This is a genomic window from Streptomyces sp. NRRL F-5755 (genome assembly GCF_001279365.1).
Lineage (GTDB): Bacteria > Actinomycetota > Actinomycetes > Streptomycetales > Streptomycetaceae > Streptomyces > Streptomyces rimosus.
In genome coordinates, this window is sequence record NZ_LGCW01000284.1 from 55,035 (window position 1) to 109,756 (window position 54,722).

The window sequence follows — 54,722 nt, forward strand, 5'->3', positions numbered from 1 at the left end:
CTCGACCGCGGCGTGGATGTCCAGCGCCCACCGGGTGTAGTCGGCGAGCCGCTCCGGGCTCGGAGAGGCCGAGGTCAGCGGGTGCCGCTCGGCGAAGAAGGCGTTGAGGGTGCGCCCCTCCAGGAAGTCCATGACCAGGAAGCGGTGGTCGCCGAGGAGGAACCAGTCCCGGACCTCCGGCGCGACGCCGCTCCCGGACAGCTTCTCCAGGGCGGCCCGTTCGCGCTCCAGGCGGGTCACCGCGTCGGCGCCGTCGGCGGCCAGCCCGGCGTGCGGACGCGCTTCCTTGAGGACCACCTTGTCGCCGGTGCGCCGGTCGCGCCCCAGGTAGACGCCGCCTCCGTTGGAGAAGTGCAGCGCCGACTCGATCTGGTACGGCAGGTCCGCGACGGTGGTGGCGTTGCGGGCGGCGAGCTGCGGGGCGAGGAAGTCCGGCAGCGTCACCCACTCCGGCGGGCTGAAGCGCGGATCGCGCCGGTCGGGCACCAGCTTGCCTTCGGGGTTCTCGATCGCCCCGACGAGGCTGCCGTGTTCGTCGACGCAGAAGCGCCGCGCGAAGCCGCCGTAGCGTACGTACAGCGGGCCGTCGTTCCACCGCAGGTCGGTGAGGATGTACGGGCCCGGCTGGCCCTCCAGCAGCGCGCCCAGCTCGCGCAGTATGGTGTGCAGTTGGCGCTCGTCCGACGGGTAGATCGTGGCGAACTTGCCGCTGCCGCCGCGGTCGGCGTACTTGGAGTTGCGCATGTGCATCGGGCGTGGCCCGGGCACGAACTTGAACGGGATCAGCCGGTCGACGCAGTAGTCCCATACCTGGGAGGCCGTCTTCTCGGCGTTCTCCATGCAAGCCGAGACATGGATCTTCCAGCCCTGCGGGGGCAGTTCGGGGTGCGGCTGTCCGTCGGCGTCCACGGGGTTGACGTGAAGCCAGTCCCCGGAGAGGAAACACCGCCACCCTTCGGGAACTGCGCGCTGGGCCGCTTCGTAGAGGGGGCTGCCACCGGAGGTGGTTCCGTTGCCGGCGGACAGACGGTCCGGGGTCTCGTAGAAGAGTCTGTCGGCGAGACAGTACACCTCGTACCGTTTGTCCATCGTCTCCCCCCTCGGCGGCGTGGCATCGAGATTTCCACGCCGCCGGGGAGCGTTAACAGTCACAGATGTCATGAGGTAACTGTGAGAAGTTCACGGGTTACCAACGGTACGCACCGGTGGGCGCAGGCGGCTCTGCCGTGGCGCCCAGCGGGGACGTCCGTGAACCGGCCGCTCACTCCTCCGGCGGGAAGACGGCTTCCCCCGTACGGGCGTCGGTCACGCTGATGGCCTCGACGGGGCAGCCCTCCGCCGCCGCCAGCACGTCGTCGGACGCGGCGCACTCGGGCCGTACGGGGTGCGACTGGCGGGCCGCGTCCAGTTCGAAGCCGCCGGGCGCGGTGGCCACGCACATCCCGGAGCCGATGCACACCCCCCGGTCCACCTCCACGTGCCAGCGGGGGCCCGCCTCTTCGGGCGCGCCCTCGCCGGGCCCCGCCGGACCGTCCGTACCGCTCATCCTCGCCTCACCCCTCCGTCGGCAGATGGATCGTCTTGTACTCCAGGTACGCGCCGAAGCCCTCGGGCCCGAACTCCCGCCCGATGCCGGAGTTCTTGTAACCGCCGAACGGGCCGAGCATGTCGATGCTGAAGGTGTTCACGGAATAGGTGCCGGTGCGCACCCGCCGCGCGATGTCGACGCCGTGAGGGGTGTCCGCGGTCCACACCGAGCCGGACAGTCCGTAGTCGGAGTCGTTGGCGATGCGCACCGCCTCGGCCTCGTCCTCGTACGGCAGCAGGCAGAGCACCGGGCCGAAGATCTCCTCGCGGGCGATCCGCATCGCGTTGGACACCTCGCCGAACACGGTCGGCTCCACGTACCAGCCGCTGTCCATGCCCTTCGGCCGCCCGCCGCCGGTGAGGACCTTGGCGCCCTCCCGCTGCCCGATCCCGATGTAGTCCAGCGAGCGCTGCCGCTGGCGCCGGGCGACCAGCGGGCCGAGCTCGGTGGCCGGGTCCAGCGGGTTGCCGACGCGCAGGGCGCGGGCGGCGGCGACGAACCGTTCGGCGGTCTCGTCGTAGCGCTCGCGCGGCACCAGGACGCGCGACTGGGCCACGCACGCCTGCCCGTTGACCAGCCAGGCGAACGGCGCGATGCCCGCCACCGCGGCGTCCAGGTCGGCGTCCGGCAGGATGACGGCCGCCGACTTGCCGCCCAGCTCCAGCGTCACCCGCGTCAGGTTGCGCGCCGCGACCTCCATGACGCGCCTGCCCGCCGCGACCGACCCGGTGAACGCCACCTTGTCCACGTCCGGATGCCCGACCAGGTACTCGCTCACCTCCCGGTCCGCCGGGAGGATCGACAGCACACCCGGCGGCAGCCCCGCCCCGCTCGCGATCTCCGCCAGCAGGTAGGCGTCCAGCGGCGTCTCGGGCGACACCTTGAGCACCACCGAGCACCCGGCCAGCAGCGCCGGCGCCAGCTTGGCCGCCGCGGTGAACTGCGGCACGTTCCACGGCACCACGGCCGCCACCACGCCGACCGGCTCCCGCCGCACCAGCAGCGGCCCGAGCGCCCCTGCCCGGCGCTCCTCGTACGGGAAGTCGCGCGCCACGGTGATCGCCGCGTCCCAGACCATCATCGCGGCCAGCGCCTGCACCATGACGGCGGAGGTGTACGGGGTGCCGTTCTCGGCGCTGATGACCCTGGCGATCTCCTCGCTGCGCGCCGCGAAGGCGTCCTTGATCCGCGTGACCACCGCGATCCGCTCGTCGAGCGGGGTGTCCGCCCACACCCCCGAGTCGAAGGAGGTACGGGCCGCGGCGACGGCGCGGTCCACGTCGGCCCGCGAGGCGTGCGGCACCCGGCCGATGACCTGCTCGGTGTGCGGCGAGACCACCTCGATGGTGCCGCCGTCACCGGCCGGGTCGGCGAACTCGCCGCCGATGTAGAGCCGTTCGTGCTCGACGAGTGCGCTCATGACTGCCGCCTCCTGCGGGTGGGCCGGGTCGGTGGGCACGGTGTGCGGGTTCACGGTGAGCAGTTCGCGGTTCGCCGGTGTTTTCTGACGCTCCATCAGGACTGATACCAGTTCCAGTTATGCTGGGCAATGCCCGGCACGGGGCGCGGCCCGGCCGCGCGGAAGCGGAGGTGCGGCGGATGACGGCAGCGGCCCGGACCGGGGCGGCGGAGGCCGGGCCCCGGGTGACCGACCACCGGGGCGGCGTGTGGTCGATCGCCGTCCCCATACCGGACAACCCGCTCGGCCACACCCTCGTCCACCTCGTGGAGACCGGCCGGGGGCCGGTCCTCGTGGACACCGGCTGGGACGACCCGGACGCCTGGGACACCCTCACCGCCGGGATCACCGCCTGCGGCTTCGACGTCACCGACCTGCACGGCGTCCTCATCACCCACCACCACCCCGACCACCACGGCCTGTCCGCCCGCGTCCGGGAGGCGTCCGGCGCGTGGATCGCCATGCACGCCGCGGACGCCGACGTCGTCCGCCGCACCCGGGAAGCCGAACCCGGCCGGTGGCTCGACTACCTGATCACCAAGCTGACCGCGGCCGGGGCGCCCGACGGCCACCTCGCACCGCTGCGGGCGGCGCGCGCCGAGGGGCGGGTGCGCGGCCTCCCCGGGCAGCGGGCCGCGCTGCCCGACCGCGAGATCACCCCCGGCGCCCTCCTCGACCTGCCCGGCCGCCGCCTGCGCGCCGTGTGGACACCCGGCCACACACCCGGCCACGTGTGCCTGCACCTGGAGGAGGACCACCCGGCGCAGCGGCCGGGCCACGGCCGCCTCTTCTCCGGCGACCACCTGCTGCCGGGCATCAGCCCGCACATCGGGCTGTACGAGGACCCGGACGACGCCACACCCACCGACCCCCTCGGCGACTACCTGGCCTCCCTGGAACACGTCGCCCGGCTCGCGCCCGCCGAGGTGCTGCCCGCCCACCAGCACGCCTTCACGGACGCGGCCGGCCGGGTGCGCGAACTGCTCGCCCACCACGAGGAGCGCCTGGCCGGGCTGCGCGCGCTGCTCGCCGTACCGCGCACGCCCTGGCAGCTCGCCGAGGCCATGGAGTGGAACCGGCCGTGGGAGCGCATTCCGTACGGATCGCGGAACATCGCCGTCTCGGAGGCGGAGGCCCATCTGCGGCACCTGGTCCGGCGGGGGCTGGCGGAGGCGGTTCCCGGGTCGGAGCCGGTGACGTACCGGGCCGTGTGAGGACCGGGCGGTACGGGGTGCGCACGTGCCGGGCCCGTGCCCGGGACACCCGTACCCCGCCGGTTAAGGTGTGCGAGACAATTTCATCCCGTGCCCGATCGGGGGAAGCCGGTGGAAATCCGGCGCTGACCCGCAACCGTGATCCGGGACGTACGGCGTCCGCACGCCGGCCGGCCGCCGGGACCGCGTACCGGTCCCGCCCCGGCCGTCCGCACACCACCCGTACGCCCGGCGAGCCGGAGCACCCGCTGGGGCACGACCAAGGCTCCCGCCACCGCAAGGCCGCGCCTCCTCGCGCGGACGCCCGGTGCGCGGCACCGTCGAGGTATGCGGAGCTGAGCCCGGTGCCACCGCGGCCGATCACCGGATCGGCGGGCGGCTGGGCGTCCGAGTGCGGCTGCGCACCCCACGCAGACCCACCGCGGCACCCACCGCACGAACCGACCGGAGAGGCACCGACCCGATGGCCACCACGGCTTCCCAGGCCCCCCTGGCTCCCAGGGCTTCCACGGCCCCCACCCGCGCCGCCCTGGCGCGCCGCGCCGCCGCGGCGCTGGCCACCGCCGCCGTGCTGTGCGCGGCCGGTGCCCCCGTGGCGGTCGCCGACGCGCCCGCGCCGGACGCCCGGGCGTCCAAGCTGCCGGACGGGCTGTACGGCACCAAGGACCCGCAGTACGACGGCGTCTGGCGGCAGTCGCTGGCGCTGCTCGCCCAGCGCACCGTCGGGGTGCGCCCGTCGGTGACGGGCGTCGACTGGCTCGCCGGGCAGCAGTGCTCCGACGGCGCCTTCGCCGCCTTCCGCGCCGACCCGGGCAAGGCGTGCGACGACAAGACGATGCGGGACACCAACCAGACCGGTGCCGCGGTGCAGGCGCTGGCCGTGCTCGGCGGGCACGACGACGCCGTGCAGAAGGCCGTGAAGTGGCTGAAGTCGGTGCAGAACGACGACGGCGGCTGGCCCTCGATGAGCGGCACGCCCAGCGACGCCAACTCCACCTCGGTGGTCATCGGTGCCCTCAAGGCGGCGGGCCTGAAGCCGGAGTCCGTCAAGAAGGGTGACAAGTCCCCGTACGACGCGCTGGTCTCCTTCCAGCTGGGCTGTGACGCGAAGGAGGGCGAGCGCGGCGCGTTCGCCTTCCAGCCCAAGGACGGCAAGCTGGCCCCGAACGCGGACGCCACGGCAGCCGCCGCGCTCGGCGGGCTGGGCCAGGGCTTCCGCGTCGACCCGGCCGGCAAGGACGTCAACGAGCCGGTCACGCCCCTGAAGTGCCCGGGCGGCGACCAGAAGCCGGACGCGAAGCAGGCCGCCGGGGCCGGCGCCGCGTACCTGGTCGCGCAGCTCGACGCGAACGGCCAGCACCTGAAGTCCGCGATGCCCGGCGCCGGGGACCAGCCCGACGTGGGCAACACCGCGGACGCCGTGGTGGCGCTCGCCGCGGGCTCGCACGGCGAGGCCGCGCAGAAGCCGCTGAAGTGGCTGGAGAAGAACTCGGCGGACTGGGCCGAGCAAGCAGGTCCCGCCGCGTACGCGCAGCTGGTGCTGGCCGCGCACGCCGCGGGCGGCGACCCGCGCCACTTCGGCGGCGCTGACCTGGTCGCCCAGCTCAACGCCACCGGCCCGAAGCCGGCCGGCAGCTCCGCGCCGTCCGCCGCCCCCGAAAAGGACGCGCAGGACCAGAACGAGCAGGGCGCCGGCGTGTGGTGGGTCTTCGGCATCGTCTTCGTCGCGTGCGTCGGCATCGGGTTCCTGATCAGCGGCCGCAAGAAGAAGAACGACAACTGATGCGACGCTCGCCACGGTCCCGCTCCGCCCGCCTCCTCGGCGCCCTGGCCCTGGCCGGTACGGTCACGGCCCTGGGCGCCGCGCCCGCCCAGGCCCAGGACTACCGCTACTGGTCCTTCTGGGACGGCCCGGCAGCGGGCGCCTCGGCGTCCAAGGACGGCGGCTGGTCGTACGCGACCGAGGGCCCGGCCACCTCCCGGCCCCGGGACGGTGCCGTGGCGGGCTTCCGCTTCACCGTCAGCGCCGGCTCGGCCGAGGCGAGCAAACCGCGCCGGGTGGCGGACTTCGCCGCGATCTGCGCGAAGACGCCCGCCGAGGACGGCAGGAAGCGCGTGGGGCTGGTCCTCGACTTCGGTACGAAGGCGGAGGCGCCGCGCGGCGAGACACCGCCGGACATCCGTACGGAGTGCGCGCGGCTGCCGGAGGACGGCACGGTCGGCGACGCGCTCGCCGCGGTCGCGGGTCCGTTGCGGTACGACGCGAACGCGCTGCTGTGCGCGATCTCGGGGTATCCGAAGGCGGGGTGCGCGGAGAAGGCGGAGCCGGGGGCGGGGGCCGGTTCCGGCTCGGGCTCGCCGGAGCCCGGGGGCTCCGGGAGCGCGTCCGCCGCCGGGAAGCAGGCGGACGGTGACGACTCGGGCGGTCCCTCCGCCGGGCTGATCGGCGGCATCGCGGCCGTGGTCGTCCTCGGCGTGGCGGCCGGGTGGCAGGCGCGCCGCCGCCGCGGATGAGCGCCCTCGCGCCCCGGGCCACCCGCTCCACCGCGCTGCACGCCGGCGCCTGGTGGCTGTGGGCGCTGGGTTTGGCCACCGCCGCGTCCCGGACCACCAACCCGCTGCTGCTCGGCCTGCTGATCGGGGTCGCGGGGTATGTCGTCGCGGCGCGCCGCACGGACGCGCCGTGGGCCCGCTCGTACGGCGCGTTCCTCAAGCTGGGCCTGCTGGTGATCGGCATCCGCCTGGTCTTCGCGTTCTTCCTCGGCTCCCCCATCCCGGGCACGCATGTGCTGGTCACGCTGCCGGAGGTGCCGCTGCCCGAGTGGGCGCGCGGTGTGCGCATCGGCGGCCGGGTCACCGCCGAGGCCATGCTGTTCGCCTTCTACGACGGGCTGAAGCTGGGCACCCTCCTCATCTGCGTCGGCGCCGCGAACGCCCTCGCCAGTCCGGCGCGCCTGCTGAAGTCGCTGCCGGGCGCGCTGTACGAGGCGGGCGTGGCGGTCGTCGTCGCGATGACGTTCGCGCCCAACCTTGTCGCCGACGTGCAGCGGCTGCGGGCCGCGCGCCGACTGCGGGGCCGCCCGGACCGCGGTTTCAAGGCGCTCCTCCAGGTCGGGCTGCCGGTTCTGGAAGGCGCGCTGGAACGCTCGGTGTCGCTGGCCGCGGCCATGGACGCGCGCGGCTACGGCCGTACGGCACAGGTCCCGCCCGCCGTACGGCACACCACCACCGCGCTCACCCTCGGCGGCCTGCTCGGAGTCTGCGCCGGCACGTACGGGCTGCTGGCCGACACGGGTGCGGCGTACGGCCTGCCGGTGCTGCTGGCCGGGCTGGCCGCGGCGCTCGGCGGGCTGTGGCTGGGCGGGCGCCGCTCCGTACGCAGCCGCTACCGGCCCGACCGGTGGGGCGTGCGCGCCTGGCTGGTGTCCGGGTCCGGCGTCGCGGTGGCCGCCCTGATGATCTGGGCGAACTCCGCCGACCCGGCCGCCCTGCACCCGCCCGCCGTACCGCTCACCGCGCCCGTCCTCCCGCTGTGGCCCGCGGCCGGTGTGCTGGTGGGGCTGCTGCCGGCGTTCGTCGCACCGCTGCCGCCGCGGGCGGAGCAGCCGGTGGAACCCGCGGAGCCCCTGGAGCCCTTGGAGAAGGCAGCCGGGCGGGTACGGGCAAGGAAGTCACCGGCGCCGGGCGCGCCGGGCGCGAAGCCGCACACGAAGGAGTCCCCCCAGTGATCCGCTTCGACCAGGTGTCGGTCACCTACGGGGACGCCGCCGAGCCCGCCGTCCAGGGCATCGACCTGACCGTGCCGGAGGGCGAACTGTGCCTGCTCGTCGGCCCGTCCGGCGTCGGCAAGTCCACCGTGCTGAACGCCGTCTGCGGGCTCGTACCGCACTTCACCGGCGGCACCCTGCACGGCCGCGTCACCGTGGCCGGGCGCGACACCCGCACCCACCGGCCGCGCGAACTCGCCGACGTCGTCGGCACCGTGGGGCAGGACCCGCTCGCCCACTTCGTCACCGACACCGTCGAGGACGAACTCGCCTACGGCATGGAGTCGCTGGGCCTGGCCCCGGACGTGATGCGGCGCCGCGTCGAGGAGACCCTCGACCTCCTCGGCCTCGCCGACCTGCGCGACCGCGCCATCACCACGCTCTCCGGCGGCCAGCGGCAGCGCGTCGCCATCGGCTCGGTGCTCACCACCCACCCCAAGGTGCTGGTCCTGGACGAGCCGACCTCGGCCCTCGACCCGGCCGCCGCCGAAGAGGTGCTCGCCGTACTGCAACGCCTGGTGCACGACCTCGGCACCACGGTCCTGCTGGCCGAACACCGCCTGGAGCGCGTCGTGCAGTACGCGGACCAGGTCATCCTGCTGCCCGCCCCCGGCGCGCCGCCGATCATCGGCGCACCCGCTGACATCATGGCCGTCTCCCCCGTCCACCCGCCGGTGGTGGCCCTGGGCCGCCTCGCCGAGTGGTCGCCGCTGCCGCTCTCCGTACGCGACGCCCGCCGCAAGGCGTCCTCGCTGCGGGAGCGGCTGGTGGGGGTGGAGCCGGGGGGTACGGGGCTGGAAGCCGCGGGCCGGAACGGCGCCGGGCCGGAGACGGTCGGTACGGAGACGGCCGGTGCGGACGCCGCGTCCGAGGCCGGGGCCGACGCCGGGGCCGGTTCTGCCGGGAGCGGTGGCGCCCGTAAGCGTCTGGGCTGGTGGCGGCGCCGGGAGGCCCGTACCGGTGCTGACGCGGGGGCTGCCCCCGGCGCACGGCCCGCGCCGGCCCCCGCCCCGCTCCCCGTCGCCGCCGACCGGCCCCTCGCCGCCGAGGCCGTGGGCCTGTCCGTACGGCGCGGCCGGATCGACGCCCTGCACCGCGTCGACCTGGCCGTACGCGCCGGCGAGACCATCGCCCTCATGGGCCGCAACGGCGCGGGCAAGTCCACCCTGCTCGGCACCCTCGTCGGCATGCACGAGCCCGCCGCCGGCTCGGTGCGCGTCGGCGGTGCGGCGCCGCACCGCACCGGCCCGCGCACGCTGCTGCGCCACGTCGGCCTCGTACCGCAGGAACCGCGCGACCTCCTGTACGCGGACACCGTCGCCGCCGAGTGCGCCGCCGCCGACCACGACGCGGACGCCGCCCCCGGCACCTGCCGGGGCCTGGTCACCCGGCTGCTCCCGGACGTGGCCGACGACACCCACCCGCGCGACCTCTCCGAAGGCCAGCGGCTCGCCCTCGCGCTGGCCGTCGTGCTCACCGCCCGCCCGCCGCTGCTCCTGCTCGACGAGCCGACCCGCGGGCTGGACTACGCGGCCAAGGGCCGTCTCGTACAGCTGCTGCGCGGGCTGGCCGCCGAGGGGCACGCGATCGTCCTGGCCACCCACGACGTCGAGCTGGCCGCCGAACTGGCGCACCGCGTCGTCATCCTCGCGGACGGCGAGATCGTCGCGGACGGCCCGACCGCCGAGGTCGTCGTCTCCTCGCCCGCCTTCGCGCCGCAGGTCGCCAAGGTGCTCGCGCCGCTCCCCTGGCTCACCGTCCCCCAGGTCGCGCACGCGCTGGAGGCGACGGCATGACCCGCCACGGCATGACTCGTCACAGCACGGCCCCCCACAACGGCCGCGACCGGCGCACCGCGGCGGACCGGCAGGTGCGGGCCGTACGGCTGGGGCCGCGGTCCGTCGCCGCGCTCGTGCTCATCTCGGTCATCGGCGTGATGGCCTTCGGATGGCCACTGCTGGCCGACTCCTCCTCCGGGCTCGCGCACTCCAAGGACGCGCCGTGGCTGTTCGCGGCCATGCTGCCGCTGCTGCTCGCCGTCGTCGTGGCCACGATCGCCGACACCTCGGCGGCCTCCGCCACCCGCGGCACGCCCAGCCTGGACGCGAAGGCCATCGCCATGCTCGGCGTCCTGGCCGCCGCGGGCGCCGCGATGCGCCCGCTCGGCGCGGGCACCGCCGGCATCGAGCCGATGTTCTTCCTGATGGTGCTGGCCGGGCGGGTACTGGGGCCGGGCTTCGGCTTCGTGCTCGGCTCGGTGTCGATGTTCGCCTCCGCACTGCTGACCGGGGGCGTGGGGCCGTGGCTGCCGTTCCAGATGCTGTCCATGGGATGGGTGGCGATGGGCGCGGGGCTGCTGCCGGGCCCGGACCGGCTGCGCGGACGCCGTGAGCTGGCCATGATCGCGGTGTACGGCGCGGTCTCCGCCGTCCTGTACGGCCTGGTCATGAACCTCCAGGGCTGGCCGTACATCGGCGGCATGACCTCCGGCGTCTCGTTCGTACCGGGCGACCCGCTGCCCGACAACCTGGCCCGCTTCGTGGCGTACTGCCTGGCGACCTCCCTCGGCTGGGACCTGCCCCGCGCCGCGGTCACCGTGATCCTCACGCTCACTCTGGGCGGCACCCTCCTCAAGGCCCTGCGCCGGGCGACACGGCGGGCGGCTTTCGACGTACCGGCGGCGTTCAGCACCCCGCAGCCCGAGGCCGGGCGGGGGCCGGTATCGGAAACACCGTCTCCGGACGCTGCCAAGTAATCGTGGGCGGCGCCGCGGGTACGGCCCCCAGCCGTACGCGCCCGATCCCCGCACCAGCTCCGTCAGCCGTAGTGCCCACCTGCGGGCTGAGCCCATTACGCCCCCCGTGCAACCCCACCCCCCTCCTGTGACCTCACGCACAGGACTTCCGTCACATACGACGGCCCTTCGTAGACCCGGCACCGCCCGCGACCCGCTCCCCGTCGGGCCACCACGGGCAGGACTTTCCACCCCGCATGCGAGATCCACTAGTACGAGCGGGTATTGCCACGCCCCCCGACCACTTCCCAGGGTGGATGTGTCGCCGAGAGCAGCGCACCTCTCCTCCCCCCGGGTGCGCCCTCGGCGACCCCCTTGCCCCCGACGGAAGGCTTCCCCTCCCGTGAGCGTCACCTCGTCCACGATCACCCGCCGTCTCGCCGCCCACAAGAAGGCCGCCGTCGCGGCCGGCGCCGTCGCCCTGGGCGCCTCGGCCGCGGCCTTCGGCGCCACCCCGGCCCAGGCCGCCACCCCGGCCCAGGCGCCGTCCGCCGCGACGGCGAGCGACGCGAAGGCCGCGGCGCACAAGCTGATCCCGGACCAGGCGCAGTACCAGTGCTTCAGCAACATCGTCGAGCGTGAGAGCGGCTGGGACCCGACCGCCACCAACCCGTCCAGCGGCGCCTACGGCCTCGTGCAGGCGCAGCCGGGCTCGAAGATGGCCTCGGCCGGCCCGGACTGGAAGACCAATCCGGAGACCCAGGTCAAGTGGGGCCTGGACTACATGAACTCGACCTACGGCAGCCCCTGCGCCGCCTGGGACTTCTGGCAGTCCCACAACTGGTACTGAGCCGGCACGGACCAGCACCGCACATCCGCACAGCGCGAAGCGGCCGACGCCCCTGGCGTCGGCCGCTTCGGTCTTCCCGGTCTTCCCGGTCTTCCCGGAAGGACCTCAGTCCGCGTCCGCCCGACGGGCACGGAACCACGTCACACCGACCAGTGCCGCGGCGATGTAGATCACCCCGGCGGCGGTGGTCACCGACTCGACGTACTGCTCGTAGCCGTCCGCGCGCAGCTCGACCGCCAGGAAGCCCAGCGCTGTGCCAAGCCCCGCGAGCGCACAGATCAAAGCCGCGAAGGGGGGCTTTGCCAATTCCATCTCCTCCAAAAGTGAGCCGACCCGGACGCCGCACGAGTGTACGTAAGGGCGTTTCAGCCAGCCGCGCCTACCCGGAGGGCCCGCGTCAAAACCCCGCCCCTCAGCTGCCGGTGGCCCCGTCGATCCGCTCGCGCAGCAGGTCCGCATGGCCGTTGTGCTGGGCGTATTCGGCTATCAGGTGGACGAGGACGCGGCGCAGGGACACCGGGTCTCCCGTACCCGCGTGAACACCCGTCGCGTCCAGGGACGGGGCGGCGGCCACGATGGCGCGGGAGTGCTCGCACTGCTCGCGCCAGAGCGCCAGGGCCTGTGCCGGGTCGCCGGACAGGTCGTCGAAATCCTGGTCGGGGTCCTCGTCGGAGTAGTGGAGCATCGGGACCTTCTCGCCCGCGAACTGGATGTGGAACCACCACCGTTCCACCCCGGCGAGGTGCCGTATCAGCCCGTGCAGGCTCATCCCGGACGGTGGCACCGACCGCTCCGAGAGCCGGTCGGCGGGCAGCCCCGAGCACTTCAGCCCGAAGGTGGCGCGATGCCACTCCAGATAGCCGGTCAGGATGTCCCGCTCGTCACCCACCAGCGGCGGACGCTGCCGCGTGCCGCCGTCGGCCGCCCACGCCGGCGCGTAGTGCACCGGCGGCGACACGGCCGGCGGTCCCCCTGCCTGAACCCCTGATTCGGTCATGAGCCGAGTGTGGCAGGGACCACTGACAACGCCCCCGAGCCGGCAGGGCGGCACCCCATCCCTTTCGTCGCACTTGTGATCCAATTACGGGATGAATGACACAAGTTGCGGACCGATTGGGGAACGCGGCGAGCAGGACCGGACGAGCGCGTCGCTGGGGCCGCTGGCGTGTGTCGACGGCCACTGGGTGGTGGGGGACTGCTTCCGGCCGGGCGGCCTCTGGCTGGAGTTCCGCCCCGACGGCATCTATCAGCACGCCCGTACCCCCTCCGACGAACTGCTGATTCCCTGGCCCAGGATCATGCTGGGCATCGGCTTCTCGCTGGGCGGCAAACACCCGCACCACGGTTCCGTGAGCCCGATGGGGACGATCGGCGGGCTTCCGGGCCCCTGGCAGGGGGTCGGCCGCGGTTATCTGCACATGACGCTGCGCCACCCGTACGAGGACTGGCTCGCCCCCTTCAACCGCCACCCCCACCGGTACCCCATGACCGAACTGGCGCTGTTCGAAGCGCTGCTCGGGCGCACCGGCGCCGCCAAAGAGCTGCACCGGCTCGGCGACGCGGAGTGGCTGAACCGCGCGGTCGGCCTGCTGAAGCGGCAGCGGCCCCGGACGGGCCGCGCCGTGCGCCAGGTGATGGGCGAGATCCTGGAGGAGGCGTGAGCCCCAGTCCCTCACAGCCGCTGGATGATCGTCCCCGTGGCCAGCCCCCCGCCCGCGCACATCGTGATCAGTGCGAACTCCTTGCCCGTACGCTCCAGCTCGTGCAGTGCGGTGGTGATCAGCCGGGCGCCGGTGGCGCCGACGGGGTGGCCCAGGGCGATCGCCCCGCCGTTGACGTTGACCTTCTCCAGGTCCTGGTCGAAGACGCGGGCCCAGGACAGCACGACGGACGCGAACGCCTCGTTGATCTCGACCAGGTCGATGTCCTTCAGGGACATCCCGGCCTTGCCGAGCACCGCCCGCGTGGCGTCGATCGGCCCGTCCAGGTGGTAGTGGGGGTCGGCGCCGACCAGGGCCTGCGCGACGATCCGGGCCCGCGGCCTGAGTTTGAGCGCGCGGGCCATCCGCTTGGACGCCCACATCACCGCGCAGGCCCCGTCCGAGATCTGCGAGCAGTTGCCCGCCGTGTGCACGGCGGTCGGCATGACCGGCTTGAGGCCGGCGAGCGCCGCCATGCTCGTGTCGCGTAACCCCTCGTCGCGGTCGGCCAGCCGCCACATGCCCTGCCCGGCGGCCTGCTCCTCCTCCGTGGTCGGCACCTGCACCGCGAATGTCTCGCGCTTGAAACGCTCCTCCGCCCAGGCCGCCGCGGCCCGCTCCTGCGAGAGCAGCCCGAGTACGTCGACGTCCTCGCGGGTCAGCCCCCGGTTGCGGGCGATCCGTTCGGCGGCCTCGAACTGGTTGGGCAGGTCGACGTTCCACTCGTCCGGCCAGGGCTTGCCAGGGCCGTGCTTGGAGCCGCTGCCCAGCGGCACCCGCGACATCGCCTCCACCCCGCACCCGATGCCGATGTCGATGACGCCGCCCGCGACCATGTTGGCGACCATGTGGTTGGCCTGCTGCGAGGAGCCACACTGGCAGTCCACGGTGGTCGCCGCGGTCTCGTACGGCAGGCCCATCGTCAGCCAGGCGGTGCGTGCCGGGTTCATGGACTGCTCGCCGGCGTGGGTGACCGTGCCGCCGACGATCTGTTCCACGCAGTCCGGCTGGATGCCGGTGCGGTCGAGCAGTTCGCGGTAGGTCTCGCCGAGCAGGTAGGCGGGGTGGAGGTTGGCGAGCGTGCCGCCGCGCTTGCCGATCGGGGTGCGTACGGCTTCGACGATGACGGGTTCCGCGGCCATGACTGACTCGTCCTCTCCTCGCGTCCCGCAGGACGTCCCGGCCCCCCGACGACAGAACTGGTACGCGTTCTAGTTCCCTGGACAGTCTCTTTGAGCCGCGACCGGAGGCGCAAGGGTGCTGCACGGGTCTTCCGCGCCCAACGGGCGGCGCCCGGCGCCGGTTTGCGCCGCGCGCCCCCTTGCCACGTATAGAACTCGTTACTACCTTCACGCAGTGAGCTGACGGCCCGTCAGGGCCGGCCGATCGCCGGTACTCACCGATCCGTACCGGTACGGGTACCGGGCCGGACCAGAGCTGGAGTCGCCGAGATGCCATGCCCCGCGCTGCCCGACGGGTTCGACTTCACCGACCCCGACGTCTACCAGAGCCGTGTACCGCTGCCCGAGTTCGCGCGGCTGCGGCGTACCACCCCCGTCTGGTGGAACGCCCAGCCGCACGGCATCGCCGGGTTCGACGACGACGGGTACTGGGTGGTGACCCGCCACGAGGACGTCAAGGAGGTCTCCACCCGGCCGGAGGTCTTCTCGGCGAGCACCAACACCTCGATCATCCGGTTCAACGCGGCCATGACCCGCGACCGGATCGACGTCCAGAAGCTGATCATGCTGAACATGGACCCGCCGGAGCACACCCGGGTCCGCCAGATCGTCCAGCGCGGCTTCACGCCCCGCGCCATCCGCGCCCTGGAGGACGCGCTGCGCACGCGCGCGCGGACCATCGTCGCCGAGGCGCGGCGCAAGGAGTCCGGCGACTTCGTCACCGATGTCGCCTGCGAACTGCCCCTCCAGGCCATCGCCGAGCTGATCGGCATCCCCCAGGACGACCGGGCCCGGATCTTCGACTGGTCGAACAAGATGATCGCGTACGACGATCCGGAGCTGGCCATCACCGAGGAGGTCGGCAGCACCGCGGCGGCCGAGCTGATCTCGTACGCGATGAACCTGGCCGCGGCCCGCAAGGAGTGCCCCGCCCGGGACATCGTCAGCCGGCTGGTCGCGGCGGAGGACGAGGGCAACCTCGCGTCCGACGAGTTCGGGTTCTTCGTCCTGCTGCTGGCCGTCGCGGGCAACGAGACCACGCGCAACGCGATCACGCACGGCATGCACGCGTTCCTGACGCATCCCGACCAGTGGGAGCTGTACAAGCGCGAGCGGCCGCGGACCACGGCCGAGGAGATCGTGCGCTGGGCGACGCCCGTCGTCTCCTTCCAGCGCACGGCCACCCAGGACACCACCCTGGGCGGCGCGCGGATCGGCAAGGGGCAGCGCGTCGGCCTCTTCTACGCCTCCGCCAACCACGACCCCGAGGTCTTCGAGCACCCGGAGACGTTCGACATCACCCGCGACCCCAACCCCCACCTGGGCTTCGGCGGGGGCGGCCCGCACTTCTGCCTCGGCAAGTCGCTCGCCGTCCTGGAGATCGACCTGATCTTCCAGGCCATCGCCGACGCGATGCCGGACATCGCCCTCGCGGGCACCCCGCGCCGGCTGCGGTCGGCGTGGCTCAACGGGGTGAAGGAGCTGCGGGTCCGGTACGTGTAGCGGCGCACCGGCCCGCCCCGGGTCCCGCGGCGCTTTTGCGCCTCCTGTGGTTCCTTCGGTCCTCAACCTTGCCAACGGCTACTGGCAGACTTACATTCAACTCGCCAGTAACACCGGCCAGTTCTCCACAGCCTTCACGTGATCCCCACGTGTCCCCACATCCTGGCCCGGTGCCGGCATCTTCCCCCACAACTCTCGGCAGCGCGATCCACCGCACTTCGAAGGGGACCACTCTCATGAAGGACGCACACGGCAGACATGTCACGGGGCGGGTGAGCTGGCGCAAGTTCGCCGTGCTGTCCGTCCCGGCCTTCGCCGGGACCGCCGCACTGGCCATCGCCCTGGCCAACGGCGCGCTGGCGGCCTCGTTCGCCGTCTCGGGCCAGCAGTTCAAGGTGTCCGCCGCCTCCCTGGAGGGCGACGGGTTCGCCCAGTACGGCGGCGTCGACCAGAACGCCCGGGGCGACCTGCTGCCGGTGGCCGTGACCGCCATCAAGAAGGCCGACCTGCACAAACTGTGCCAGTCGGTGGTCACCACGCTGCCGGTCATCGGCGACATCTCGCTCAACCTCACCGCGGGCGGCGGCAAGACGCCGGTCAAGGCGACCGACCTCTTCGTGGACGCGACCCAGCTCTCCGGCAACGCGTCCTTCAACAACATCGAGATCGGCCGGGACGCCTCCACCCTCGACAAGGGCCCCGCGACCGCGCAGGGCATGCAGGACCTGTTCGCCCAGCAGGCCGACGACGTCAGCATCACCAACCTCAGGCAGACGGCCTGGGCGACCAACGCCGGCACCTTCCGGCTGTCCGGCCTGAGCATGAAGATCTCCAAGGGCAAGAAGGAATGCTTCTGACCGGGCAGGGCACCTGGCGGCGCGGGTGGGCGGCCTGGCGCCGCTGGCGCAAGGGCCGTCCCTTCTGGGGCGGACTGGCGGCCGTCGTCGCCGGTGCGGAGATCTGCGCCATCCCGCTCGCGCCGCTGAAGGTCATGCTCCAGCAGGGCATCGCCGGGATACCGTCCGTCCTGATGGGCCTGGTGATGATCCTGATGGGCCTGTCCGCGTGGTTCGCGCCGCACTACCGGGGGCTGGCGGGCGTCCTGACCGTCCTGGTCTCCGCCGCCGCGCTGGTGATGTCCAACCTCGGCGGATTCCTGTTCGGCACCATCGTCGGCATCCTCGGCGGCGGCCTGATCTTCGCCTGGCAGCCCCGTCCGCTGCCGGAACCGGACGCGGACGGCGCCCCGGCGGAGACGGAGCCGTCCGACGGCGGGGCGGCGCCGTCCCCCACGCAGCCCCGCGGCTGACCTGCGGGCCGGGCCACACCGGCCGGGCCGTACGCGTACGTCAGGGTCGTCGTACGCGTACGGCCGGACCGCCGCACCGGTACGGCCCGGCGGTGGCGCCCGCACGGCCCGGCTTCTCGTACCCGTACGGCCCCGGCCCTCGTACCCGTACGCCCAGTTCGCCGCACCCTTGCGCAACCTCCGCACCCCCCTCAACCCGCAGGTGCCGCCGCGCCCAGCGCCGGCCCCTGCGCGGCCCCTCCGTACGGGCGGGGCCACCGCACCACTCCACCGCTCGCAGAAGGAGATTCGCGATGACGCACAGACCCGCACGCTCTCGCGCAGATCACTCCCGTGCCCGGCGGCCGCGCGCCCTGCTCGCCGCCGGTACGGGAATCCTCGCGACCGCGTCCCTCTCCCTGGCCCTGACCGGCTCGGCCACCGCCCAGCCGACCGGGGCGCGGCCCGCCGCCGGTTCCACCACCGTCACACCGGCCGGGCACGCCTACGCCGCCGACCTCAGCGGCAAGGCCACCTTCAAGGCCGGCTCGGTGACGGTGACCTGCACCGTCTCGCACGCCGCCGGCCAGGTACCGGACGCCCCGGGCAACACCAACGCCTCGGGCCCGGTCAGCAGCACCCTCTCGGCGCCCACCTACAGCTCGTGCACCACGAGCATGCCGGGCGTCAGCGCCACCATCCAGACCTCCGGCGACTGGGGCGTGTCCATGCAGCACGGCGCGCCGAGCACCGCCGGACTGACCATCCCGACCGGTGGTTTCGTCCTGAAGACCAGCGGTCTGGCCAGCTGTACGGTGACCGCGGCGCCCACCGCCGCGGCGACGGTGAACGGCGCCTGGACCAACGGCGCGCCGTCGAGCCTGGTGTTCACCAACGCCGCCGTGCCGGTCAAGGTCGTCGGCGGCTTCGGCTGCCCGACCAGCGCGACGACCTCGCTGTTCAACGCGACGTACAAGGTCGCGGACACCACCGACCCGGCGTCGCAGATCACGGTCACCGAATGACGGCCGGCACCGTCTGACGGCCGTCACCCGTTGTCCGGCCGTCCGGCCGTTGCCCTCACCCGCCGGTGAGGGCAACGGCAACCGTCACCACGCCGCTCACCAGCACCACCGCCGCGGCCAGGAATGCCGTGACGAGCCTGCGCCGCAGTTCCCGGTACACGCCCTCGTACTCGGCGCGCAGTTCTCCACTGCGGGCCGCTGCCCGACGGAGATATGCGCGGGAGATCTCCAGCTGGTCGGCCTGGTACTGCCGCTCGACCTCCGCGCGTTGCGCCCGCGTCAGCCACGGCAGCCGGTCGCCGAATTCCCTGGCCCTGGTGCGTGCCCGGTCCTTCTCGGCCTCCCAGAGCAGAAACCCCTCGATCTCGTTGATCGCCTCGGCCGTGCTCACCGGTGTACCACCGCTCATACCAGCGCACCTCGTTCCTTCTCCCGGCCCAGTTCGGGGGCCCCGACCTCGGGATGGTGCAGGTCGAAGGCCGGGGATTCGGAACGGATACGGGGCAGGGCGACGAAATTGTGGCGGGGCGGCGGGCAGGAGGTGGCCCATTCCAGCGAGCGGCCCCAGCCCCACGGATCGTCGGCCGTCACCTTCTGCCCGTACTTCGCGGTCTTCCAGACGTTGTAGAGGAACGGCAGTATCGACAGGCCGAGGACGAACGAGAAGATGGTCGAGACGGTGTTGAGAGCCGTGAACCCGTCGGCGGCCAGGTAGTCGGGAATGCGGCGCAGCATGCCTTCGGCACCCAGCCAGTGCTGGACGAGGAAGGTGCCGTGGAAGCCGGCGAACAGCGTCCAGAAGGTTATCTTGCCGAGCCGTTCGTCCAGCATCTTGCCGGTGAACTTCGGCCACCAGAAATGGAATCCCGCGAACATCGCGAAGACGACCGTGCCGAAGATGACGTAGTGGAAGTGGGCGACGACGAAATAGGAATCCGTGACGTGGAAGTCCATCGGCGGGGAGGCCAGGATGACGCCGGTCAGACCGCCGAAGGTGAAGGTGATCAGGAAGCCCACGGCCCAGAGCATCGGTGTCTCGAAGGACAGCGAGCCCTTCCACATCGTGCCGATCCAGTTGAAGAACTTCACCCCGGTCGGCACCGCGATCAGGAACGTCATGAACGAGAAGAACGGCAGCAGGACGCCGCCCGTGGCGTACATGTGGTGGGCCCAGACCGTCACGGACAGTCCGGCGATGGAAATGGTCGCGGCGATCAGGCCGATGTAGCCGAACATGGGCTTGCGGGAGAAGACCGGGATGACCTCGGAGATGATGCCGAAGAACGGCAGCGCGATGATGTACACCTCGGGGTGGCCGAAGAACCAGAACAGGTGCTGCCAGAGCAATGCGCCGCCGTTGGCCGCGTCGAAGACGTGCGCCCCGAATTTACGGTCCGCCTCCAGCGCAAAGAGGGCCGCCGCCAGTACGGGGAAAGCCAGCAGGACGAGCACGCCGGTCAGCAGCACGTTCCAGGTGAAGATCGGCATCCGGAACATCGTCATGCCGGGGGCGCGCATACAGATGATGGTGGTGATGAAATTGACCGCGCCCAGGATCGTGCCGAAGCCGGACAGCGCAAGTCCCATGATCCACATATCGCCGCCGATCCCCGGGGAATGCACGGCGTCGGAGAGCGGGGCATAGGCGAACCAGCCGAAGTCGGCCGCGCCCTGCGGCGTCAGGAATCCGCCGACCGCGATCAGCGAGCCGAAGAGGTACAGCCAGTACGCGAACATGTTCAGCCGGGGAAAGGCGACATCGGGCGCGCCGATCTGCAACGGCATGATCCAGTTCGCGAAACCGGAGAACAGCGGCGTCGCAAACATCAGCAGCATGATCGTGCCGTGCATCGTGAACGCCTGGTTGAACTGCTCGTTCGACAGGATCTGGTGGCCGGGCCGGGCCAGCTCGGCGCGCATCACCAGCGCCAGCAGACCGCCCACGCAGAAGAACGCGAACGAGGTGATCAGGTACAGCGTGCCGATCGTCTTGTGGTCGGTGGTCGTCAGCCACTGCACGGGGGACTTGTCGACGGGGGACTTGGACTTCATGCCCCGTAGGTGTCCGGGGCCGGAGCGAACTTCACCGCAAGAGGGTGTGAAGATCTCAGGCGTGCCGGACACCAACAGATCATGAGCAAGGACGCAGCCCCCGACGACGGTTCCGGCGGGGTCACCGGCGAGGAGAGCGCCCAGGGCGGCGGCAGGGACGTCGACGGGGCCTTCGCCGACGCCTACCGCGCCCACTACTGGGCCGTCAGCCGCTTCGTCGCCCGGCGGCTGGACGACGACCGGGCGGACGACGTGGAGGAGGTGGTGGCGGAGGTCTTCTCCATAGCCTGGCGGCGCCGGGCCGAGCTGCCGGAATCGCCGCTGCCCTGGCTGTACGGCGTGGCCCGCAACTGCCTGTCGAACACGGTGCGCGGCTTCGGCCGCTACCGGCGCCTGCTGCACCGCCTCGGCAACCACGAGGCCGCGCACCGCCGCCAGACCGTGGACAGTCCCGACGCGGAGCGGCCGGGCTCCTGGGTGCACGAGGCCCTGGAGCGCCTCTCCCCCGCCGATCAGGAAGTCCTGCGCCTGACGGCCTGGGAGGAACTGACCCTCCAGGAACTGGCCGTCACCCTGGACTGCAGCCAGAGCGCAGCGGCGATGCGGCTGCACCGGGCCCGCAACCGGCTCCGTACACAGATCGAGCGCCTGCGCCGGAAGGCGGGTCCGGAGCCGCCACGCCCCCGCGCACACCGTACGACCGCACGACCAGCCCTGCCCGCACCCGCGGTGCCGACCCGAGCCGGAGGCCGCAGCCTTGACTGACGAACTGGAGCTGCTGCGGCAGGCCGATCCCGTACGGTCCGACGAGGGGCCCTGGCGTGACCGCCCGCTGACCGCGCGCGCCGAACACCGCCTGGCCGAGCTGATGCGCGCCGAAGCGCCGGAGCGCACGCCCGACCCCGCGCCGGCGCCCGAGCGGCCCGAACGCACCGCCCGCGCCCCCCGCCCCACGCGCCGTACCCGCCGTCTCCTCATCGGCGCCACCGCCGCCTCGGCCGCCGTACTCGCCGTCCTCACCCTCACCTTCTCCGGCGCCGGTACGACACCGGCGGCGGCCGCCCCCACCGCGCTCGTCGTACAGCGCGACGCGCCCGCCATCCCGCTGGACGAGGTGGCGCGGCAGGCGGAGGCGTACGCCCGCGTCCAGCGCAACGCGCCCAAGCCGCACCGCGGCAGCCACCTCCAGAGCTGGTACCTGAGCATGCAGACGGGCCCCGACGCCAAGCCGCCGGTCACCGTGCCCGAGGAGCGGATCACCCGCTGGAACCCGGACGGCAGCGGATCGGAGCTGGTGGTCGCGACCGATCCGCGGCACCCCGGCCGCCCGGTGATCAACGACGCGGACGGGGAGTGGCGCACCGTCAACGACGGCAAGGTGCTGCACCGCAAGACGTATCCGGCGGGCACGCGCCTGGACGACCCGGCCACCGGCGAGGGCACGCTGCCCGCGCGCCCGCCCGCCGACCCCGACGAACTGCGCGCCTATCTGGCCACGTTCTACAGCGGCGCCGGCACGAAGACACAGCCCCTCCTGATGGCCCTCTCCTCGTTCCTCCAGGAGTGGACCCCGGGCCCGCGCGAGTCGGCGGCGCTGGCCCGGATGCTGTCCAGGGCGCCGGACCTGCGCCCGGCCGGCCAGGTCGTCGACCGGCTCGGCCGGCGGGGCCAGGCGTACGCGTACCACGGCGAGGACACGTCGGACGGGTCGATGGACGGCACGCTCCAGCTGGTCATCCTCGATCCGGAGACCGGCCGGGTCCTCGGGATGGAGACGACGTTCACGAAGGACCTCCCCGACTTCAAGATCAAGTCGGGGGACGTGCTGTCGTACGAGGCGTGGATGCCGTGAGGTGCCCCTGACGACGACCCTGCCCTCGGCCGGCTCAGTGACCGAGCCGGTCGAGGGCCTGCTGCGGGTAGCGCGCGCCCGCCACGGCCCCGGCAGGCACCGCCGCGCGCAGCCGGGCCTCCTGCTCGGCGGTGAGGGTGAGTTCGGCAGCGGCGGCGTTCTCTTCCACGTAACGCGCGCGCTTGGTGCCGGGGATCGGCACGATGTCCTCCCCCTGCGCCAGCAGCCAGGCCAGCGCAGCGCGCGCTGGGGGTACGCCGATCTCATCCGCGACAGCGCGCACGGCACGGACGAGCGCCAGGTTGCGCGTGATGTTCTCCTCGGAGAACCGCGGCCAGCGAAGCCGGTTGTCCGCCTCGCTCAGCTCCTCGCGGGAAGCGAGCGCGCCCGCGAGCATGCCGCGCCCGAGCGGCGAGTACGCCACGACCGTGACGCCCAGTTCGCGGCAGGTGGCGAGCATGTCGCCCTCGACGACGTCCCGGGTGAACAGCGAGTACTCCAGCTGCACCGCGCTGATCGGATGCACGGCGTGGGCCTTGCGCAGCGTCCCGGGACTGACCTCCGACAGCCCCAGCTGCCGCACCTTCCCCGCCGCCACCAGCTCCGCCATCACGCCGACGGTCTCCTCGACCGGCACGGCCGGATCGCGGCGGTGGGCGTAGTAGAGGTCGACACACTCGACGCCGAGCCTGCGCAGCGAGGCGTCGCAGGCCACGGGTACATACGCGGGCGAGGTGTCGACGGCGTCGACCCGCCCGGTCGCGGGGTCGTGCCGCAGCCCGAACTTGGTCGCGAGCACGACGGCGTCCCGCTTGCCCCGGCCGCGCAGCCAGCCGCCGACGAACTCCTCGTTCGCGCCGCGTCCGTAGGCGTCGGCGGTGTCGAGAAACGTCATTCCCAGCTCGGCGGCCTGGTCCAGCGCCCGCCGCGCCTCGGCCGGATCGGCGGGCCCGTACGCGACGGACATGCCCATGCACCCGAGCCCGACCGCCGAGACGGCCGGTCCCTTCTGCCCGCCGAGCCGCCGGTACCTCATGGCGTTCCTCCCCCACTCGCTGAATTCGGCTGCGCCGGGGCCCGGCACACAGATGAACACGCGGAGCGACAGGGCGGCGGCGTGTGGTGATCGTAACCACGAAGGGTCCGCCGAGTGGCGGAGTGCCGCCGGGTGGCCGATGCTGGACGGGCGCGACGATCCGGCGGCGCGGCAGGGACACTGCCGCGCCGCTCATGCGTTCCAGGCTCAGGCCAGCGGTACGTTCACGCAGGCCAGGCGGGCGCCCGCGGTTCCCGCGTGCCCCGGTTCGGTGTGCGTTCCGTGTTCGTGGACGACCACGGAGCGGGCCTCTCCGTAGCGGACGTGCCAGGCGACCTTGGCGGTCGAGGAGCCGCGGCCGTCCTCGTCGGTCTTCATGTCGAGCCAGACCTCGTTGCGGGGGTTCGCGTAGGCGGGGTCGGTCGAGGGCTGCACCGGGTCGGGGACGTTCTGGTAGTGCGGGCCGGAGTCGTTGGGCTTCGGACCGCAGGGCTTGGTGTGGACATGGGCGCCGTACGTACGGTCGGGCACCAGCCCGGACAGGCGCAGGGAGACGGCCGTACGGGCGTCCTTGCCGGAGCCGTACCGCTTCTCCACGACCGTGACCCGGCTGCCCTCGGGCACCAGGGCCTGGTCGTAGGTGACGGCCTCGCCCGTCGGGGACGCCGCGAAGTGCGCGCGGACGGTCACGCTGGTGCACTGCACTCCCATGGCCGGCGCGGCGGCCGGCGCCATTGCCAGTGATGCGGTCAGCACTGCCGTAGCGATAGACATGCGACGCACCCTCGCGTCCCGGTACGGCAAACGGAACCGGGTATCCGGTCAAGCGGGGCGTACGGGGGAATTATGGAAGGCGGGTTTGGGGAGCGGTCCGCGGGACACACGGGGTGCGGGTGACGGGCGGCCCGACGTGGGGCGGAAGCGGCCGGCGAGGTTCGGGAAAACTTTTTCCGCAAGAGCCGCATACATCCGTGAGGACTGGGCAGGGTCAGGTCCGTGCGCTGCATATGTGGTACAACACGGGGCAATTCGGTTGCGATGATCGCCGCGAGATGGATCACATCCATAAAGGCCGAATAAAGACCCCCGGGACGCCGTTTCCCCTGCAAGCAGCGGGGTTGACCACACTTACGCGATCACCCGTGCACTGTCCGTGATGACCCGCTCTGCACCTATGGTCGACCTTTGCCCGTCACGCCATGGCGGGCGAGGCCCGCCCCGGCGGGTGTTCCATGCAGTCGTCCCAGAGAGCGCAGGCGAGCGAGCACGTGCCGACGCAGTCACCCGTCGCACAGCGGACCCGTACCGGTGGTCCCGAAACCGATCCGGCCGATGCGGCCGACGCGGTCGAGCCGGAGAAAACGGAGAAGCGGGGGAAGGGCGGCGACGACATCACGGTCGTCGATCCGTCCATGGTCAAGCGGGCCGTCTCGGCGGCCGCGGTCGGCAACGCGATGGAGTGGTTCGACTTCGGCGTCTACAGCTACATCGCGGTCACGCTGGGACAGGTCTTCTTCCCGTCCGGCAACCCGACCGCGCAGTTGCTGTCGACGTTCGGCACCTTCGCCGCGGCGTTCCTGGTCCGCCCCATCGGCGGCATGGTCTTCGGTCCGCTCGGCGACCGCATCGGCCGGCAGAAGATCCTGGCCATCACGATGATCATGATGGCGGCGGGCACCTTCGCCATCGGCCTGATCCCCTCGTACGCCTCCATCGGCGTCTGGGCGCCGATCCTGCTGCTGGTCGCCCGGCTGGTCCAGGGCTTCTCCACCGGCGGCGAGTACGGCGGCGCCTCGACCTTCATCGCCGAGTACGCGCCCGACAAGAAGCGCGGCTTCATGGGCAGCTGGCTGGAGTTCGGCACGCTCGCCGGTTACGTCGGCGGCGCCGGCCTGGTCACGCTGCTGACCGCGGTCCTCAGCCACGACGCGCTGCTCTCCTGGGGCTGGCGCCTGCCGTTCCTGATCGCGGGCCCGATGGGCATCATCGGCCTCTATCTGCGGATGCGGCTGGAGGAGACCCCGGCCTTCGCGCAGCTGGAGAAGGAGGCGCGGACCAAGGAGAAGGAGCGCCGGGCCGCCGAGAAGAAGCTCGGCCTGCGCGAGATGATCTTCGGCCAGTGGCGCGCGATGCTGCTCTGCGTCGGCCTGGTCCTGGTCTTCAACGTCACCGACTACATGCTGCTGTCGTACATGCCGAGCTATCTGACCTCGGAGCTGAAGTACGACGAGACGCACGGGCTGCTGGTCGTGCTGGCCGTCATGGTCGTGATGATGTGCGTCCAGCCGTTCGCGGGCCGGCTCACCGACCGCTTCGGGCGCCGCCCGGTCATCGCGACCGGCTGCGTCGGCTTCCTGGTGCTGTCCGTACCGGCCCTGCTGCTGATCCGCCAGGGTTCGCTGGCCGGCATCGCGCTGGGCATGGCCGTCCTCGGCCTGCTGCTGGTGTGCTTCACGTCCACCATGCCTTCCACGCTGCCCGCGCTCTTCCCGACGAAGGTGCGCTACGGCTCGCTGTCCATCGGCTTCAACGTGTCGGTGTCGGTCTTCGGCGGTACGACTCCGCTGGTGGTGACCGCGCTGATCGGCGCCACGGGCAACAACATGATGCCCGCGTTCTACATGATGGCCGCCGCCGTGGTCGGCGGGATCGCGGTCCTGCTGATGACGGAGAGCGCGTGCAAGCCGCTGCCGGGGTCGCCGCCTGCGGTGGAGACGGAGTCGGAGGCGCGCGCGCTGCGCAAGGCCGCGAAGTCCGCTGCGGGGGCCGGTTCGGCCGCCGGCAAGCGGCGGGTGGCGGAGTCGCCTGCCTGACGAGGCCGCTACGGCCCCCCGTAACAAACGCCGGTGCGCGAGGACGAAGGGTCCTCGCGCACCGGCGTTTGTGGCGTCTGCCCCCGTCCCCGCCCCCGCTCTACGTGTCGCTCGGGCGGTACGGACGCTCCCATTCGCCGTTGTCACACGTACGCCCCGACGGGTCCTTCTGGCCGTGTGCGTAGACCCCCTCGCCCGATGTCGCGCCGGACGGCGACGGGAAGAAGCTCGTGTACGCGACGCGGCAGCTGTAACCGCCGCCCGCCTGATCGTGCTCGGGGCACGCCAGCGCGGCGGGCACGGCGGCCAGTACGGTGCCGGCGGCGGCCACCGTCACCACCGCGGCGCGGGTGAACTTCCGCAGGGGATATCCGTAAGACGCGGAACCCCCGCGACTCGGAGACAAGGCAGACATGCGGCTCAAGGGCTTCCCTTTCCTTCACCGGGCCGCACCCTCGCGCGCCCTGATGAGCCCCATGCTGGCCGGAATCGGGCACCCGGCCCCGGCCACACTCCGGCGCCCCGGCGGCTGCGACTCCAACAGCGGACACGGCCGTAACCAGCGCGCCGTCACACCCGTTGGACTCCCCCGGAACGCACTCCGTCACTGCTCCACGAGCCGTACGAACGGTATGTGCTCACCCGCCTGCCGATAGCCCTCCGCCGTGCCGTCGACCTCGAATTTCATGTATGCCGTCAGCGACTTGGCCGCCTTGGGATTCTTCGCCGCATAGCGCGCCATGATCCGGCCGCCCTCCTCGGCGGGCAGGAAGTGCGCGATGACGGCGCACCGGCGGCGGCCGACCTGGATGGTGGCGCGGGGCTGTTCCTGGAGGTTGCGGTACCACTGCGCGCCCGGGCCGAAGCCGGAGGCCAGCGTCCAGGTGCGGGCCTGCCGGTCGTACGCCACGACTTCCAGGACGACCCGGCGGGTCTTGCCCGACGTACGGCCGAGGTGTTCCAGAAGCAGCAGCCGCCTGCCGAATATCCCGCCGAGGCCGAGCCGGTAGAGGTGGATCGGCGCGCGGAAGGCGAGCCGCTTCCAGCCGGTCGGCCGCTCCGGACGCCCCACTGCCCGCGCCGCCGGCGGCGTTTTTGACGGCCCCTGCCCCGATGCTGAGTTCGACATACTCCGACGCTAGCCCCACCCACTGACAACCGGAGGACCCGCAACCGGCCGAGCTGGAGCGCGACGGTCCGCAATCACCACGAGGGAAGCACCGGCGCGCACCAGCGTTCAAGACCGGGCTCCGCTTCCGTACGAAACTGGCCACATGAGCACGGACATATCCACTGGAACAGCCGGCGAGACACCCGCCGGAACCCCTGAACGCTTCCCCACCAAGATCGCCATCGTGGTCCGCGAAGACCTGGCCGGCTGGCAGAAGCTGAACGTCACGGCGTTCCTCGCGAGCGGCATCGCCCACGCCGACGACGCCATCATGGGCAAGCGCTACGAGGACGGTTCGGGAAACGACTACCTCGCACTGTTCCGCGAGCCCGTACTGTGCTTCACCGCCGACCCGGCCGGCCTGGCCCGTACCCGCGCCCGCGCCCTCTCCCGCGAACTGCCCACCGCCCTGTACACGGCGGACATGTTCACCACCGGCAACGACGACGACAACCGCGCGGTGGTGCGCGCCGTCCCCGCCGACGCCCTCGACCTGGTGGGCGTGGCGGTCCACGGCCCCCGCAAACAGGTCGACAAGGTGATCAAGGGGCTGAAGCTGCACGGCTGACGCGGATCGTGGCGGTGGGTGGTGGCCCTGCGCTCCATTCACCGGACGGCATGCGGCACGATGTCCGGTATGAGCATCGTGAAGATCAATGTGCTGACCGTGCCCGCCGAACAGCGGGAGGTCCTGGAGAAGCGCTTCGGCGCGCGGGCCGGTTCCGTGGAGTCGTCGGACGGGTTCGAGTGGTTCGAGCTGCTGCGCCCGCTGGAGGGCACCGACCAGTATCTGGTCTACACCCGCTGGCGGGACGAGCAGGCGTTCCAGGCGTGGATGGAGGGGCCGATGAAGGCCGCGCACCAGGGTGGCGGCGCGGAGGGCGGCGAGCGGCCCAAGCCCGCCGCTTCCGGGTCCACGCTGTGGTCGTTCGAGGTCGTGCAGCAGGCCGGGCCGAAGGAACAGGGCTGAGCTGAACGGCCGGGCGACCGGGCGCCTCAGAAGTCGAGCAGGCGCTGGGCGGTTTCCCGGTAGTGGCGCAGGGCGACGCGGAGCTGTTCGGTGTCGGCGGCGCCCTGCTCCCAGGTCGCGCGCAGGGAGCGGCGGCGGGCGGCCAGGGCCTCCGGGAGGAGGGCGGCCAGTTCCTCGTAGAGACCGTCGGCTTCCTGTACGGCCTCGCGGGGGCGGTCGACGAAGCCGTTGACGGCGTGGTCGAGCCGCTGCCGCAGCTTCTCCCGGGCCTCGGCGGGGAGCAGCGGTTCGGCGGACCCCGCCATACCGGGTGTGCCGGACTGTTCCGGCGTGCCCGCCGGGTAGTCGGTTTCGGTGCCGGGCAGGCCCGCGTACACCCCGGGGACGCTCTCGGCGCCGGACGTGGTGGTGGGCGGCGGGGCGGCCGGCTGCTGCGCGCTACCGGTGCCCTCGTATGCCGCCGCGCCGCGCTCAGGAGGCGGCATGCCCTCGCTCGCAGCGCGCTCTTCGGGTGTGCCGGCGGGTCCGGTCCCGCGCTCGTCGTACGTACTCATCGCGCACCGCCTTCCGCAGTGTCGTGCCCGTGGCCGCGGCCGTGCGTCCAGGGGGAACGCATCCGGTCGCCGAACCGTCGGGTGGTGGACGTGGGGTGCCGGTGGCCGGGGTGGCCGTCCCGGCTCTCATGTCCGCTTCCGTACCGGCCGTCGGCCTCGCGCGCGTGGGCGGCTCCGGGGCCGTGGCGCCGGCGGCCGTGCGGGGCGGCGGACCCGTCGGGACCCGCCTTGAGCAGTTCGTTGAACAGCACGCGCGTGTTCACCACGGCCGCGCGCAGTTCCTCGGTGCCGGCGGCGTTCTCGGGGCGGTTGTTCCGGGCGCGTACGGCCGTCTCGTGGGCCTTGCGGTAGCCGTGGACGCCGTGCGCGTGGTGGACGGAGAGGGCGTCGGTCTGCTCGTCGTAGGTGTCGGCGGGGTAGCCGAGTTCGCGGGCGAGGCGGCCGAGCAGCAGGTCGGCCTCGACGACGGCCTGTTCGGGCTCGTCGACGAAGCGCCGCTGTACGGCCTCCCACCGCTCCTCGTACTGGATGCGCAGTTCAGCGGTGAGCGGCTGCGGGCGGAACGCGCCGTGACGGTCCAGCCGCTGGTTCAGCTCGCGTTCGGCGGCCGCGGTGTCGCCGTCGTGCACGGCGACGGCCCGCTCGTACTCGGGGCCGAAGCGCCGGCGCAACCCTCTGCTGCCGCTGCGGGCGACCTTGGCGCGCGCCATCAGGACGAGGGCGGCGATCACGAGAAGTGCCACGATGGGGACGATGATGAGAGTGATGGACATACGGGGCGGGTTGCCCCGCCCTTGGAGGCCAAACACCGCCTGGTGACGGGGCGTTGAGGGCCGAGCAGTGGGTGCCGGAGGATATTCGGGCGCGCCGCCCGCGCACCACCGGCACAATGCCGCCATGACCGACACCGCGACCCCGCACCGCCCCGAGACCTGGCAGCTCTCGGTCGAGCCCGACGACTCCCCCGTCGCCACGGCCCTGTTCCGCGAGTACTACTCCGAGGTCGCGGCGCGCTACCACGTCGTGCACGGGTTTCCGCCGATCACGCCGGAGGAGATCGACGAGGGCGTGGCGGAGTATCCGGTGGGGCAGTTCGTGCCGCCGCGCGGCGAATTGTTCATCGTGCGGCAGGGCGGGGAGGCCGCCGGATGCGGCGGGCTGCTGCTGCTCGACGGCGGGCGTACGGCGGAGCTGAAGCGGGTGTTCATCCGCAAGCCGTGGCGTGGGCGGGGAGCCGCGGGCGCCCTGATGCGCGGCCTCGAACGGCGCGCGGCGGAACTGGGCGCCGGACGGCTCCGGTTGGACACCCGGAGCGACCTGGTGGAGGCCGTCGCGATGTACCGGGCGTTCGGGTACGGGGAGATTCCCGCGTACAAGGAGGACCCGTATTCGGATCTCTTCTTCGAGAAGGCGGTGTCCTGAGGCGCGCGCCGCTCAGCGTGGTGCCGCCCCCGGCCGCCACCTCCAGGGCTCCTCGCCGTGCGGGCTCTCCGCGTCCGAGCCGCACAGTTCCGCCGACAGCTCGTCGACCAGTTCCGTGAGGTCGGTCGGCCGGTCCTCGGTCCACCAGTCGCCGAGCAGTTCGGCCAGCGACGCGCGGCGGGCGGCGGACAGCCGTTCCGCGACCGCGCGGCCCCGGTCGGTGAGGACCAGCGGCAGCCCCTCCCGTACGGCCAGGCCGCGTTCCTCGATCTGCCGGGTCGCCTCGGCGATCACGCGGAGCGGCACGATGCTGCGCTCGGCGAGCAGGGCGGGCTCCACCGAGCCGTACCGGTTGATGCGCAGCAGCATCCAGCTGGCCGCCGGTTTCAGGTCCAGACCCGCCGTCTCGGTGATCCGCTCGTACACCGCCTTGCGGCCCTCCAGGCTGCCGAGTCTGGACAGCGCGCGGCAGACCTCCTCGTAGGAGGAGCGCTGTACGGGGTTGGGGGACAGCACCTCGGAGTTGTCGGGCGCGGTGACGCCGCGGCGCAGCGGTTCCTCGCGCAGGAACCAGGCCAGCACGAAGGCGATCAGCACGACCGGGACCGCGTACAGGAAGACGTCGGTGATGGAGGTCGAGTACGCGTCGAGCACGCCGGACACGGCGTCGGGCGGCAGCTGCCGTACGGTACGCGGGTCCTCCGCGATCTTCGACGGGTCGGTGCCGGGCGGCAGCCGCTGCCCCGCGAGGGCGTCGGCGATCCGCGGCCCCAGCTTGTTGGCGAAGATCGTGCCGAAGATCGAGACGCCGAAGGAGGAGCCGATCGAGCGGAAGAAGGTGGCGCCCGAGGTGGCGACGCCGAGGTCCTCGTAGGCGACGGCGTTCTGCACGATCAGGACCAGCACCTGCATGACCAGGCCGAGCCCGAAACCGAAGACGAAGAAGAACACGCTCATCACGGCGGTGCCGCTCGACGGGCCCAGCTGGTGCAGGAGCAGCAGGCCGACGGCCGTGACGGCGGTGCCGGCGATCGGGAAGACCTTGTAGTGCCCGGTGCGGCTGACCAGTTGCCCGGAGCCGGTCGAGGACAGCAGCATGCCGATGACCATCGGCAGCATGTGCACACCGGACATGGTCGGTGAGACGCCCTTGACGACCTGGAGGAAGGTCGGCAGGTACGTCATCGAGCCGAACATCGCGAAGCCGATGACGAAGCCGATCACGGCGGTGAGGGTGAAGGAGCGCAGCCGGAACAGGCGGAGCGGCAGGACCGGTTCGGCGGCCCGGCGCTCGACGGCGACGAACACCGCCAGCAGGACGAGCCCGAGCACCCCGAGGCCGATGATCTGCCAGGAGCCCCAGCCGTAGCTGACGCCGCCGAGCGAGGTCATCAGGACGAAGCACGCGGCGACCGCGGCGATCAGGACGGTGCCCGGGTAGTCGATGCGGTGCGGGGTGCGGCGGGCCGGGATGTGCAGCACCGCGGCGATGACGGCCAGCGCGACGATCCCGATGGGCAGGTTGATGTAGAAGACCCAGCGCCAGCTGAGGTGGTCCACGAACAGGCCGCCGAGCAGCGGTCCGAGGACGCTGGTGGCGCCGAAGACCGCGCCGAACAGGCCCTGGTAGCGGCCGCGGTCGCGGGGCGGCACGATGTCGCCGACGATCGCCATGGACAGCACGATCAGGCCGCCGCCGCCCAGGCCCTGGACGGCGCGGAAGGCGATCAGCTGCGGCATGTCCTGCGCGATGCCGCACAGCGCGGAGCCGATCAGGAAGATCACGATGGCGGTCTGGAAGAGCCGTTTGCGTCCGTACTGGTCGCCGAGCTTGCCCCACAGCGGGGTCGCGGCGGTGGAGGCCAGCAGATACGCGGTGACCACCCAGGACAGATGGTCCAGGCCGCCGAGGTCGCTGACGATGGTGGGCAGCGCGGTGGCCACGATGGTCTGGTCGAGTGCCGCGATCAGCAGGCCGAGCAGCAGCGCGCCGATCGCGACGAGGACCGTCCGCCGGGATTGGCCCTCACCGGGGACGGCCGGAGCGCCGGTGTCCTGCGCCATGAGCGTCTCTCTTCGTGCGGGCGGGAACGGGCTGCCGCGAGGCCGGGACCGGCAGGTCCGGACCGCGCGGCGTGGGGCGAGGCCGGGCCTCGCGGGGCCGGGCCGCCGCGGGACGGGTGCCCGCGCCGGCCTCTTCTCCATCCTGATCGTTTTGGTCGGATACGGCCTGCTGAGGACCGTGGGGCCCGTTGGCGCCCGACTGCTCCCTGTGCAGGAAGGGGCCGAACCCGGATAATCACTGACCGATCGAGGGCTTCAGGAGGGGGAATCGCTCGTGACGGCTGAGACCTGCCCGCACTGCTCGGCACCCGCGCGCGCCGACGGCCGGCCGAGGTGCCTGTGCGAGGCGGCCGGTGCCGAGGACTTCGATCCGCTGCGGGTACGCCCGTACGTGCGGCTGCCGGAGGGGGCGGACGCCACGGACGCGACGCCGGGCGGCACGGCGGAGGCGATGCGGCCCGATCCGCGCCCCGCGCCGCGGTTCGGCTCCCGTACGGTGCCGCCGGCCGGGTCGCGGACGGGGGCGCGTGCCGGGTCCCGCGCGGGGCCGCGCTCCGGGGCCCGGGCGAATTCGTACGCCGGTTCGCATGCCGGTGCGTACGGCGGGCCGCACGCCGGATCGCGAGGTGGCCCGCACGCGGGCGCCCGCACCGGTTCCGGGGCGCAGGACGGAACCGGGGCGCAGGACGGAACCGGGGCGGAGGACGAATCCAGCGCGTACGACACGGCCCGCCGGCGCAGGAGGCAAGCGGGCCTGGCCGCCATGGCGGTCTCCGCGGCGGCCCTGGCGGCGGGCGCGGTCATGCTCAGCGGCGCGCTGCTGTCCGACTCGGACCAGGACCGCGCCCTGCCGGACGACCACCGGCCCCTGCCCTCCGTCGCCCGGACGTCGGACGGCGGCAGCACCCACGCCCCCGGAGGAGGCGGCGCACCGGGCCGCCGCACCGCGGCCCCCTCCGCCACCCCCACGCACGCGCCGTACCGGGCGCCCCAGGCGCCGCCCGGCCCGTCCGGCACGCCGTCCCCGTCACGCCCCCCGTCGTCGCCCCCGGGCACGGCCACGGCGTCCGGCAGCATCACCAGCGCACCGGAGAGCCGTACGCCGAGCAGGCCGCCGGACGGGCCGATCGTGCTGCGGGAGGGGGCCAGCGGGCCGGAGGTGCTGGAGCTGCAACGGCGGCTGGAGCAGATGGCCGTGTATCCGGGCCCCGAGGACGGCCGCTACGACCGTGCCGTGCGCGAAGCCGTCATCGCCTTCCAGCGCACCTTCGGGCTGCGGGAGGACCCGGCAGGCGTCTACGGCGTACAGACCCGCAGGTCACTGGAGGCTCGTACGGTCGAGCCGTGAGCCGGGGCACGCGCCAGTGCAGCCGGTGAACCGGGGGGCGGTTGGCCTCTCACGGGGGGCTCTTTGTATCGTGTAGGAACAAAGTGGTTCCGCCCGCACTCCCTGACCGGCGGGCGGAGCCGCTTGACTCTTTCCCCAGCGCCCAGGAGCCCGCCGATGCCGGCCACCACCCCGCTCATAGCCCGCGCCCTGCTGCTGGACATGGACAGCACCATCGTGAACTCCGAGGCCGTCGTCGAGCGCTGCTGGCGCCGCTGGGCCGCCGAGCAGGGGCTGGACGCGGACGAGGTCCTCAAGGTGGTGCACGGCCGGCAGGGCTGGGCCACGATGGCCGCGCTGCTCCCCGACCGCCCGATGGAGCTCAACCACGAGGACAACCGGCGGATGCTGGAGCAGGAGACCGCGGACGTGGAGGGCGTCGTGCCGGTCCCCGGCGCGCCCGCCTTCATGGCGGCGCTCGCCCAGCTGCCGCACGCCCTGGTGACCTCCGCCGACCGCGCCCTGTCCGACGCCCGGATGGGCGCGGCCGGGCTGCCGATGCCGGACGTACGGATCACCGCGGAGTCCGTGAGCGCCAGCAAGCCGGACCCCGAGGGCTTCCTCAAGGGCGCCGCCGAGCTGGGGTACGCGCCCGAGGACTGCGTGGTCTTCGAGGACTCCGAGGCGGGCATCGCGGCCGGGCGCGCCGCGGGCATGCGCGTGGTGGGCGTCGGCGAGCGGGCCGCGGCGTTCGGCCCGGACGTCCACGTGCGCGACCTGCGCGAAATCCGGGTCGAGGCGCTCGCGGACGGGTCGATCGCGCTGCACATCGCCGTCTGAGCGGCCGGACGCCCCGGGGCGGACCACCCGGCCCGCCCCGCCCGCGCTCACCCGGTGATCGCCTCGTACAGGCTGAATCCCGCCATCAGCACCATCACGGCCGCCGCCACCTTCGTGATCAGCCCCAGCGGTACGTACTTCATCAGGGTGCGCCCGCCGAGGATGCCCAGCCCGGCCACGGCCCACAGAGCCAGCACGGCGCCGACGCCGACCGAGAACGGGTCGTCGTAACGGGCGGCGAGGTTCGCGGTCATGATCTGGGTCAGATCGCCGAACTCGGCGACCAGGATCATCATGAAGCCCGCCCCGGAGACCTTCCAGAAGCTCTGGTCGGCGGGCTTCTTGACCTCCTCCTCGTCCTCGCCCTTGCGGAAGACCAGGACGGCCGCGCCCGCGAGGAAGAGCACGCCCACGACCGCCTGGACGAGGCGGTGCGGGAGCAGGGACAGCACGCTGCCCGCGGCGATGGCGAGCGCGACGTGCACGGCGAAGGCCGCGGCGACGCCGGCGAAGACGTACGAGGCGCGGTAGCGGGTGCCGAGCACCAGCCCGGCCAGTGCGGTCTTGTCCGGAAGTTCGGCGAGGAAAACGACGCCGAAGACGACGGCGGCGACGGTGAAACTGAACACGGGGTGTCTTACCTCGATCGGTCGGGCCGCGCCGAGGGGCCCGGAAAAGGGGTCGCTTCGGCACGGCAGCGTCTCGTGCGCAGACGTACGTCTGCGCAAACACTGCGGCCGAAGGTCTCGCTGGCGTGGCAGGGACACCGGTCACCTGCCGCGCTCCGGGCGCCGGCCCACCTCGGGCGGCCGGTCACCTGGGCGGTGGCGGCCGTCGGGCGGGCAGTATGTCGACGGTCCGGCGAAGAGCTACTCCCCTTCTGCTGTGGCCAAGGGTACGCGGTGCAGGCGCCCGCGGGCCACCAGCTCCAGCACCACCGCCACGGCCGCCGCCTGTACGGCCAGCAGCGCCACCAGGACGAACAGCTGCACCGCGCCCGCCTGAACGGGTGAGGCGCCGCCCAGCAGCATCCCCACGAAGGCCCCGGGGAGTGTGACGAGGCCCACCGTGCGGGTCTGGTCCAGGCCCGGCAGCAGCGCGTCGGACGCCGCCGGACGGGCGACCTCCAGCCGGGCCTCCCGGTCGAGCAGGCCCAGCGCCAGCCCCGCCTCCACCTCGCCGTGCCGCGTCGTCAGCTCGTCCAGCGCCCGCCGCCCGCCGAGGACGGTGGCGGTCAGGGCGCCGCCGATGAGGATGCCCGCGACGGGGATGAGGGTGATGCCGCGCGGCGGGACCAGGCCGGTGAGCACCAGGGCGCCGACGACCGGCACGACGCCGGCGGCGAGCGGGGCGGCCGCCCACCACCAGGTGCGGTTCGGGGTGAGGCGGCGGCCCGCGGTCCGTACGGCGACGGCGAACATCAGCACGAGGAAACCGAGCAGCCAGGGCACGGACCGCACGACCCAGCCGATGAGGTACGAGACGGCGGCGAGCTGGAGGGCGGCGCGCACGCCGGCGAGGGCGATGGCCCGCGCGTGATCGAGGCGCGCGAGCGCGGCGACGGCCACGGCGGCGGCCAGCAGGACGGCGAGAACGGCCCCGAGGGCGGCGTTGACCGGCAGCAGCACGCGATCACTGTAGGCCCGGCCACCGGCCGGCGGGCCCGTTGCCGGGGGCGCACGCGCCCGCGCGGGCCACATCCCGGCCCGCCGGGCGCGTATGACGTCATGTCAACCCCTTGAAGTGACGTGAGCATGTCGTCACTCTGTTACCTGAGGACCGCCTCCTGGTAACTCCACGGCAGCACCATGGGGCCCGTCCCGCACGTCAACTTCCCCCCACAGCAAGGGAGTCCCGATGCCCAAGGTCTACGCGCGTCGTGCCACGGTCGCCGCCGGTTCCGCCGCCGCCCTCGTCTGCACGCTGCTCCTCGGCACCCAGCCCGCCCAGGCGGCGCCGCCCACCCCGCCGGACGCCGCGACGGCGCGTACGTACCTCGCCCAGCTAAAGGAGCAGGCCGAGGGGCCGCAGGACGGCTACAGCCGCGACAAGTTCCCGCACTGGTCCGACCAGGGCAAGAACTGCAACACGCGCGAGGTCGTGCTCAAGCGGGACGGCGAGGGCGTGCAGACCGACAGCAAGTGCGCGGCCACCAGGGGCACCTGGAAGTCGGCCTACGACGACGGCGTGTGGACCAAGGCGTCGGACGTGGACATCGACCACGTCGTACCGCTGTCGGAGGCGTGGAAGTCCGGGGCGCGGCAGTGGACCACCGCGCGCCGCCAGCAGCTGGCCAACGACCTCACCCACGCGCAGCTGATCGCCGTCACCGACAACGTGAACCAGGCCAAGGGCGACAAGGACCCGGCCGAGTGGCTGCCGCCGAAGACCTCGTACCACTGCACGTACGCGCGGATGTGGGTGTCGGTGAAGCATGTGTACGGGCTGACGGCCGACAAGGCCGAGAAGGCGGCGCTGAAGAAGATCCTGGACCGCTGCTGAGCGCTGCTGTTGCCATGATTGCCGCCACCGTCACCGCCACCGCCGTCGCCGGACGGGACGGCGGCCCGGCGGGCGTTTGATCACTCCTGACCGTCCTGCGACCGAGTGGCGCAACCGTACGACCGGATGGCTCCGTCTTTCTCCGACGAGGAGGCCGGAGCCGTCCCCTCGCCCTGTGGCCGGCTCCTATCCTCTGAGCACACACGTACGGGCACCGGCCCCGTACGGGGGAGGATCGCCGATGGCCGTGCTGCGCCTGGGGCCGCTGCTGCGGTACGTGGACGAGATCAGCGCGACGGTGTGGGTGGAGACCGACCGGCCGTGCGAGGTGCACGTGCGGTGCGAGAGCGGCGCGGGCGGCGCCGAGCGCACCTGGCAGGTGGCCGGGCACCACTACGCGCTGGTACCGGTCTCCGGGCTGACGCCGGACAGCGAGACCCCGTACCGGGTCCTGCTGGACGGCGAGCAGGTCTGGCCGCTGCCCGGCAGCCGCTTCCCGGAGAGCACGATCCGCACGCCCGCCGCGCCGGGCGGCGACCCGGACGAGCAGCGCCTGCGGGTCGCGTTCGGCTCCTGCCGCTGGGCGGCGCCGCCCGCCGACGCGCACGACCCGGTCGGCCCGGACGCCCTGGACACCCTCGCCGCCGCGCTCGCCGCCGACCCGGAGCACCAACGCCCCGATCTGCTCGTCCTGTTGGGCGACCAGGTCTATGCCGACCAGACCTCGGACGCCACCGCCCGGCTGCTCGCCACCCGGCGCGACACCTCCGAGCCGCCCTGGCGGCAGGTCGCGGACTACGAGGAGTACACCCACCTCTACGCCGAATCCTGGCTCGACCCCGAGGTGCGCTGGCTGCTCTCCACCGTCCCCAGCTGCATGATCTTCGACGACCACGACGTCATAGACGACTGGAACACCTCCGCCGCCTGGCTGACCCGGATGCGCGCGACTTCGTGGTGGCGTGAGCGGGTGCTGGGCGGCCTGATGACGTAGTGGGTGTACCAGCATTTGGGCAATCTTTCCCCCGCCGAGCTGGAGAAGGACGAGCTGTACGGGCGGGTGCGCGCGCTGCCGGACGGCACGGACCTGGTGCGCGAGTTCGCCGCCGCGGCCGACGCCGATCCGGTCTGCGCGCGCTGGAGCTACCGCCGCGACGTCGGCCGCGTACGGCTGGTCATGGTCGACACCCGCGCCACCCGCGTCCTGGACGAGGGGAGCCGGGCGATGCTCGACCCGGCCGAGGCCGACTGGCTGCGCGAGGCGGTGCTGGCCGACCCCGGCGCGTACGACCACCTGCTGATCGGCAGTTCGCTGCCGTGGCTGCTGCCGAACCTGGTCCACGACGCGGAGGGGTGGAACGCGGCCCTGTGCGCCGGGGCGCGCGGCGCGCGCTGGGCGCGCTGGAGCGAGTCGCTGCGGCAGCGCGCCGACCTGGAGCACTGGGCGGCGTTCCCGGAGTCCTTCGCCGCGCTCACCGACCTGCTGGTGGAGGCCGGTTCGGGGGACGCGGCCCCGGCGACGGTGTGCGTGCTGTCCGGCGACGTGCACCACGCGTACGTGGCCGAGCCGCACTGGTACGACGGCACCCGCCCCACCAGCAGGGTGCTCCAGCTCACCTGTTCACCCGTGCACAACAGCATCCCCGCCTCGATGCGGGCCGGTTTCCGCTTCGGGTGGAGCCGGCTCGGCCGCCGCCTGGGACACGCGCTGGCCCGGCACGGCCGGCTGGCCCGTCCCTCGATCGGCTGGCGCCGCACGGGCGGCCCATGGTTCGGCAACCAGCTGATGACCCTGTCGCTGCACGGGCGCGCGGCGCGGCTGCGGCTGGATCAGGCGGTGCGCGGACAGGGCGGCGGCGCGCGGCTGGCGGCGGCGTGGGACGAGCGGCTGACGGGTGGCCGGGGCGTCTAGGCACGCGCCGGAGGCCGGGGTTCCGGCGTGACTGCGGCCGTACGGGCGGCACTTCGCGCCATGACCACTTTCAGCCAACGGCCGGATATGGCCAGATGTTGAACTTGCAAGTACCTATTAGGTCTCCCTAACCTGTCACCTTGTCGGTTCCCGTCCCCGAAACCGCAGGAGTCCCACCATGTCCGCTCAGTCTCCGGTGACCGAGTTCACCGAACGATTCAGGCCGCACGTCCTGTCCCTGTTCCGCATCGTCGTGGGGCTGCTCTTCGCCTGCCATGGCGCGTCCTCGCTGTTCGGCGTCCTCGGTGGCGCGATGGGCAAGGGGCTGACCGTGCCCGCGGGCAGCTGGCCCGGCTGGTACGCGGCCGTCATCCAGCTCGTCGGCGGCGTCCTGGTGATGGTCGGCCTCGGCACCCGCAGCGCCGCCTTCATCAGCTCCGGCTCGATGGCGTACGCGTACTTCTCGGCGCACGCCGGCACGGCGCTGTGGCCGCTCCAGAACGGCGGCGAACTGTCCGCGCTGTTCTGCTGGGCGTTCCTGCTGCTCGTCTTCACCGGTCCCGGCGTCTGGTCGCTGGACCGCCTGTTCTTCGGCGCCCGGCGCCCGGCGGAGGCCGGCGCGGGCACCCCGCGCGAGCCGAGCGCGGTCTGACGGCAGCGCCGCGGCCGCCGGGCCGCGACACGGCGAGAGCGGCGGCCCCCGGAGTTCCTCCGGGGGCCGCCGCCCGTCCGTACGGCCGCCGTCAGAAGATCTTCGACAGCACGCCCGCGACGGCCTTCCCGGCCTCCTTGGAGTTGTTGAACGGCACGGTGTAGCACGCCACCACCCGGCCGGCGGTCCCCGCCACCCCGGGCCCGGTCGCGGTGCGCCGCTCGTGGATCGCCACCGACCGCGCCTCGCCGGACCGGAAGCTCCAGGCATGCCGGGACTCGGCCGAGCCCTCGCCCTTCGCGTTGGTCGTGAAGTCCAGCCAGACCTCGTTCTTCGGGTTGGCGTAGGCCGGGTCGACGGACGGCGTACGCGGGTCCTTGCGGTGCTGGTAGTGCCCGCCCGCGTCCGTGGGGCGGACCCCGCAGGCGCCGGTGTGGACGTGCGCCCCGTAGGTGCGGTTCGCCGGCAGGTCGGTCACCCGCAGGCCGACCCGGGTGTGCTTGCTGTCGGCGCGCTCGCTGACCGTGACGTGGGACCCGACGGGCACCAGCTTGGGGTCGTAGGTGAGCGCGCTGCTCAGCATCTGCGCGTTCGGCCGCGTGAACTGCGCGGCGATCGTCGCGGAGTACTGCGGGTCGACGGTGTTCTTCTGGACCTTGTCGCCGTCCGCCGCCACGGCCGCCGGGGCGAGCAGGAGCGCGCCCGCCGTGGCGAGGACCGCCGCGCAGGCGCCCGCCGCCCTGGCGGCCGGCCGCACCCGCGCCGCGCCGCTCCCGGCCCGTCCCTCGTCGGCGGCCGGTCCGGCCGCGCTCCCCGGCGTCGTCGATGACTCCCTCGATGTCTGCATCCATGTCTCCATTCGTGTGCCGTTCCGCTTCGGAGCACCCTGTCCACGCGATCACAGAGCGCGCATTTCGGCATATAACGTTCCCTACGCCGCGCTCTTTTGCGCCACGGCCGCAGCAGACGGGTGACGGCGGTCTCCAGCACGGTCCCGCGCCGGTTACGGGGCGATGTGAACCCAACAACACCGTGCGCCCCGGAACGTCACCGTGCGCGCGCCAGGCGTACGCTGTATGGCGGTACAGCCGCCCCAGCCGCCGATGCGACGTCGCGGCCAGGGGTCCGGACGGGAGAAGGACGTTGTTGGAAAGCCTGGGGTCGTTGAGCGACACCCCTTGGGTCTACGCGATCGTCGGTCTCTCCGTACTCCTCGACGTCTTCGTGCCGATCCTGCCCAGCGGCGTCCTGGTGATCACCGCGGCCACCACGGCGGCGGGCACCGGCACCGCGGCCGGCGCCGTCTCCGGCGCGGTGCGCGGCGACGTGCACATCGCCGAGATGCTGGCCCTGGTGCTGTGCGCCGCGACCGCCTCGGTCCTCGGCGACCTGGTCGCCTACCGGCTCGCCTGGCGCGGCGGCGACCGCTTCGACCGCGCCATCGCCCGCTCCCGCCGCCTGACCGCGGCGCAGGAACGCCTCGGCGCGGCCCTGACCCGGGGTGGCGGCGGCATCGTCGTACTGGCCCGCTTCGCGCCCGCCGGACGCTCGGTGGTCAGCCTGGGCGCGGGCGTCGCGCACCGTACGGCCCGGGAGTTCCTGCCGTGGTCCGCGCTGGCCGGGCTGGCCTGGGCCGCGTACGGAGTGGCCCTGGGCTATGTGGGCGGCCAGTGGCTGGGCGCGTCGTGGATCAGCGCCGCCGTCTCGGTGTTCGCGCTGTTCGCGGCGGGGTCGGCGGCGGTCTTCCTGATGCGGCGGCCGGAGCGCAGGGCGGCGGCGTTCGCGGCGACGGGGACCGACTGACCTGCGGCTCGCCGGGACCGCGCACGGTGCGACGGGGACCGGCCACGAACCGGCCGACCGGATTCCGCCCAGAGCGCGGAGGGGCGGGGTGAAGTGGACTGGTCGGGCAGGGCCGGTGAAACGGGCTGGTCGGAGGGGTGCGGGCCGCGGCGCGGGAAAGCCCGGGGCGGATTGTCAGACCCCGGTGCGACCATGACGGCATGAACATCTGGCAGTGCCGTCCCGAGACTCCCGAGGACATTCCGGCCGTCCGCCGGGTCAATCTCGCCGCCTTCGAGACCTCCGGCGAGGCCGACCTCGTCGACGCGCTGCGGCGTGACCCGGCGGCCTGGCTGCCCGCCCTCTCGTACGTGGCCGAGCCCGCCGGGCCCTCGGGTTCCGGCCCGGCGCCCGCGCCCGTCGCCGCGTACGCCCTGCTCACCCGCTGCCACATAGCCGGCGAACCGGCCGTCGCGCTGGCGCCCTGCGCCGTGCTGCCCGAGTACCAGAAGCAGGGCGCGGGCAGCGCCGTCATCCGGGCGGTGCTGGACGCGGCCCGTGCCGCCGGGGAGCGGACGGCCATCGTGCTGGGGCATCCGCCGTACTACCCCAGGTTCGGCTTCGGGCCCGCCTCCCGCTTCGGCATCCTGCCGCCGCAGGAGTGGCCGGACGAGGCGTTCCTGGCCCTGTCCCTGGACGGCGGCACGCCCCCGCGCGGCACGGTGCGGTACGCGCAGGCGTTCGGCATCCGCTGAGGGCCTTTCCGGGGCCGCGGCCCGGCCCCGGCCCCGGCCGTCTGCTCTTCTCCGTCGGCCTGCTGCTCGTCCTCGCCCTACTGGCCCTACCGGTCTTCGGCCGCCCCGTCCGGCTCACCGGTCCGCTCCGGCTCCTCGGTCCGCTCCGGCTCCTCCGGTACGACCGCGATCGGGCAGACCGCGTGCAGCAGTACGGCATGGGCGACCGAGCCGAGCCGCCTGCCGATCGGCAGGCGCCTGCGATGCCGGGCGACCACGACGAGGTCACTGGCCCTGGACGCCTCGACGAGCTGTCCGGCCGCGTCCGCGTTGCGCAGCTCCACCGTCACCGGCACCTCGGGGTGCCGTTCGCGGTGCGGCGCGAGCGTCCGCGTCAGCTGCTCGGCCAGCGCGTTCTCGTACTCCTGCTGGGTGCCGTCATAGGCCGCGATGTACTCGAACGACGGCGGGGTCATCATCGGCCAGGAGAAGCCGGAGACCACCAGCAGGCGCGCGTCGCGGCGGCTCGCCTCGGCGAAGGCGAAGCCGATCGCGCCGGGCTCGTCGGAAGAGGCGTCGACGCCCAGCGTGACCTGCGACGGGGTGGGGCGGACCAGCTCGCCGTCCGGGCCCCGTTCCCCGTCACCGCGGTCCGGGCGGGGGACCACCACGACGGGCCCCTCCGAATGCGCCGCGCAGGCCATGCCGTTCGAGCCGAGCAGCAGGCTGGCGAAGCCGCCGCGCCCGCGCGAGCCGAGCACGAGCAGCTGCGCCTCGGCGCCGAGGGCGGGCAGCAGCGTGTCGGTGAGCCCGCTGAGGCTGCGGAATTCGACGCCCGGCAGACCGGCCGTGCCGGCCTGCCCGTCCAGCTTCTTGCGCAGTTCGTCCAGGACCGGGTCGCCGATGCCGGATTCGGCCGCCGCGCGGCCCTCCGTGGTGACGTACGGCCAGACGTGCACGATCTGGAGCGGCGCGGAGCGCAGCCGGGCCGCCTCGATCGCCCAGCGCAGCGCCCGTTCGCTGTCGGGGGATCCGTCCACCGCAACGATGACCGGCAGGGTGTCCATGTACGCCTCCATACGACCAACAGCGTGTGCTATGCCCAACTATTTCCATACTCCTACCCCGGGCGGCCCCGGCGACAGGGGACGAAGGTCCCCGCCGGACACGGAGTAGAGTCGAACGTCACTTCTCAGCCCCTTACCTGGGACGCAATGAACACACTTCAGGCCCCGCAGTCCGTCGCGTGGACCGAGGCCGGCGCGGCCCGCTCCGCGCGCTGGCGTTCCGAGAGCGGCGCGCCGCCGCCCCGCCGGACAACCGTGGCGGACGACCGCACGAAGGCCGACGACGCCTACAAGCTCGCCTGCGAGGGCACCGCCCTGCTGTGGCGCGGCGACTTCCACAACGCCCGCCAGCTGCTGACGGCGCTGGCCCGCCGCATCGACCGCCGGCCGCGCAAACGGCCGCCGGCCGACCCCGCGCAGGCGTTCCACCTGCACCGGGCCGCGCAGAATCAACGCGCCCGCATCCTCGGCATGCTGCTGGTGTCCCTGGAGCCGGGATACGACCTCGTGCTGCGCCGCGCGCCCGACGTACGGGAGGCGTGCCTCCAGGCGTACGGTCCGGACGACGCCGGGAGCCCGGCCGCCGGGGCCGGAGCACCCGCCGGGACACATCCCGCCCTCCCCCAGCTCGTCTCGCTGCGCGAACTGCTCGGTGTGATCGGCGCGTACGAATGGCGCAGAAAGGGCGTCGCGATACCGGCGCTCGGCGGCGACCGCGTCCACCCGTATTACGGCGTCTTCTCGCCGGTGCGCGGCGAGTACGTGGACCTGGTGGCCGAGGCCCCGCTGCCGTCCGTCCCGGGCCCGGCGTTCGACATCGGCACCGGTACCGGCGTGCTGGCGTCGGTGCTGGCACGGCGCGGTGTGTCCCGCGTCGTGGCCACCGACCAGGACCCGCGGGCACTGGCCTGCGCGCGGGAGAACGTGGCACGGCTCGGCGTGGCCGACCGCGTGGACGTCGTGGCGGCCGATCTGTTCCCTGCCGGACGCGCGTCACTGATCGTCTGCAACCCGCCGTGGGTCCCCGCCAAGCCCACCTCTCCCGTCGAGTACGCGGTCTACGACCCGGGCAGCCGGATGCTCCGCGGCTTCCTGGACGGCCTGGCCGCGCATCTGGTGCCGGGCGGCGAGGGCTGGCTGATCATGTCCGACCTCGCGGAACACCTCGGGCTGCGCACCCGCACCGAGCTGACCGACGCGTTCGGGGCGGCGGGCCTGACGGTGCTGGACCGGCTGGACATCCGCCCCCGCCACGGCCGCTCCCACGACACCGCCGACCCCCTGCACACGGCCCGCGCTGCCGAGGTCACCTCACTGTGGCGGCTGGGCGCGGCACAACCGGTCGACGGCACACGTAACGCCCCGTAGATCGGTCTCAGCAAGCCGTCGAGCCGCAACCGCCCCCCGGACGAGGAGGATCAGAACCACGACTATGGAACCGCAGCAACTCATCGCGCGTGCCCGGCGTCTCGCCGCCGCCGCGGGCCCGGACCGCCGCCGCCTGCTCGGCATCACGGGGCCGCCCGGCGCGGGCAAGTCCACCCTGGCCGCCCATCTGGTGTCCGAACTGGCCGGATCGGCGGCGCTCGTCCCCATGGACGGCTTCCACCTCGCCGAGGCGGAGCTGCGCCGCCTGGGGCGTACGGACCGCAAGGGCGCCCCGGACACCTTCGACGCGGCCGGGTACGCCGCCCTGCTCGCCCGCCTGCGTTCCCCCGCGCCGGACACCGTCGTCTACGCCCCGGCCTTCGACCGCCGCATCGAGGAGCCGGTGGCCGGCAGCATCCCCGTCCCCCACGACGTGCCGCTCGTCGTGACCGAGGGCAACTACCTGCTGCTCGACGACCCCGCGTGGGCACGGGCCAGGGAGTGCCTGGACGAGATCTGGTACGTGGAGCTGGACGACGCGGAACGGGTCCGGCGCCTGGTCGGCCGGCACGAGCGCTTCGGCAAGCCCCGCGCACAGGCCGAACGTTTCGTCCATGCGTCGGACGAGGCCAACGCCCGCCTGGTGGCGGCGGGACGGGAGCGCGCGGACCTGGTCGTCACCTTCCCGCCGGACGCGGCACCGGTGCCGTACGACGGAGGGTGAGCCCCGGGAGGCAGCGGATCACCGCACCTTCTCGTACACCTCCACCCGCCGCCCGACGCTGTCCGTCCGTTCGGTGAGCTTGAAATGGCGGGCGAGGACGCGAAGTTTCTCGGCCTCGCGGATAGGTGCGGGCGGCGCGGCCCGGCGGGTGTCGGTGACGACCACGATGCGGTGCTCGGCCAGCATGGCCGCGCGTATGTGCTCCGGGCTGCCCTCGACGCCCTTGATGGTGCCGGAGGACACCGGGTCCCGGGTCAGCGCGAGGTCGTCCAGGCCGGTGAAGGCCGACGGCGTCACCAGCGCCGTGTCGCGCCGCGCCGCCGGTACGAACAGCACGCCGTCGCCGGACCGCGCGCTCGCCGCCACCCGGTGCGCCGCCCGCAGCACGTCGTCCGCCCGGCTCGTCGGCTTGCGCAGACCGGTCTCCACCGGCAGCAGCGCCGCGAAGCCCAGCGCCGTGACGCCCGCGAGCAGCACCCAGGTGCGGACCGGGAGGGCCTGGACGGCAGCGGCGACGCCGACGCCGAGGAGCAGGGCGAAGCCGATGTTCGTGTAGAGGACGTAGCGGTCGAGGTACAGCGGCTCCACGACGGCCGAGGCCAGCAGCAGGCCGCACTGCGGCACCACGAGCAGCGGCAGCCCGACGGAGGCCGGTGACATGGCCGCGCGCCCGCGCCCCGGGTACGGAACCCGGGCACACACCAGCGCCACGAGCACCAGCACGGCGATCCCCAGCAGCGTGGAGACGGCGACCGGTTTGATCCACGACACCTGGCCCGCCTGGGCCCGGCTGGCCTGGATCAGCGGCAGCGCGCCCGCCACCACCACGGCGGCTGCCACCGACCACGGCGCCACCAGCGGGCGCGCGCCGCGGCGGCGGGCGACGAGGACCGTGACGGCGTGCGCGGGCAGGACGAACAGCGAGAACCAGTTCAGCAGGGCCGTGGTCAGCATCACGGCGGCGTAGGCCGCCCAGCGCGGCCAGTCGCGCCGCGCGCCGGACGACGCGCCCACGAGGAGTTGGGTGGCCACCGCCACACCGGCCGTGACCAGCGCGTATGCCCGCCCCTCCTGCGCGTAGTGCTGCATGTTGGGGATCAGCGCGAGTACCAGTCCGGCGGCGAGCCCGGCCCACGGACCGGCGAGGCGGCGTCCGGCCGCGGCGGTGGCGGCAGCGGCCAGGGCGACGGCCAGGACGGACGGCATGCGCAGCACGGCCGGGCCGGTGCCGAAGACCTCGAACACGCCGTGCATCAGCACGTAGTAGAGACCGTGCACGACATCCACCTCGCCGAGCATGTGCCAGATCTCCGCCACGGACCGCTGCCCGACCTGCCAGGTCACCGCCTCGTCCCGCCACAGGCTGTCGCCCCGCCGGATACCCCACAGGCCGAGCGCCAGCGCCAGCAGCGCGGGGAGCGCCGGGACGGCCGACCGCGCGAGCGCGGAGGCGGATGGCGCGGCGCCCGGGAGCGCGGCGGGTGCGGTGCGCTGTGCGGTGCGTCGTATGGGGTCCTGTGCGGTGCGTTGCGTGGGGAGAGCTGCGACCGGTGGGGCGGGGGCGGCTTCTACGGGCATGCGGAGGACTCTACACTGCACGTATACATCGCATGCATACTTGCAATGTATACACCCCGTGGACAGTGATCGGCAGGACGTTCCAGCAGCTCAGCGGGGTACCGCCGCACCCGGTACGAACGGAGCCCCCGCCGCAGTGCTCGACCAAACCACGGATCAGCCCACGGATCGGTCCAGAGATCGGCCCACAGAACGGCCTGGAGCACCGGTCCCGCATCGGACCCCGGGCGCCCGCACCGCGCCCCTCCCCCTCCTCGCCGCCTGGCTGCTCACCCGGCTCTGGCTGGTGCCGGCCGCGCTGAAGATCAGCCCGTTCGTGGGCGGGGGCGGTCTCGACCCGTCCGTGAGCAAGGTCTACACCGGCTGGTACGCGGTCCTGAGCGGCGGCAGCTTCCCGCTGCACGACGTGAGCTGGCAGTACCCGCCCGGCGCGGCGCTGCCGATCCTGGCGCCCGGCCTGGCTTCCGATCTGGCTCCCGGCCTCGACTACGGGCACGCGTTCATCGTGCTGGCCGCCCTGTGTGACGCCGCGGTCTTCGCGCTGCTCCTGTGGGCGGCGCGGCGGCGCGGCCGCTCCCTGGCCGCGCCGTGGCTGTGGACGGTGGGTCTGGCCGTACTCAGCACCATGCCGTGGAACCGGTTCGACCTGCACGTGACCGCCCTCGCGATGCTCGCGCTGGTGGCCGCGTCCGCGCGGCGCGCCTGGGCGGACCGGGTCTTCGGGGCCGTGGCGGCGGTCGCCGCGGTCGTCAAGGTCTGGCCCGCGCTGCTGCTCGCCGGTACGTCACGGGGCCGCCGTACCCGTACGGCCTGGTCGGCCACCGCCGTCACCGGCGCGGCCGTGACCGCCGGGTTCGCCCTCGCCATGCCGAACGCCTTCTCGTTCCTCGCCGCGCAGGAATCGCGCGGCATTCAGATCGAGTCGGTCGGCTCCCTGCCGTTCCATGTGGCGCGCCACTTCGGCTGGAGCGGCACGTGGGCGGCGAAGGACGGCTCGCACGAGTTCGTCGGCCCGTGGGTGCACGGGGTCGGCATCGCGATGCAGATATCGACCGTACTGGCCTTCGGCTGGCTGCTGTGGTGGCGGCGCCGTTCGGACCGTACCGCCGCCCGCGTACTGCCGGACGCCGCAATGACCGCCACGCTGCTGTTCGTCGTCACCAGCCGGGTCATCAGCCCGCAGTACCTGGTCTGGCTGGTCGGCCTGGCCGCGGTCTGCCTGCTGCGCGGCGACACCACCCAGCGCCCGGTCGCCCTGCTGATCCTCGCGGCCTGCCTCTTCACGACGCTGGATTTCCCGCTGCTCTACCGCGGGCTGCGGGACGACGCGTCCTGGCTGTCCATCGTCAATCTGTACGTGCGCAATCTGCTGCTGCTCGCCGCCGCCTGGCTGTCCGCCCGCCGCCTGTGGCGCGGGACCGTGCCCGCACGCCGGCCCGTCTGAGATATCCGGTGCGAAGCGGGAACTTCGGCGCGCTCCTATCCGTACATTCCACGCGCAGGCTTATCCGTACATTCCGCGCGCAAGCTTTCGCACGTTCCACGCGCGGGGGCCGTGCGGACGCGCCACGCGTGGCGTTCTTCCGTAACGACACCGTCGATGTCATCATGACACCATGAGTGTCAGTGAAGGCGGCGCGGACTCCACCGAGCACCTCGCGTACGAAGTGATCCGCCGGCTGTGGCCCCTGCACCGGACGGTCGTACGCGCCGTGGAGCGGGAGCTGGCCGGTACGGGCCTGACGGCCGGTCAGCACGCCCTGCTCGACGCCCTCCGTACGCACGGCCCCCGGACCGTCCCGGAGCTGGCCCGCGCCCTGGAACTGGACCGGCAGCCGGTACAGCGCTGGGTGAACCACGCGGTGGAGCTGGGCCTGGCGGAGACCGTCCCCAACCCCGCCCACCGGCGCTCCCCGCTGGTCCGGCTGACGCCCGAGGGCGCCGACGTCATGGGCTCCCTCCAGAAGTCGGAGGCGGCCGGGCTGCGCCGCGTACTGGCCGGGGTGCCGGCTGCCGATGTGGCCACCACCCTGCGCGTACTGGACCGCCTCGGCGAGGAGTTCCGGGCGCTGGGCCGCGACACCCCGGCGCCCCCGGACGCTCCCGGGAAACCACCGGCCCCCTCGGAGCCCTCGAAGCCCCACCCGACCCCAGCACCTCACACAGGACGGCACGGAGCATGACCACCCAAGGAATCGAAGGAACCCAGGAATCCGGCGCCTGGCCCGAGACGGAGGTCGAGAACGGCACGATCCCGGTCGAGAACGGCGAGCTGTTCTACGAGGCCGCCGGCACGGGGCCCGAGGGGCCCTCGGTGGTGCTGCTCCACGGCGGGATGCTCGACCAGCGCATGTGGGACGAGCAGTTCGCCTGGCTCGTCCGCTCCGGCCTGCGCACCGTCCGCTACGACGCGCGCGGCCACGGCCTGTCCTCCACCGTCGACGGCGACTACGCCAACCACGAGGACCTGCGCGAACTCCTCGACCAGCTCGGCATAGCCGACGCCATCCTCGTCGGGCTCTCGCACGGCGCCCGGGTCGCCCTGGACATGGCCCTCGCCCACCCCGACCGGGTCTTCGCGCTGGCCCTGGCCTCGCCCGGGATCAGCGGCCGGGCCTTCACCGACCCGTTCATCCTGGAGCACATCAAGGAACAGGTGGCCGCCGTCGAAGCCGCGGAGGAGGACGGCGCGGAGCGCTACATCGAGCACTTCCTGCGCATGTGGGTGGACGGCCCGCACCGCGAGCCGTCCGCCGTGGACCCCACCCTGCGCGAGCGGATGCGGGCCTCGGCGGACGCCAACGTGGTCGTGCACGCGGACGGGATGGGCGCCGGGATGCCGATCGAGGTCGGGGCGTACGAGCGGCTGGCGGAGATCCGCGTACCGACCCTGGTCATGGACGGCGACCTGGACTGCTCCGACATCTCCGCCAACGCCCACGCCATCACCCTCGCGGTGCCCGGCGCCCAGCGGGTACGGATTCCGGGCGCGGGCCACATGGTCAACCTGGAGAACACACCGCACTTCGACCACGCCCTGCACGCGTTCCTCTCCGGCCTGCCGTACTGAACGCGGCTCGGCCCGCCGCACCGAACGGCCCGCCCTGCCCGTCCGGCGCGCGGGGCGGGGTGCAACGATGAGCGGGTCATGATTGCGGGGCGTGTTCTCAGGGGCTTGCGGGCCGGGGTGTTCGCGGCGGTGTGTGTGCTGCTCGCCGCCCTCGGCCACGCCCTGATGTCCGACGCGCCCGTGCCCGTATGGGTGGTGCTCGGCGCGGTGGCGGTGACGGCCTGCGGAGCGTGGTGCCTCGCCGCGCGCGAGCGAGGGCCGCTGTTCGTGACCGCGTTGACGCTGACGGCACAGGCCGCCCTGCACACCGCGTTCTCCTTCGGGCAGTCGGTGGCGGCCGGAATGTCCGCCGCCGGCACGGAGGGTGCGCAGGCGTCCCTGGCACAGCGGTGGGCGGCCTCGCTGGTGTGCGGCATGGGCGGACGCCCGATGCCGCAGCACGACGCCGAACGGATGCTGTACGACGTGGGGCTCGGGCACCGGTACGGCGAGGCGATGCATGCCGGTCATGACGTACACGCCATGTCCGGCATGCATGACATGCACGGCATGGGTGCCACGGACGGCATGGGCGGCAGCATGACCGGGATGGTCGCGGCGCACGTGCTCGTCGCGCTGCTGAGCGCGTGGTGGCTGTGCGGCGGCGAGCGGGCGGCGTTCCGCGTCGTGCGGGCCGTATCCGTACGGCTCTTCGTACCGCTGGTGCTCGTCCTGCGCGCGGTCCTGCCCGAACCGCCGCGCCCGGCCCGCCCGGTGCGCCGCGAACCCCGGCGCCCGCTGCGGCGGCTGCTCCTCGTCCACATCATCTGGCTCCGCGGGCCGCCGCGGGAGACGGCTGTCTGCTGACAGCACGGTCACACCCGGGGCTCATGCCGAGAACATATGCGGTCCTGCCCAGCCGCCAGAACGGCGGGCGGTCCGCGCCTGGCCATGGCCCTGATCCCTGTAATCGTCACCGGCCCGGTCCGGCGTGCGTCCAGTACGCGGCGGGGCCGGTTCTCCCCAAGGAGCTTTGATGATGACTCCTGTCCCTGTGGGCGGCTGCCGCCGCTCAGGGCCGCTCGCCGTCACCGTCCGCGTCCCTCGCCGCCCGGATGAGGCGCTGCAGCCGGGCGGCCCCCTCCGACCAGCGGCGGCAGTCCGCGCACCCCGCCAGGTGGGCGTCGAGCCGGCCGTCCGTGACGCCCGGCGGCAGCTGTTCGCCGTCCAGGCGGGCGGAGAGGGCGGTTCGTACACGCGAGCACTGCATGGCCCCATCCTCCCCGAAGTCCGCGGCGCCGGTTCCGCGGCGGGCGGCCGGGAGGTGCGCGGTGCGCGATGACGGCGCGGTGACGGCCTGGGCCCTCGCGGCCCGTACCGGGGACGAGGCCGCCGTCGAGCGGTTCGTCCGCGCGACGCAGCTGGACGTACGCCGGTACGTCACGCACCTCAGCGGCGACGCGCAGGCCGCGGATGACCTGGTGCAGGACACGTATCTGCGGGCCCTGCGCAGCCTGCCCCGGTTCGAGGGGCGGTCGTCGGCGCGTACCTGGCTGCTGACCATCGCCCGCCGTACAGTCGCCGACCGGCTGCGGTCGCTGGCCAGCAGACCGCGGCTCGCCGGGACCGACGACTGGCAGAGCGCGGCGGAGAAGGCGCAGCCGCGCGGCGTGCCCGGCTTCGACGAAGGCATCGCCCTCGCCGAACTCCTGTCGGCGCTGCCCGCGCCCCGCCGGGAGGCGTTCGTGCTGACCCAGTTGCTGGGACTGCCGTACGCGGAGGCGGCGGCCATCGTCGACTGCCCGGTGGGGACGGTGCGTTCCCGGGTGGCGCGGGCGCGCGAGACGCTGGTGGCGTTGCTGGAGGAGGAGGCGGGCGGAGCCGACCCGCTTTCCGTGTCGGCCGACGCCCGGGCGTTGGCGGGCTCGGCCGCCTGAAACGGTCCGGTGCCCCGGAGTTCGGTGGAACTCCGGGGCACCTGGCCGTGCTACGTGCTGCCCGGCCGCGTCACGGCCCCAGGCGCCCCGGGCGTACGGCCACGGCCTCGGCCTTGACGGCCCCGCTGTCGCGAAAGTGCAGCGTGAAGACGACCCGGTCGCCCGGTGCGAGCCGCGGCGGCGGGCTGACCATAATGTCCAGGTCCGTGGGCGCCATACGCAGCGCACCGCGCGCCGGGACGCCGACGGCTCCGGCCATCTCCATACGGTGCGCCCCTTCGGCGACCTCGACATCGCGGCCGACCATGGCCTGGTGTCCGGCCGGGCCGGTGACGCCGGTCAGTTCATCGGCGGTGGTGCCCGTGTTGCTGATGGTGAAGAAAGCGGCCGTGGCCTCCGTGTTGGAGGGGACGAGGATGCGGCCCTCGGTCACCCGCAACTCGGCCGGGGTGCCCGCGTTCCCGGCGAGGGTCCAGGCGGTGAGGCAGCCGAGCGTCAGCACGCCCGCGATGAGAGGCGCGGCGGCGGAACGCAGGGCGGCGCGTGCGGTAGAAGTGATCATGCGCTCCTCCGGGAGCTCGGGGAGGGGAGGTTCATGCGCTCTCCCGGGAGGTCTCGAAGGAGAGGGCGCGGCGCCCGGCCGCCCCGCGCCCGACCGTCCTACGTCCGTCCGCCTTGCGCCGGTCCGTCCCGCGCCCACCCGGCCGCCACGCCCGCAGCCGCAGGCTGTTGCCCACCACCAGCAGCGAACTCGCGGACATCGCGGCAGCCGCGATCATCGGGTCCAGCCGTCCGACGGCGGCGAGCGGCACGGTCACCAGGTTGTAGCCGAAGGCCCACACAAGGTTGGCGCGGATGGTGCCCAGCGTGCGCCGGGCCAGCCGTACGGCGTCCGGTACGGCCTGGAGGTCGTCGCGCAGCACGGTGACGTCGGCGGCGCCGATCGCGGCGTCCGTACCGCTGCCCATGGCGATGCCGAGGTCGGCGTGGGCCAGCGCGGCGGCGTCGTTGATCCCGTCACCGACCACCGCGACCCGGCCGCCCTGCTCCTTCAACGTGGTGACCAGCGCGGCCTTCTCCTCCGGCAGCGCGCCGGCGTGGATCTCCGTGATGCCGAGGTGTCCGGCGACCGCACGGGCCGTGGCCGCCCGGTCCCCGGTGGCCAGCACCGGCCGCAGGCCCAGGCGGCGCAGGTGGTCGACGGCCCGGTAGCAGTCGGGCCGCAGCGTGTCGCCGACGGCGACGACGGCCTGCGGGGTGCCGTCGGCCGTGACCAGTACGGCGGTGTGCCCGGCGTCCTCTGCCGTGCGGACCGCGTCCGCAAGCGCGGCAGGCAGCTCCGCCAGGTCGCCGGGCCGCCCCACGGCCACCGTCCGCCCCTCCACCTCGCCGGTCACGCCGTACCCGGCGGTCGCGGCGAAGCGACGGACCGCGGGCAGCGGCCGGTGGTCGCCGAGGGCCGTGCGGCGCGTGTCGGCGTGGGCGGTGATGGCGCGCGCCAGGGGGTGTTCGGAGCCGTGCTCGACAGCGGCGGCGAGGCGGACGGCCTCGTCGGGTGTCAGACGTACGGTTTCCTCGGCGGCCCGGGGCGCGGCCTCGGCCTGGGCCTGGGCCTCGGCCTCAGCGGTGTTCAGGCGTACGCCTTCGTCGGCGGTGTCCAGGCGTACGGTCTCGTCGGCGGCGCCCACCGCGGAACCGGTGTCTGTACGCCCCGTAACGCCCACCACGCTCATCCGCCCGGTGGTCAGCGTTCCCGTCTTGTCCAGCACCAGGGTGTCGATGCGCCGCAGCCGTTCCAGGGCCCGCGGCCCGCTGACGAGGATGCCCAGTTGCGCGCCCCGCCCGGTGGCGGCCAGCAGGGCCGTGGGCGTGGCGAGTCCTAGCGCGCAGGGGCAGGCGACGACCAGGACGGCCACCGCAGCGGTCACCGCCGCCTGCGGGTCCGCGCCCGCGCCCAGCCAGAAGCCGAGCACGGTCACGGACACCGCCAGCACGGCCGGCACGAAGACCCCGGCCACCGCGTCGGCCAGGCGCTGTACCCGGGTCTTGCCGGTCTGGGCCTCCTCCACGAGGCGGGTGATCCGCGCCAGCCGGGTGTCCGCGCCGACCGCGGCGGCGCGCACTTCGAGGAGCCCGCCCGCGTTCACCGCACCGCCGACGACCGCCGCACCCGGCCCGACCTCCACCGGGCGGCTCTCCCCGGTGACCAGCGACAGGTCGAGCGCTGAACTGCCATCCACCACCGTGCCGTCGGTGGCCACCCGCTCCCCGGGGCGGACCAGGAAGCGGTCGCCGACCTGGAGGTCGGCCACCGGAATCCGGCGCTCCACGGTGGCGTCGGTACCGGCGGCCCCGTCCTCGACCGGTACCCGTACGGACACGTCCGTGCCGACCAGTTCGGCCAGCGCCCGCAGCGCCGACCCCGTACCGCGGCGCGCCCCCGCCTCCAGCCGCCGCCCGGCCAGGACGAACAGCGGTACGCCGACGGCCGCCTCCAGGTAGCTGTGCGCGGTGCCGCCGCTCAGGAAGAGCGCGTACGCGGACCAGGCGAACGAGGCGGCCACACCGAGGGAGACCAGCGTGTCCATGGTCGCGGCGCCGTGCCACAGGCCGCGTGCCGCACGCAGGTGGAAGGGCAGCGCGCCCCACACGGCGACCGGCGCGGTCAGCGCGAAGCAGAGCCACTGCCAGTTGCGGAACTGCCAGGCCGGGACCATCGACAGGACGAGTACGGGGACGGACAGGAGCGCGGTGACGAGGAGGCGGGTGCGGTCCGCGTCCGTCGGCCGGTCTTCGGGGTGCGGGGTGGCTTCCTCTATGGGTTCCCTCGCCGGGTTCCCGGCCGGTTTCCGTACCGGCTCCGGCAGTTGGGCCGTGAAGCCCGCGGCCTCCACGGTCGCGACGAGGTCGCCCACGGCGAGCGTGGCCGGATGCTGGACGCGGGCCTTGCCGGTGGCCAGGTTCACCGTGGCGGTCACCCCGTCGAGGCGGCCCAGCTTCTTCTCCA

54 protein-coding genes, 1 pseudogene and 1 riboswitch (2 of these 56 cut by a window edge) are annotated in these 54,722 nt (G+C 73.2%); of the genes and pseudogenes, 32 read left to right on the forward strand and 23 right to left on the reverse strand.

The window, feature by feature from the left end; genetic code table 11:
* The 3 genes from lanKC to ADK86_RS28930 all read right to left on the reverse strand — a co-directional run.
* Positions 1-1,089: the start of a class III lanthionine synthetase LanKC gene (lanKC, locus tag ADK86_RS28920; protein ID WP_053699256.1), read on the reverse strand. Its footprint begins 1,548 nt before the window's first position; 1,089 of the gene's 2,637 nt are visible here — the first part of the coding sequence; its start codon is at positions 1,087-1,089; its stop codon lies beyond the left edge, outside the window.
* Positions 1,090-1,261: 172 nt separating this feature from the next.
* Positions 1,262-1,546: a ferredoxin gene (locus ADK86_RS28925; RefSeq protein WP_053699257.1), complete on the reverse strand. Its 285-nt coding sequence runs from the start codon at positions 1,544-1,546 to the stop codon at positions 1,262-1,264.
* A gap of 7 nt (positions 1,547-1,553) precedes the next feature.
* Positions 1,554-3,008 carry an aldehyde dehydrogenase gene (locus tag ADK86_RS28930; protein WP_053699302.1) on the reverse strand — a complete coding sequence of 485 codons (1,455 nt, stop codon included), beginning with the start codon at positions 3,006-3,008 and terminating at the stop codon, positions 1,554-1,556.
* Positions 3,009-3,187: 179 nt separating this feature from the next.
* Between ADK86_RS28930 and ADK86_RS28935 the strand changes: the two genes are divergently transcribed.
* The 7 genes from ADK86_RS28935 to ADK86_RS28965 all read left to right on the forward strand — a co-directional run bounded on the left by ADK86_RS28935 (position 3,188) and on the right by ADK86_RS28965 (position 11,612).
* Entirely contained in the window at positions 3,188-4,261 is a 1,074-nt protein-coding gene (locus ADK86_RS28935) for an MBL fold metallo-hydrolase (protein WP_053699303.1), read from the forward strand.
* A gap of 102 nt (positions 4,262-4,363) precedes the next feature.
* Positions 4,364-4,446, forward strand: a riboswitch (cobalamin riboswitch).
* Between the two features lie 278 nt (positions 4,447-4,724).
* Positions 4,725-6,044, forward strand: coding sequence for a prenyltransferase/squalene oxidase repeat-containing protein (locus ADK86_RS28940; protein WP_078952328.1), 1,320 nt, complete (start codon positions 4,725-4,727; stop codon positions 6,042-6,044).
* Complete coding sequence (locus tag ADK86_RS28945; protein ID WP_053699258.1) at positions 6,044-6,775, forward strand: SCO2322 family protein; 732 nt, start codon at positions 6,044-6,046, stop codon at positions 6,773-6,775. Before ADK86_RS28940 ends, ADK86_RS28945 begins: the two co-directional genes overlap by 1 nt.
* Positions 6,772-7,989: an energy-coupling factor transporter transmembrane component T gene (locus ADK86_RS28950; RefSeq protein WP_053699305.1), complete on the forward strand. Its 1,218-nt coding sequence runs from the start codon at positions 6,772-6,774 to the stop codon at positions 7,987-7,989. Before ADK86_RS28945 ends, ADK86_RS28950 begins: the two co-directional genes overlap by 4 nt.
* Positions 7,986-9,824 carry an ABC transporter ATP-binding protein gene (locus ADK86_RS28955; protein WP_053699259.1) on the forward strand — a complete coding sequence of 613 codons (1,839 nt, stop codon included), beginning with the start codon at positions 7,986-7,988 and terminating at the stop codon, positions 9,822-9,824. Before ADK86_RS28950 ends, ADK86_RS28955 begins: the two co-directional genes overlap by 4 nt.
* An 11-nt stretch (positions 9,825-9,835) precedes the next feature.
* The gene (locus ADK86_RS28960) at positions 9,836-10,783 is read left to right on the forward strand and encodes an ECF transporter S component (RefSeq protein WP_199834493.1); all 948 of its coding nucleotides are present in this window, start codon (positions 9,836-9,838) and stop codon (positions 10,781-10,783) included.
* A gap of 382 nt (positions 10,784-11,165) precedes the next feature.
* A complete protein-coding gene (locus tag ADK86_RS28965; RefSeq protein WP_053699260.1) occupies positions 11,166-11,612 on the forward strand; it encodes a transglycosylase SLT domain-containing protein in 447 nt (148 codons plus the stop codon).
* Between the two features lie 105 nt (positions 11,613-11,717).
* Here the strand turns inward: ADK86_RS28965 and ADK86_RS28970 are convergent, their stop codons facing one another.
* Together ADK86_RS28970 and ADK86_RS28975 are read right to left on the reverse strand one after the other, a co-directional pair.
* On the reverse strand, positions 11,718-11,924 hold the full coding sequence (locus ADK86_RS28970) for an SCO3870 family protein (protein WP_106982250.1): 207 nt from the start codon (positions 11,922-11,924) through the stop codon (positions 11,718-11,720).
* Positions 11,925-12,024: 100 nt separating this feature from the next.
* Complete coding sequence (locus tag ADK86_RS28975; protein WP_053699261.1) at positions 12,025-12,609, reverse strand: DinB family protein; 585 nt, start codon at positions 12,607-12,609, stop codon at positions 12,025-12,027.
* 91 nt (positions 12,610-12,700) lie between these two features.
* On the opposite strand from ADK86_RS28975, the gene ADK86_RS28980 reads away from it, so the two are divergent.
* Positions 12,701-13,273 (forward strand): hypothetical protein, encoded by a 573-nt coding sequence (locus tag ADK86_RS28980; protein WP_053699262.1) that lies wholly within the window; start codon positions 12,701-12,703, stop codon positions 13,271-13,273.
* Positions 13,274-13,284: 11 nt separating this feature from the next.
* Here ADK86_RS28980 and ADK86_RS28985 read toward each other — a convergent pair whose 3' ends face one another.
* Positions 13,285-14,454, reverse strand: coding sequence for a steroid 3-ketoacyl-CoA thiolase (locus ADK86_RS28985; protein WP_053699263.1), 1,170 nt, complete (start codon positions 14,452-14,454; stop codon positions 13,285-13,287).
* Between the two features lie 309 nt (positions 14,455-14,763).
* On the opposite strand from ADK86_RS28985, the gene ADK86_RS28990 reads away from it, so the two are divergent.
* The 4 genes from ADK86_RS28990 to ADK86_RS29005 all read left to right on the forward strand — a co-directional run bounded on the left by ADK86_RS28990 (position 14,764) and on the right by ADK86_RS29005 (position 18,309).
* Positions 14,764-15,996: a cytochrome P450 gene (locus tag ADK86_RS28990; RefSeq protein WP_053699264.1), complete on the forward strand. Its 1,233-nt coding sequence runs from the start codon at positions 14,764-14,766 to the stop codon at positions 15,994-15,996.
* A 236-nt stretch (positions 15,997-16,232) separates the two neighbouring features.
* On the forward strand, positions 16,233-16,853 hold the full coding sequence (locus ADK86_RS28995) for a DUF6230 family protein (protein WP_030588486.1): 621 nt from the start codon (positions 16,233-16,235) through the stop codon (positions 16,851-16,853).
* Positions 16,844-17,305, forward strand: a complete 462-nt coding sequence (locus ADK86_RS29000) for a DUF6114 domain-containing protein (protein WP_053699265.1) — start codon at positions 16,844-16,846, stop codon at positions 17,303-17,305. Before ADK86_RS28995 ends, ADK86_RS29000 begins: the two co-directional genes overlap by 10 nt.
* A gap of 293 nt (positions 17,306-17,598) precedes the next feature.
* Positions 17,599-18,309 (forward strand): hypothetical protein, encoded by a 711-nt coding sequence (locus ADK86_RS29005; protein ID WP_053699266.1) that lies wholly within the window; start codon positions 17,599-17,601, stop codon positions 18,307-18,309.
* Between the two features lie 55 nt (positions 18,310-18,364).
* On the opposite strand, the gene ADK86_RS29010 is transcribed toward ADK86_RS29005, so the two are convergent.
* Both ADK86_RS29010 and ctaD read right to left on the reverse strand, forming a co-directional pair.
* Positions 18,365-18,718 (reverse strand): hypothetical protein, encoded by a 354-nt coding sequence (locus tag ADK86_RS29010; RefSeq protein WP_053699267.1) that lies wholly within the window; start codon positions 18,716-18,718, stop codon positions 18,365-18,367.
* Positions 18,715-20,361 (reverse strand): cytochrome c oxidase subunit I, encoded by a 1,647-nt coding sequence (ctaD, locus tag ADK86_RS29015; RefSeq protein ID WP_053699268.1) that lies wholly within the window; start codon positions 20,359-20,361, stop codon positions 18,715-18,717. The genes ADK86_RS29010 and ctaD overlap by 4 nt, the downstream gene beginning before the upstream one ends.
* Positions 20,362-20,442: 81 nt before the next feature.
* On the opposite strand from ctaD, the gene ADK86_RS29020 reads away from it, so the two are divergent.
* Both ADK86_RS29020 and ADK86_RS29025 read left to right on the forward strand, forming a co-directional pair.
* Positions 20,443-21,126, forward strand: coding sequence for an RNA polymerase sigma factor (locus tag ADK86_RS29020; protein ID WP_053699269.1), 684 nt, complete (start codon positions 20,443-20,445; stop codon positions 21,124-21,126).
* Entirely contained in the window at positions 21,119-22,213 is a 1,095-nt protein-coding gene (locus ADK86_RS29025) for a CU044_5270 family protein (protein WP_053699270.1), read from the forward strand. Before ADK86_RS29020 ends, ADK86_RS29025 begins: the two co-directional genes overlap by 8 nt.
* Positions 22,214-22,247: 34 nt before the next feature.
* Here the strand turns inward: ADK86_RS29025 and ADK86_RS29030 are convergent, their stop codons facing one another.
* Positions 22,248-23,249, reverse strand: a complete 1,002-nt coding sequence (locus tag ADK86_RS29030; protein ID WP_053699271.1) for an aldo/keto reductase — start codon at positions 23,247-23,249, stop codon at positions 22,248-22,250.
* A 207-nt stretch (positions 23,250-23,456) separates the two neighbouring features.
* On the reverse strand, positions 23,457-24,023 hold the full coding sequence (locus ADK86_RS29035) for a superoxide dismutase family protein (protein WP_050506401.1): 567 nt from the start codon (positions 24,021-24,023) through the stop codon (positions 23,457-23,459).
* 494 nt (positions 24,024-24,517) lie between these two features.
* Between ADK86_RS29035 and proP the strand changes: the two genes are divergently transcribed.
* Positions 24,518-26,062 carry a glycine betaine/L-proline transporter ProP gene (proP, locus tag ADK86_RS29040; protein ID WP_053699272.1) on the forward strand — a complete coding sequence of 515 codons (1,545 nt, stop codon included), beginning with the start codon at positions 24,518-24,520 and terminating at the stop codon, positions 26,060-26,062.
* A 100-nt stretch (positions 26,063-26,162) separates the two neighbouring features.
* Here the strand turns inward: proP and ADK86_RS29045 are convergent, their stop codons facing one another.
* Together ADK86_RS29045 and ADK86_RS29050 are read right to left on the reverse strand one after the other, a co-directional pair.
* On the reverse strand, positions 26,163-26,402 hold the full coding sequence (locus ADK86_RS29045) for a hypothetical protein (RefSeq protein WP_053699273.1): 240 nt from the start codon (positions 26,400-26,402) through the stop codon (positions 26,163-26,165).
* Positions 26,403-26,666: 264 nt separating this feature from the next.
* Positions 26,667-27,134 carry a nitroreductase family deazaflavin-dependent oxidoreductase gene (locus ADK86_RS29050; RefSeq protein ID WP_078952330.1) on the reverse strand — a complete coding sequence of 156 codons (468 nt, stop codon included), beginning with the start codon at positions 27,132-27,134 and terminating at the stop codon, positions 26,667-26,669.
* A 202-nt stretch (positions 27,135-27,336) separates the two neighbouring features.
* On the opposite strand from ADK86_RS29050, the gene ADK86_RS29055 reads away from it, so the two are divergent.
* Positions 27,337-27,801 (forward strand): DUF2000 domain-containing protein, encoded by a 465-nt coding sequence (locus ADK86_RS29055; RefSeq protein ID WP_053699275.1) that lies wholly within the window; start codon positions 27,337-27,339, stop codon positions 27,799-27,801.
* A gap of 69 nt (positions 27,802-27,870) precedes the next feature.
* Positions 27,871-28,203 carry an antibiotic biosynthesis monooxygenase family protein gene (locus tag ADK86_RS29060; RefSeq protein ID WP_053699276.1) on the forward strand — a complete coding sequence of 111 codons (333 nt, stop codon included), beginning with the start codon at positions 27,871-27,873 and terminating at the stop codon, positions 28,201-28,203.
* Between the two features lie 26 nt (positions 28,204-28,229).
* Here ADK86_RS29060 and ADK86_RS40225 read toward each other — a convergent pair whose 3' ends face one another.
* Positions 28,230-28,757, reverse strand: coding sequence for a hypothetical protein (locus ADK86_RS40225; RefSeq protein WP_063789111.1), 528 nt, complete (start codon positions 28,755-28,757; stop codon positions 28,230-28,232).
* Entirely contained in the window at positions 28,754-29,530 is a 777-nt protein-coding gene (locus ADK86_RS29070; RefSeq protein WP_063789112.1) for a hypothetical protein, read from the reverse strand. The genes ADK86_RS40225 and ADK86_RS29070 overlap by 4 nt, the downstream gene beginning before the upstream one ends.
* A gap of 124 nt (positions 29,531-29,654) precedes the next feature.
* Between ADK86_RS29070 and ADK86_RS29075 the strand changes: the two genes are divergently transcribed.
* Positions 29,655-30,179, forward strand: coding sequence for a GNAT family N-acetyltransferase (locus ADK86_RS29075; protein ID WP_053699277.1), 525 nt, complete (start codon positions 29,655-29,657; stop codon positions 30,177-30,179).
* Positions 30,180-30,191: 12 nt separating this feature from the next.
* Here ADK86_RS29075 and ADK86_RS29080 read toward each other — a convergent pair whose 3' ends face one another.
* Positions 30,192-32,243 (reverse strand): MFS transporter, encoded by a 2,052-nt coding sequence (locus tag ADK86_RS29080; protein WP_053699278.1) that lies wholly within the window; start codon positions 32,241-32,243, stop codon positions 30,192-30,194.
* Positions 32,244-32,517: 274 nt separating this feature from the next.
* Between ADK86_RS29080 and ADK86_RS41515 the strand changes: the two genes are divergently transcribed.
* On the forward strand, positions 32,518-33,591 hold the full coding sequence (locus ADK86_RS41515) for a peptidoglycan-binding protein (RefSeq protein ID WP_053699279.1): 1,074 nt from the start codon (positions 32,518-32,520) through the stop codon (positions 33,589-33,591).
* Positions 33,592-33,747: 156 nt separating this feature from the next.
* A complete protein-coding gene (locus ADK86_RS29090; RefSeq protein ID WP_053699280.1) occupies positions 33,748-34,410 on the forward strand; it encodes an HAD-IA family hydrolase in 663 nt (220 codons plus the stop codon).
* 47 nt (positions 34,411-34,457) lie between these two features.
* Here the strand turns inward: ADK86_RS29090 and ADK86_RS29095 are convergent, their stop codons facing one another.
* Together ADK86_RS29095 and ADK86_RS29100 are read right to left on the reverse strand one after the other, a co-directional pair.
* Complete coding sequence (locus ADK86_RS29095) at positions 34,458-35,039, reverse strand: TMEM165/GDT1 family protein (RefSeq protein WP_053699281.1); 582 nt, start codon at positions 35,037-35,039, stop codon at positions 34,458-34,460.
* Between the two features lie 240 nt (positions 35,040-35,279).
* Positions 35,280-36,038: an ABC transporter permease gene (locus ADK86_RS29100; protein ID WP_053699282.1), complete on the reverse strand. Its 759-nt coding sequence runs from the start codon at positions 36,036-36,038 to the stop codon at positions 35,280-35,282.
* 229 nt (positions 36,039-36,267) lie between these two features.
* Here ADK86_RS29100 and ADK86_RS29105 point away from each other — a divergent pair, with 229 nt between their 5' ends.
* The 3 genes and pseudogenes from ADK86_RS29105 to ADK86_RS29115 all read left to right on the forward strand — a co-directional run bounded on the left by ADK86_RS29105 (position 36,268) and on the right by ADK86_RS29115 (position 39,476).
* Positions 36,268-36,912 (forward strand): HNH endonuclease family protein, encoded by a 645-nt coding sequence (locus ADK86_RS29105; protein ID WP_053699283.1) that lies wholly within the window; start codon positions 36,268-36,270, stop codon positions 36,910-36,912.
* Between the two features lie 241 nt (positions 36,913-37,153).
* Positions 37,154-38,824, forward strand: a pseudogene (locus tag ADK86_RS29110) (alkaline phosphatase D family protein).
* Positions 38,825-39,002: 178 nt separating this feature from the next.
* Positions 39,003-39,476 carry a DoxX family protein gene (locus ADK86_RS29115; protein WP_003979675.1) on the forward strand — a complete coding sequence of 158 codons (474 nt, stop codon included), beginning with the start codon at positions 39,003-39,005 and terminating at the stop codon, positions 39,474-39,476.
* 91 nt (positions 39,477-39,567) lie between these two features.
* Here the strand turns inward: ADK86_RS29115 and ADK86_RS29120 are convergent, their stop codons facing one another.
* A complete protein-coding gene (locus tag ADK86_RS29120; RefSeq protein WP_078952331.1) occupies positions 39,568-40,323 on the reverse strand; it encodes a superoxide dismutase family protein in 756 nt (251 codons plus the stop codon).
* A 296-nt stretch (positions 40,324-40,619) separates the two neighbouring features.
* Here ADK86_RS29120 and ADK86_RS29125 point away from each other — a divergent pair, with 296 nt between their 5' ends.
* Together ADK86_RS29125 and ADK86_RS29130 are read left to right on the forward strand one after the other, a co-directional pair.
* Entirely contained in the window at positions 40,620-41,279 is a 660-nt protein-coding gene (locus ADK86_RS29125) for a DedA family protein (RefSeq protein ID WP_030588566.1), read from the forward strand.
* 200 nt (positions 41,280-41,479) lie between these two features.
* Positions 41,480-42,013, forward strand: a complete 534-nt coding sequence (locus ADK86_RS29130; protein WP_053699285.1) for a GNAT family N-acetyltransferase — start codon at positions 41,480-41,482, stop codon at positions 42,011-42,013.
* A gap of 86 nt (positions 42,014-42,099) precedes the next feature.
* On the opposite strand, the gene ADK86_RS29135 is transcribed toward ADK86_RS29130, so the two are convergent.
* On the reverse strand, positions 42,100-43,059 hold the full coding sequence (locus ADK86_RS29135) for a universal stress protein (protein WP_053699308.1): 960 nt from the start codon (positions 43,057-43,059) through the stop codon (positions 42,100-42,102).
* A 147-nt stretch (positions 43,060-43,206) separates the two neighbouring features.
* On the opposite strand from ADK86_RS29135, the gene ADK86_RS29140 reads away from it, so the two are divergent.
* Both ADK86_RS29140 and ADK86_RS29145 read left to right on the forward strand, forming a co-directional pair.
* Positions 43,207-44,427, forward strand: a complete 1,221-nt coding sequence (locus ADK86_RS29140; RefSeq protein WP_053699286.1) for a methyltransferase — start codon at positions 43,207-43,209, stop codon at positions 44,425-44,427.
* Between the two features lie 64 nt (positions 44,428-44,491).
* A complete protein-coding gene (locus ADK86_RS29145; protein ID WP_053699287.1) occupies positions 44,492-45,151 on the forward strand; it encodes a nucleoside/nucleotide kinase family protein in 660 nt (219 codons plus the stop codon).
* Positions 45,152-45,169: 18 nt separating this feature from the next.
* On the opposite strand, the gene ADK86_RS29150 is transcribed toward ADK86_RS29145, so the two are convergent.
* Positions 45,170-46,729, reverse strand: a complete 1,560-nt coding sequence (locus tag ADK86_RS29150; RefSeq protein ID WP_078952332.1) for a glycosyltransferase family 39 protein — start codon at positions 46,727-46,729, stop codon at positions 45,170-45,172.
* Between the two features lie 286 nt (positions 46,730-47,015).
* Between ADK86_RS29150 and ADK86_RS29155 the strand changes: the two genes are divergently transcribed.
* The 4 genes from ADK86_RS29155 (at position 47,016) to ADK86_RS29170 (ending at position 50,645) form a co-directional block, all read left to right on the forward strand.
* Positions 47,016-48,173: a glycosyltransferase family 87 protein gene (locus ADK86_RS29155; protein WP_159393989.1), complete on the forward strand. Its 1,158-nt coding sequence runs from the start codon at positions 47,016-47,018 to the stop codon at positions 48,171-48,173.
* A 172-nt stretch (positions 48,174-48,345) separates the two neighbouring features.
* A complete protein-coding gene (locus ADK86_RS29160) occupies positions 48,346-48,912 on the forward strand; it encodes a MarR family winged helix-turn-helix transcriptional regulator (protein ID WP_030588586.1) in 567 nt (188 codons plus the stop codon).
* Positions 48,909-49,799 carry an alpha/beta fold hydrolase gene (locus tag ADK86_RS29165; RefSeq protein ID WP_053699288.1) on the forward strand — a complete coding sequence of 297 codons (891 nt, stop codon included), beginning with the start codon at positions 48,909-48,911 and terminating at the stop codon, positions 49,797-49,799. The genes ADK86_RS29160 and ADK86_RS29165 overlap by 4 nt, the downstream gene beginning before the upstream one ends.
* A gap of 78 nt (positions 49,800-49,877) precedes the next feature.
* Positions 49,878-50,645, forward strand: a complete 768-nt coding sequence (locus tag ADK86_RS29170) for a hypothetical protein (protein ID WP_053699289.1) — start codon at positions 49,878-49,880, stop codon at positions 50,643-50,645.
* 205 nt (positions 50,646-50,850) lie between these two features.
* On the opposite strand, the gene ADK86_RS29175 is transcribed toward ADK86_RS29170, so the two are convergent.
* Positions 50,851-51,048 carry a zf-HC2 domain-containing protein gene (locus tag ADK86_RS29175; protein WP_003979688.1) on the reverse strand — a complete coding sequence of 66 codons (198 nt, stop codon included), beginning with the start codon at positions 51,046-51,048 and terminating at the stop codon, positions 50,851-50,853.
* A 61-nt stretch (positions 51,049-51,109) separates the two neighbouring features.
* On the opposite strand from ADK86_RS29175, the gene ADK86_RS29180 reads away from it, so the two are divergent.
* The gene (locus tag ADK86_RS29180) at positions 51,110-51,715 is read left to right on the forward strand and encodes a sigma-70 family RNA polymerase sigma factor (RefSeq protein ID WP_053699290.1); all 606 of its coding nucleotides are present in this window, start codon (positions 51,110-51,112) and stop codon (positions 51,713-51,715) included.
* 70 nt (positions 51,716-51,785) lie between these two features.
* Here the strand turns inward: ADK86_RS29180 and ADK86_RS29185 are convergent, their stop codons facing one another.
* Together ADK86_RS29185 and ADK86_RS29190 are read right to left on the reverse strand one after the other, a co-directional pair.
* Positions 51,786-52,277, reverse strand: a complete 492-nt coding sequence (locus tag ADK86_RS29185) for a copper chaperone PCu(A)C (RefSeq protein WP_053699291.1) — start codon at positions 52,275-52,277, stop codon at positions 51,786-51,788.
* A 31-nt stretch (positions 52,278-52,308) separates the two neighbouring features.
* A protein-coding gene (locus ADK86_RS29190) for a heavy metal translocating P-type ATPase (protein WP_053699292.1) crosses the window boundary here: on the reverse strand, positions 52,309-54,722 show its 3' portion. 64 nt of this gene lie beyond the right edge of the window; only the last 2,414 of its 2,478 coding nucleotides appear in the window; its start codon lies off the right edge, out of view; the stop codon is at positions 52,309-52,311.

Bases quoted from the DNA above. Each gene is read 5' to 3' on its own strand.
- ADK86_RS28995 (WP_030588486.1), top strand. From the start codon at position 16,233: ATGAAGGACGCACACGGCAGACATGTCACGGGGCGGGTGAGCTGGCGC.
- ADK86_RS29055 (WP_053699275.1), top strand. From the start codon at position 27,337: ATGAGCACGGACATATCCACTGGAACAGCCGGCGAGACACCCGCCGGA.
- ADK86_RS29135 (WP_053699308.1), bottom strand. From the start codon at position 43,059: ATGGACACCCTGCCGGTCATCGTTGCGGTGGACGGATCCCCCGACAGC.
- ADK86_RS29060 (WP_053699276.1), top strand. From the start codon at position 27,871: ATGAGCATCGTGAAGATCAATGTGCTGACCGTGCCCGCCGAACAGCGG.
- ADK86_RS29105 (WP_053699283.1), top strand. From the start codon at position 36,268: ATGCCCAAGGTCTACGCGCGTCGTGCCACGGTCGCCGCCGGTTCCGCC.
- ADK86_RS28990 (WP_053699264.1), top strand. From the start codon at position 14,764: ATGCCATGCCCCGCGCTGCCCGACGGGTTCGACTTCACCGACCCCGAC.
- ADK86_RS28930 (WP_053699302.1), bottom strand. From the start codon at position 3,008: ATGAGCGCACTCGTCGAGCACGAACGGCTCTACATCGGCGGCGAGTTC.
- ADK86_RS29020 (WP_053699269.1), top strand. From the start codon at position 20,443: ATGAGCAAGGACGCAGCCCCCGACGACGGTTCCGGCGGGGTCACCGGC.
- ADK86_RS28945 (WP_053699258.1), top strand. From the start codon at position 6,044: ATGCGACGCTCGCCACGGTCCCGCTCCGCCCGCCTCCTCGGCGCCCTG.
- ADK86_RS28985 (WP_053699263.1), bottom strand. From the start codon at position 14,454: ATGGCCGCGGAACCCGTCATCGTCGAAGCCGTACGCACCCCGATCGGC.
- ADK86_RS28925 (WP_053699257.1), bottom strand. From the start codon at position 1,546: ATGAGCGGTACGGACGGTCCGGCGGGGCCCGGCGAGGGCGCGCCCGAA.
- ADK86_RS29115 (WP_003979675.1), top strand. From the start codon at position 39,003: ATGTCCGCTCAGTCTCCGGTGACCGAGTTCACCGAACGATTCAGGCCG.
- ADK86_RS40225 (WP_063789111.1), bottom strand. From the start codon at position 28,757: ATGAGTACGTACGACGAGCGCGGGACCGGACCCGCCGGCACACCCGAA.
- ADK86_RS29160 (WP_030588586.1), top strand. From the start codon at position 48,346: ATGAGTGTCAGTGAAGGCGGCGCGGACTCCACCGAGCACCTCGCGTAC.
- ADK86_RS29000 (WP_053699265.1), top strand. From the start codon at position 16,844: ATGCTTCTGACCGGGCAGGGCACCTGGCGGCGCGGGTGGGCGGCCTGG.
- ADK86_RS29150 (WP_078952332.1), bottom strand. From the start codon at position 46,729: ATGCCCGTAGAAGCCGCCCCCGCCCCACCGGTCGCAGCTCTCCCCACG.
- ADK86_RS29090 (WP_053699280.1), top strand. From the start codon at position 33,748: ATGCCGGCCACCACCCCGCTCATAGCCCGCGCCCTGCTGCTGGACATG.
- ADK86_RS29170 (WP_053699289.1), top strand. From the start codon at position 49,878: ATGATTGCGGGGCGTGTTCTCAGGGGCTTGCGGGCCGGGGTGTTCGCG.
- ADK86_RS28935 (WP_053699303.1), top strand. From the start codon at position 3,188: ATGACGGCAGCGGCCCGGACCGGGGCGGCGGAGGCCGGGCCCCGGGTG.
- ADK86_RS28940 (WP_078952328.1), top strand. From the start codon at position 4,725: ATGGCCACCACGGCTTCCCAGGCCCCCCTGGCTCCCAGGGCTTCCACG.
- ADK86_RS28950 (WP_053699305.1), top strand. From the start codon at position 6,772: ATGAGCGCCCTCGCGCCCCGGGCCACCCGCTCCACCGCGCTGCACGCC.
- ADK86_RS29120 (WP_078952331.1), bottom strand. From the start codon at position 40,323: ATGCAGACATCGAGGGAGTCATCGACGACGCCGGGGAGCGCGGCCGGA.
- ADK86_RS29035 (WP_050506401.1), bottom strand. From the start codon at position 24,023: ATGTCTATCGCTACGGCAGTGCTGACCGCATCACTGGCAATGGCGCCG.
- ADK86_RS29185 (WP_053699291.1), bottom strand. From the start codon at position 52,277: ATGATCACTTCTACCGCACGCGCCGCCCTGCGTTCCGCCGCCGCGCCT.
- ADK86_RS29080 (WP_053699278.1), bottom strand. From the start codon at position 32,243: ATGGCGCAGGACACCGGCGCTCCGGCCGTCCCCGGTGAGGGCCAATCC.
- ADK86_RS28975 (WP_053699261.1), bottom strand. From the start codon at position 12,609: ATGACCGAATCAGGGGTTCAGGCAGGGGGACCGCCGGCCGTGTCGCCG.
- ADK86_RS29005 (WP_053699266.1), top strand. From the start codon at position 17,599: ATGACGCACAGACCCGCACGCTCTCGCGCAGATCACTCCCGTGCCCGG.
- ADK86_RS29075 (WP_053699277.1), top strand. From the start codon at position 29,655: ATGACCGACACCGCGACCCCGCACCGCCCCGAGACCTGGCAGCTCTCG.
- ADK86_RS29070 (WP_063789112.1), bottom strand. From the start codon at position 29,530: ATGTCCATCACTCTCATCATCGTCCCCATCGTGGCACTTCTCGTGATC.
- ADK86_RS29030 (WP_053699271.1), bottom strand. From the start codon at position 23,249: ATGAGGTACCGGCGGCTCGGCGGGCAGAAGGGACCGGCCGTCTCGGCG.
- ADK86_RS28960 (WP_199834493.1), top strand. From the start codon at position 9,836: ATGACTCGTCACAGCACGGCCCCCCACAACGGCCGCGACCGGCGCACC.
- ADK86_RS29130 (WP_053699285.1), top strand. From the start codon at position 41,480: ATGAACATCTGGCAGTGCCGTCCCGAGACTCCCGAGGACATTCCGGCC.
- ADK86_RS29165 (WP_053699288.1), top strand. From the start codon at position 48,909: ATGACCACCCAAGGAATCGAAGGAACCCAGGAATCCGGCGCCTGGCCC.
- ADK86_RS29010 (WP_053699267.1), bottom strand. From the start codon at position 18,718: ATGAGCGGTGGTACACCGGTGAGCACGGCCGAGGCGATCAACGAGATC.
- ADK86_RS29140 (WP_053699286.1), top strand. From the start codon at position 43,207: ATGAACACACTTCAGGCCCCGCAGTCCGTCGCGTGGACCGAGGCCGGC.
- ADK86_RS29145 (WP_053699287.1), top strand. From the start codon at position 44,492: ATGGAACCGCAGCAACTCATCGCGCGTGCCCGGCGTCTCGCCGCCGCC.
- ADK86_RS28970 (WP_106982250.1), bottom strand. From the start codon at position 11,924: ATGGAATTGGCAAAGCCCCCCTTCGCGGCTTTGATCTGTGCGCTCGCG.
- ADK86_RS28980 (WP_053699262.1), top strand. From the start codon at position 12,701: ATGAATGACACAAGTTGCGGACCGATTGGGGAACGCGGCGAGCAGGAC.
- ADK86_RS29175 (WP_003979688.1), bottom strand. From the start codon at position 51,048: ATGCAGTGCTCGCGTGTACGAACCGCCCTCTCCGCCCGCCTGGACGGC.
- ctaD (WP_053699268.1), bottom strand. From the start codon at position 20,361: ATGAAGTCCAAGTCCCCCGTCGACAAGTCCCCCGTGCAGTGGCTGACG.